Source organism: Vibrio maerlii, assembly GCF_003415655.1.
GTDB classification, from domain to species: domain Bacteria; phylum Pseudomonadota; class Gammaproteobacteria; order Enterobacterales; family Vibrionaceae; genus Vibrio; species Vibrio maerlii.
This window is the reverse complement of sequence record NZ_QRHC01000012.1, coordinates 1-57,671: the sequence shown is the minus strand read 5'-3', so window position 1 is coordinate 57,671 and position 57,671 is coordinate 1. Positions and strand designations below refer to the sequence as shown.

Here is a 57,671-nt window from a genome sequence, read left to right as displayed (position 1 = left end):
TCCTCTCTAAAAACCCTCATTGTTAGCATTTGATCTAGTGGTGAAAACTTGACCTTTGTTTGAATTATCGCTACGTTGACAGACCGCACATACAAAATATCAAACTAAATTTAACTAAAAATTAATATAAAACAATAACTAATGCGCCACATTGTCAGGAAGACGTGAAGCAAGAGGAGAGTTGCAATGGCACTTTATGATCCTGCCCTAGAAAAGGATAACTGCGGATTTGGTCTGATCGCTCACATGGAAGGTCAACCGAGTCACAAACTGGTTCGCACCGCAATATCTGCACTAGATAGAATGACTCACCGTGGTGGCATCGCCGCCGACGGAAAGACTGGGGATGGCTGTGGCCTATTGCTACAGAAACCTAATTCTTACCTCCGATTGATCGCAGAAGAACAAGGCTGGAGCCTGAGTAAGCAATACGCGGTTGGCATGATTTTTTTGAGCCAAGACCCAATATTAGCCAACAATGCGAAAGAGATCGTCAACAAGCAATTAGCTCAAGAAACGCTTACTGTTGTCGGCTGGCGGGAAGTACCAACGAACCCAGAAGTGCTTGGCCCCATCGCCTCTGACTCGCTACCAAACATCCAACAAGTTTTTATTTCTGCACCAGCAGGTTGGCGTGAGAGAGACATTGAACGTCGTTTATATATCGCAAGACGACGCATCGAAAAACTCATCACCGATGACTCTGACTTCTACATTTGTAGCCTTTCGACGCAAGTGATGGTGTACAAAGGTCTGTGTATGCCAGCCGATCTTCCGCGATTTTACCTCGATCTTGCTGATCTTCGCATGGAATCTGCAATATGTCTGTTCCACCAGCGCTTCTCAACCAATACTCAACCTCGCTGGCCTCTGGCACAACCATTCCGCTATCTTGCTCATAATGGTGAGATAAATACTATCGAAGGAAACCGCCAATGGGCGAAAGCTCGAGCTTATAAATTTTCTTCTCCACTACTGCCCGATCTGCAAACTGCTGCCCCTTTTGTCAATGAAACCGGCTCAGATTCATCAAGCTTAGACAACATGCTTGACCTGTTTTTAGCAGGTGGTATGGATGTATTCAGAGCAATGCGCATGCTTGTTCCACCTGCATGGCAAAATCACCCTGATATGGACCCAGAATTACGCGCTTTCTATGACTTTAACTCTAAGCACATGGAACCATGGGATGGACCGGCGGGTATCGTGCTCTCTGACGGACGCTACGCTGCCTGTAACTTAGACCGTAACGGTCTGCGCCCAGCTCGCTATGTGATAACCAAAGATAACCTCATTACCTTAGCCTCTGAGGTGGGAATCTGGGATTACGCACCTGATGAAGTGGCTGAAAAAGGGCGTGTCGGCCCCGGTGAATTACTCGTTATTGATACTCGACGCGGCAAGCTATGGCAATCGAGTGAGATCGATAATGACCTAAAATCTCGCCATCCTTATCGTGAGTGGATGGAAAACAATGTCCATAAGCTGACGCCATTTGATGCGGTATCAGATGAGCAGATCGGCACCCGAAGCTTTGATGAGGACCTATTAAAGACTTATCAGAAGCAGTTTGCGATGAACCGCGAAGAGATCGATCAAGTGCTTCGTGTTCTTGGTGATATGGGGCAAGAAGCTGTTGGCTCTATGGGTGACGATACACCAATGGCCGTTCTGTCTTCAAAAGAACGTTTGGTGACAGATTACTTCCGTCAGAAGTTTGCTCAGGTCACCAACCCACCAATTGATCCACTGCGTGAAAAACACGTCATGTCGCTCGCAACTAGCATTGGTCAGGAGATGAATGTGTTTAATGAGACCGATGGCCATGCCTATCGCGTTTCGTTTAATTCACCAGTACTGCTTTACTCTGACATGCAGCAACTGTTGGAGCTTAGCGACAAGCACTACCGCAACACCATCCTTGATATCAACTTTAATCCTCAAGAGAAAACCCTTGTTCAAGCGATCAATGACCTTTGTGACCAAGTTGAAGAAGTCGTGAAGCAAGGCACCGTTCTAGTCGTCCTCTCTGATCGCGCACTGTGCAAAGGTAAGCTGCCGATTCCTGCTGCAATGGCGGTTGGAGCAGTACAAACGCGCTTAGTAAACACTAACCTGCGATGTGATGCCAATATCATTGTCGAAACTGCAACGGCTCGCGATCCACACCACTTTGCCGTGTTATTAGGGTTTGGGGCGACTGCCGTTTACCCATACCTTGCCTATGAAACACTAGCGAAGTGCATTGATGATGGCGTACTAGATGCTAGCTATCGTGAGGTACTGCAGAACTACCAAAACGGTATCAACAAAGGTCTGTATAAAATTATGTCGAAAATGGGCATCTCAACCGTTGCCTCTTATCGATGCTCACAGCTTTTTGAAGCCGTTGGCCTTCACGATGATGTTATTGAACTCTGTTTCCATGGTGTATCTTCTCGTATCCAAGGGGCTAACTTTGATGACTTTCAACAGGATTTGTTTAACCTTTCTCGTAAGGCTTGGACTAAACGCAAAGCGATAGACCACGGTGGCCTACTCAAATACGTACACGGTGGCGAATACCATGCGTACAACCCAGATGTCGTAGGAACACTGCAAACTGCAGTTAAATCGGGACAAAATAGCGACTACAAGAGCTATGCGGCACAAGTAAATAATCGCCCTGTTGCGACACTTCGCGACCTAATGAAGCTAAAAACTTCGGACTCTCCTCTATCACTGGAACAAATTGAGCCAACAACAGAGCTATTCAAACGCTTTGACTCCGCGGCCATGTCGATCGGGGCGTTAAGCCCGGAAGCACACGAAGCACTCGCGACGGCAATGAATAGATTAGGTGGCTATTCGAATTCAGGTGAAGGGGGTGAAGACCCACGCCGCTTCGGCACAGACCGTAACTCTCGCATCAAGCAGGTGGCATCAGGACGCTTTGGTGTCACACCACACTACTTGACCAATGCAGATGTACTGCAAATAAAAGTCGCACAAGGTGCGAAGCCTGGTGAAGGGGGGCAACTACCCGGCCATAAAGTCACGGCTGAGATTGCAAAATTGCGCTACTCCGTTCAAGGGGTAACGCTGATCTCTCCTCCTCCTCATCACGATATTTACTCAATTGAAGATTTAGCACAGCTGATCTTCGATCTGAAACAAGTCAATCCAAAAGCTCTTGTCTCTGTAAAACTGGTTTCTGAACCGGGTGTCGGCACTATCGCTACAGGGGTAGCAAAAGCTTACGCCGACCTCATTACTATCTCTGGTTATGATGGTGGTACAGCAGCAAGTCCACTGACTTCAGTGAAATACGCAGGTAGTCCATGGGAATTAGGTCTTGCAGAAACTCAGCAAGCCCTGGTTGCGAATGGCCTACGCCACAAGATTCGGTTACAAGTCGATGGTGGTTTAAAGACAGGACTCGACGTCATTAAAGGTGCCATCCTCGGTGCTGAAAGCTTTGGCTTTGGTACTGCCCCTATGGTGGCAATGGGCTGTAAGTTCTTGCGAATCTGCCACCTCAACAACTGTGCAACAGGTGTAGCAACACAGGATGAAACTCTACGCAAAGAGTACTTCAAAGGTCTACCTGAGATGGTAGTGAACTACTTCACAGGACTCGCCGAGGAAGTACGCTACTACCTATCCGCGCTTGGAGTAGAAAAGCTGACGGACCTGATTGGTCGTACCGACCTACTAGAAGCCGCACAAGGATTAACCGCGAAGCAAAGTAAACTCGACCTTTCATCAATTCTTGAGCAGCCGGTTTCTCCAGAGGGGCACCCATTCTACTGGACAGAGCCGAATGCTCCATTTGATAAGGCAGAACTCAACCAATCCCTACTCGAACAAGCACTACCTGCGATTGAAAAGCGTCAGTCGACTTCATTATTCTTCGACGTTAGAAATACTGACCGTTCGATTGGTGCTCGTCTATCTGGTGAAATCGCTCAGCGTTATGGAAACCAAGGTATGGCAGCAACACCGATCAAGGTGAACCTAAATGGTACCGCCGGGCAGTCCTTTGGGGTTTGGAACGCGGGAGGAGTCGAACTTAACTTAACTGGCGATGCGAACGATTATGTAGGTAAAGGTATGGCGGGAGGTAAGATCTCCATCAAGCCACACCTAGGAACCGCCTTCAGTTGCAATCAAGCCACCATTATCGGCAATACCTGCTTATACGGTGCTACCGGAGGAAAGCTGTTTGCCGCAGGTAAAGCAGGTGAACGCTTCGGAGTTCGCAACTCAGGGACCATCGCAGTCATTGAGGGAGCCGGAGACAATGCGTGCGAATACATGACGGGCGGTATCGTTGCCATTCTTGGCGCAACAGGGGTGAACTTTGGTGCAGGTATGACTGGTGGCTTTGCCTATGTGCTTGACGAGAATGATGATTTCAAAGGCAGAGTCAACTTAGAGTCTGTTGAAGCGCTCTCTCTAGCGGATCTCTATATCCACCAAGAGCATTTACGTGGTCTGATAGCCGAGCACCTGGAAGAAACAGGTTCAATCCATGCAGAGCAGATACTGGCGAACTTTGACGAATGGATTCCAAAGTTCTATCTCGTTAAACCTCAAGCAGCAGACCTCAGAACCCTGCTTGGTCACCAAAGTCGTAGCGCCGCTGAATTGCGCGTTCAAGCCCAATAATTGGAAGGAGCCAAGACAATGAGCCAGAACGTATACCAATTTATTGATGTAAGCCGAGTCGACCCAGCAAAGAAACCAATCAAGACTCGAAAAATTGAGTTCGTTGAAATCTACGAACCATTCACTAAACAACAAGCAACTGCGCAAGCAGATCGCTGCCTAGACTGCGGTAACCCATATTGTGAATGGAAGTGCCCTGTTCACAATTATATCCCTCAATGGCTTAAACTCGCCAATGAAGGCCGGATCATAGAAGCGGTAGAATTATCTCACCAAACCAACAGCCTCCCAGAAGTATGTGGTCGTGTTTGCCCACAAGATAGGTTGTGTGAGGGCTCTTGTACTCTCAATGACGATTTTGGCGCAGTGACGATTGGTAATATTGAAAAGTACATTACCGACAAGGCCTTTGAGATGGGCTGGAAGCCGGATATGTCAAAGGTGGATTGGACAGACAAAAAAGTCGCGATCATCGGTGCAGGTCCAGCAGGTTTAGCGGCTGCAGATATTCTAGTCCGTAATGGGGTAAAACCCGTTGTATTCGACCGCTACCCAGAGATTGGTGGCTTACTTACCTTTGGTATTCCTTCTTTCAAGCTAGAGAAAGGTGTGATGGAAAACCGTCGTCGCGTATTTACAGAGATGGGTGTTGAGTTCCAACTGAATATTGAAGTCGGTAAAGATGTCGCCATGCAAGACCTTATCGACCAATATGATGCTGTATTCCTTGGTGTTGGCACGTATAAAAACATGCGTGCTGGTCTTGAAAACGAGGAAGCACAAGGCGTTTATGATGCGCTTCCATTCCTGATTTCTAACACCTATAAGGTAATGAACCTTAAAGACGATAAGCCATTTATTGATATGGCGGGTAAAAAAGTCGTTGTCCTTGGTGGCGGTGATACGGCAATGGACTGTGTACGTACTTCGATTCGCCAAGGGGCTGACAAGGTTATTTGTGCCTATCGTCGTGATGAAGAAAACATGCCGGGCTCTCGCCGTGAAGTGAAAAACGCTCGAGAGGAAGGTGTAAACTTCATGTTTAATCTACAGCCTATGGGCATTGAAGTTGACGCTAATGGTAAAGTTGTAGGTGTTAAGGTAGTCAAAACAGCCTTAGGTGAGCCAGATGACGCCGGTCGTCGTCGCCCGGAACCCGTTGCAGGTAGCGAACACGTTCTGGATGCTGATGTGGTGATTATGGCGTTTGGTTTCCAGCCCCATCAAATGTCATGGCTTGAGCCTTACAATGTGGATTTAGATCAATGGGGACGAATCAGAGCGCCATATGATCAAGAATTCATGTTCCAAACCAGTAACAAGAAAATCTTTGCTGGAGGAGATGCTGTTCGAGGCTCAGATCTCGTTGTCACAGCAATTGATGAAGGCCGCAAAGCAGCAGAAGGCATATTAGACTATTTGGAAGTTTAACCCTTCGGATAAATGCCTTTGCATTCCAATACTCAAACAGACTGGCATTCGATGCCAGTCTTTTTTAATCTATAAACAATCCGTTTTCATATAATAAAAACCATCATATCAAGGAATGAATAATGAAAAAAATCGCTCTCCTTTCCCTCATCACTCTAACAGCATGTAGCCAAGGAATTACCGATATGGAAGACCGAAGTGCCAACCAATGTGGCGACAAACCTAATTGCGTTTCAACTATTGATAACCGTGAAGAGCACAACATCGCTCCTTTTATTTTGGAGGACGGAGTGAGTCTAGACCAAATTGAAGCGGTTATTTTGCAGCAACCTAGAACGAAAACAGCAGACAAACAAACTGACTACCTGCGCGTTGAGTTCACTAGTAAGATCATGCGCTTTGTCGATGATCTAGAAGTTAGAATTGATGGTGACAAACTTATCGTTCGTTCCGAATCGCGCACTGGTCATTCGGATTTTGGAGTAAACCGCAAACGCGCTGAAACCTTGCGTGAAGCATTAAAACAAGCAGGCTTGATTAAATAACGTCTCTTGTAGGAATGTGCTAAACTCCGGCTCAATTTTTATCGAAACCCAATTAAGAGATTCAATATGAAAATCGGTATTATCGGCGCAATGGAGCAAGAAGTTGCGATCCTAAAAGCAGCAATCACAGAGATGAAAGAAGTAAACAAAGGTGGTTGTACTTTCTTTTCTGGTCAACTGAACGGTGTAGACGTTATTCTGCTTCAATCGGGCATTGGTAAAGTTGCAGCAGCAGTTGGTACATCGATACTTCTTTCTGAATACCAACCTGACGTTGTTATTAACACAGGTTCTGCAGGTGGTTTTGACTCTAGCCTAAACCTAGGTGATGTAGTGATCTCGACAGAGGTTCGCCACCATGATGCTGACGTAACTGCATTTGGTTACGAGATGGGCCAAATGGCTCAACAGCCTGCTGCATTTGTTGCTGATGCTAAGCTAATGGACATCGCTGAGAAAGCGCTTGAGCAAATGGAAGACAAAAAACACGCGGTTCGTGGTCTTATCTGTACTGGCGATGCATTTGTTTGTACAGCAGAGCGCCAAGAATTTATTCGTAAGCATTTCCCATCTGTTATCGCAGTAGAAATGGAAGCTTCAGCAATTGCACAAACTTGTCACCAATTTAACGTACCATTCGTTGTCGTGCGTGCTATTTCAGATGTTGCTGATAAAGAGTCACCAATGAGCTTCGAAGAGTTTCTACCGCTAGCGGCACAAAGCTCTTCTGAAATGGTTATCAAAATGGTTGAACTACTGAAGTAATTTCGTATATGACCTCAATAACAGCGTTTTTCCAACAAGTTTACGCTGATGGCGCGCTCCTCGTATTATGGGGAGCGTTGCTTTTTCATCTCCTCGTTCCTATTCCTCGACCGGCTCATCCCGTTCAGCTATGGAAGCAGTTTGCCCTTCTTCTGGCTAAAAAAGTCAATCTCAACAGCAGTTATCAACAAAGCGTCATATCGGGAACGCTCGCCATGACATTAATGCTATTCCCTGCATTTGTGTTACTGGTCGCGATTAAACCCTTAGTTTGGCAACCCGCTCTATTCGATTTGGCACTACTACTATTAGCGATTGATTGGCGTAGCAACGAGCAGTTGGCTAGCCAACAAATAAAATACTTAGCGAACGAGAACAAAACCTCAGCAAGAAAAGCACTATCGGAAAGAATCAATCGAAACACAGACACGTTATCACTACTGGGCTTGGGCAAAGCAAGCGCAGAAACCTTAGTGCTCGGCTATGGGCGTAATGTCATCACCGTTTTATTTTGGTATTCGATTTTCAGTCTCGTTGGCTTAGGCGGCATTATTGCCCTGACCTACCGCTTACTAGTCGAGCTAGCACGTGTTTGGTCGCCAACACGTAAATCATTTGCGCCATTTGGTCTCACAACAACGCGACTACTGGCACTCTTTGATGTCATTCCAATGCAGTTATTTAGTTTACTGCTACTGATAGGTCATACACCGTTTGAGTTGCTGAAAACAACATTATCGCAGGCTAAAAGTTGGCATACTCCTGGCCCTGGCTGGTTATTGGCAAGCAGCGCTAACAAGTTACAGCTTTCACTAGGCGGCCCCGCTATCTATGATGATATCAAAGCCGTACGAGCTAAGATTGGCGGTAGACTCGCACCTTCATACTTGCACCTATCTCAACTTCAGAAGTTGTTTGTTTGGCGAATTTTCATCTGGATACTGCTACTTAGCTTGTTTATTTTACTATCTCATCAAGGTCTTTAAGCGTGCGTACTCTATTACTAACCTCTACCGTTTTGCTATCCACTTTGGCTAGTGCACAGCAGGCTGCTCAACGGGTGATCAGCCTAGCGCCACACGCAACAGAGATTGCCTTTGCAGCAGGTTTAGGGGACAAGATAGTCGCAGTCAGCGAGTACAGTGACTATCCTAAAGAAACTAAAAACATAGAAAAAGTTGCTAATTACCAAGGCATCAAGTTAGAACGAATCATCGCTCTTCGCCCCGATCTCATCATCGCATGGCCTGGTGGAAACCCAGCAAGAGAGTTAGAGAAACTCAAATCGTTAGGGTTTAACCTCTACTTCTCTCAAGCTAAATCACTAGACGGCATTGCCGAAAATATCGAAGCCCTAAGCCAGTACGCTGAAGATCCACAAGTGGGTATGCAAGCGGCTCAAGAGTATCGAAAGCGATTAAACCAGCTAAGAGCTAAATATTCTCACCAGAAAACGGTAAATTTCTTCTATCAACTGAGTGAAAAACCCATCATCACACTTGCCCAAGACAACTGGCCGAACGAAGTATTTGAGTTTTGTGGAGGCGAGAATATTTTCAAACAAAGCTCTGTACCTTACCCTCAAGTAAGCATTGAGCAAGTTGTCACTAAAAAGCCAGATGTCATCTTCACCTCAGAACACGCGATTCAAAATGGCAACATGTGGTTGAAGTGGGAATCTCAGCTCCCGGCAGTCAAAAATGAACATGTGTGGAGTCTGACCTCAGATTGGTTAAACCGCCCAACCCCGCGAACATTGTTGGCGGTAAAAGAAGTTTGCCAACATTTTGATGCTGTACGAAAAAAGCCCTAACGATTAAGGAAATATTCTCGTACAATCTGCCCCAAATTCCTGTTGTTATTTTTACGAGTGAATTGTCCTATGGACTCTATGCTTCTCTACTTTATTGACCTTTTTGGTACCGCTATTTTTGCTATTTCTGGTGTCTTTGTCGCTGGTCGCCTAAAGATGGATCCGTTTGGCGTGGCGGTACTCGGCAGCGTTACCGCTATTGGTGGTGGTACCATCCGTGATATGGCATTAGGCGCTACGCCCGTTTTCTGGATAACAGATACGACTTACCTTTGGGTTATTCTTTGTACTTGTCTGCTAACTATGATCATAGTACGACGTCCAAAGCGCCTTGCTTGGTGGATTCTGCCTGTATGTGATGCTATTGGTTTGGCTGTTTTTGTCGGAATTGGCGTAGAAAAAGCATTGAGTTTCCAAAGCTCAGCACTTGTTGCCGTCATCATGGGTGTCATCACCGGCTGTGGTGGCGGTATCATCCGTGACGTACTTGCCCGTGAAGTACCCATGGTATTGAGAAGCGAAGTCTATGCTACAGCCTGTATCATCGGCGGCGTATTCCATACCTCAGCACTTTCACTCGGTTATGACAGCGAAACATCATTCCTTGTGGGTGTTGCCTCTACTCTGATTATTCGTTTAGGTGCGATTAAATGGCATCTGTCGCTACCCACGTTTGCGTTGGGAAGTAAGAGCTAGAGAGCTAGAGAGCTAGAGAGCTAGAGAGCTAGAGAGCTAGAGAGCTAGAGAGCTAGAGAGCTAGAGAGCTAGAGAGCTAGAGAGCTAGAGAGCTAGAGAGCTAGAGAGCTATTTTGAGGGTTGACGTTAACGCGTCAACCCTTTTTAGTGCTTCGCGTTAAAGAATCTAGATATCTAGTTATCGAGACGCTAAAAAACAAAACCCGCTCATTGAGCGGGCTTTTTCATATCTTGAGCTGTGTCAGATTAAGCTTCTGCAGCTTTAACCTGAGCGTGTAGCTCTTGAACTGAAGTGACTGTTGTTTTCGCATCAGCAGTGTGTGCCATACACGTTGCGAACGCTGCGTTTAGCGTTGTTGTGTAGTTCACTTTCTCAGCTAGAGCACCACGACGAAGTACTTTAGAGTCTTCAATCGCTTGACGGCCAGCTGCAGTGTTCACGATGTAGGTGTACTCATTGTTCTTGATGCGGTCAAGAATGTGAGGACGACCTTCGTGTACCTTGTTTACTAGACGTGGGTTGATGCCCGCTTCGCCAAGGATAACCGCAGTACCGTGAGTTGCGTCTAGCTGGTAACCAAGCTTAGACAGCTTTGATGCTAAGTCTACAACGCGCTCTTTGTCGCCTTCACGAACAGAAAGAAGAGCACGGCCGCCTTCTGGGTAGATGTTGCCACAACCCAATTCAGCTTTAGAGTAAGCTTCTGCGAACGTCGCACCAACACCCATAACCTCACCAGTAGAGCGCATTTCTGGGCCTAATAGTGGGTCAACACCAGGGAATTTGTTGAACGGTAGTACTACTTCTTTCACTGAGTAGTAAGGTGGGATGATCTCTTTGGTAAAGCCTTGAGCTTCAAGAGATTGACCCGCCATTACACGTGCTGCAATCTTAGCGATTGGTGCGCCAGTTGCTTTAGATACGAACGGTACCGTACGTGCTGCACGAGGGTTAACCTCGATTAAGTAAACCTTGTTATCTTTCACTGCAAACTGTGTATTCATTAGACCGCGAACACCCAGCTCAAATGCTAGTTTTTCAACTTGCTCACGCATTACATCTTGGATTTCTGCACTTAGCGTGTACGCTGGCAGAGAACATGCTGAGTCACCAGAGTGAACACCCGCTTGCTCGATGTGCTCCATGATACCACCGATAACCACACGCTCACCGTCGCAGATAGCATCGATATCTACTTCAACAGCATCATCTAGGAAGCTATCAAGAAGAACTGGAGATTCGTTCGATACGCTTACCGCTTCATTGAAGTAGCGACGTAGGTCTTGCTCGTCGTATACGATTTCCATCGCACGACCACCAAGAACGTAAGAAGGACGTACAACCAATGGGTAACCGATTTCACGAGATTTCTCGATCGCTTGCTCCATTGTCGTTACTGTCGCGTTCTCTGGCTGTAGTAGGCCTAGACGGTCAACGGCTACTTGGAAGCGCTCACGGTCTTCTGCACGGTCGATTGCGTCAGGGCTAGTACCGATGATAGGTACACCAGCGGCTTCAAGAGCACGAGCCAGTTTCAGTGGCGTTTGACCACCATACTGAACGATAACGCCTTTTGGCTTCTCAACGCGAGCGATTGCTAGTACATCTTCCAGAGTTACTGGTTCGAAGTACAGACGGTCAGATGTGTCGTAATCTGTTGAAACTGTCTCAGGGTTACAGTTAACCATGATTGTTTCGTAACCATCTTCACGTAGTGCTAGAGATGCGTGTACACAACAGTAGTCAAATTCGATGCCTTGGCCGATACGGTTTGGACCGCCACCTAGGATCATGATCTTGTCTTTTTCTGTTGGGTTTGCTTCACACTCTTCATCGTAAGATGAGTACATGTAAGCCGTATCAGAAGAGAACTCAGCCGCACACGTATCTACGCGCTTGTAAACTGGGTGGATGTCGTACTGATCACGTAGACGGCGAATTTCACTCTCAGAAACACCTAGAATCTTAGATAGGCGCGCGTCAGCAAAACCTTTACGCTTCAGCTTATTCAGCTTGTCTTTATTCAGACCAGCAAAGCCTTGCGCTTTAAGTTCTTGCTCAAGCTTCACGATGTCTTCGATTTGAACTAGGAACCAGCGGTCGATTTGCGTTAGGTTGAATACACCATCTACTGACATACCTGCACGGAATGCATCCGCGATGTACCAAATACGCTCTGCGCCTGCTTCTTTAAGTTCGTGACGAATTGTTGTTAGTGCGTCTGGCGCATCTAGGTCAACCATTTCGTCAAAGCCAGTCGCGCCAACTTCGAGGCCGCGAAGTGCTTTTTGTAGCGATTCTTGTTGGTTACGACCGATAGCCATAACCTCACCAACTGACTTCATCTGCGTCGTTAGACGGTCGTTAGCACCTGCAAATTTCTCGAAGTTAAAGCGAGGAATCTTAGTTACTACGTAGTCGATTGTTGGTTCGAATGATGCTGGAGTTGCGCCGCCAGTAATGTCGTTCATTAGCTCATCTAGTGTGAAGCCAACTGCTAGTTTCGCTGCAATCTTAGCAATTGGGAAACCAGTTGCTTTCGATGCTAGTGCAGAAGAACGAGATACACGTGGGTTCATCTCGATGATAACCATACGGCCATCTTTCGGGTTGATACCAAACTGTACGTTAGAACCGCCTGTTTCAACGCCGATCTCACGCAGTACTGCTAGAGATGCGTTACGCATCAGCTGGTATTCTTTGTCTGTTAGAGTCTGTGCTGGTGCAACCGTGATTGAGTCACCCGTGTGGATACCCATTGGGTCGAAGTTTTCAATCGCACATACGATGATACAGTTGTCCGCTTTGTCACGAACCACTTCCATCTCGTACTCTTTCCAACCGATAAGAGATTCATCGATAAGAAGCTCGTTAGTTGGAGAAAGGTCTAGACCGCGGCGACAGATCTCTTCGAACTCTTCTTTGTTGTACGCGATACCACCACCAGTACCACCCATCGTAAATGATGGACGAATGATACAAGGGAAGCCAACCATATCGAGAACAGCGTAAGCTTCTTCCATGGTTTTTGCAGTATCAGCACGCGGACACTCAAGGCCGATAGACTTCATCGCCTTATCGAAACGAGAACGGTCTTCTGCTTTATCGATAGCGTCAGCTGTTGCACCGATCATCTCTACACCGAACTCTTCAAGAACACCGTGTTTCTCAAGGTCTAGTGCACAGTTAAGCGCCGTTTGGCCACCCATCGTAGGTAGAACTGCGTCTGGCTTCTCTTTTGCGATGATGTTACGAACCACTTCCCACTGGATTGGTTCGATGTACGTTGCATCTGCCATGTCTGGGTCAGTCATGATAGTTGCAGGGTTTGAGTTTACTAGGATTACACGGTAACCCTCTTCGCGTAGTGCTTTACAAGCTTGAGCACCAGAGTAGTCAAACTCACATGCTTGACCGATAACGATCGGACCTGCACCAAGAATCAGAATACTTTTAATGTCAGTACGTTTTGGCATTCTCTTACTACTCCAACTTACGCTTTGTGTTCTTTGATTAATTCAATGAAGTGGTCAAACAGCGGCGCTGCGTCGTGAGGACCAGGGCTTGCTTCAGGGTGACCTTGGAAGCTAAATGCTGGCTTATCAGTGCGGTGGATACCCTGCAGTGAGCCATCAAATAGTGATACGTGAGTAGCACGTAGGTTCTCAGGAAGGCTTGCTTCATCAGCAGCAAAACCGTGGTTCTGAGAAGTAATCATTACAACGTTGCGGTCTAGGTCCTTAACCGGGTGGTTCGCACCGTGGTGACCGAACTTCATTTTCACAGTCTGTGCGCCAGATGCTAGTGCAAGAATCTGGTGACCTAGACAGATGCCGAAGATTGGTAAACCTTTCTCTAGGAATACTTTTGTCGCTTCAATCGCGTAAGTACATGGTTCTGGGTCACCAGGGCCATTTGATAGGAATACACCGTCTGGGTTCAGTGCTAGCACTTCTTCAGCAGAAGTTTCCGCTGGAACAACCGTTAGGCGAACACCGAGGTCAACAAGCATACGTAGGATGTTGCGTTTTGCACCGAAGTCGTAAGCAACAACGTGGAATGGAAGCTCGCTGTCAGCTTTCGCCTCTGGTAGGCCACCTGTTAGTGTCCACGAACCTTGTTTCCAAGGGTATGCTTCTTTTGTCGATACTACTTTCGCTAGGTCCATGCCTTTCAGGCCTGGAAACTCTTTCGCTTTTGCTAGCGCTAATGCTTCGTCGATGTTATTGCCAGCAACGATACAGCCATTTTGAGCACCTTTTTCACGTAGGATACGAGTCAGCTTACGAGTATCGATGTCTGCAATACCAACAATGTTTTGCGACTTAAGATAATCAGAAAGAGATTGTTCACTACGGAAGTTAGAAGCGATAAGAGGGAGATCGCGAATCACAAGGCCTTGAGCGTGGATTGAAGAAGATTCTTCGTCTTCGGAAGTGGTTCCGGTATTGCCAATGTGAGGGTAAGTAAGAGTAACGATTTGTTGAGAATAGGAAGGATCAGTGAGGATTTCTTGGTACCCCGTCATCGAGGTATTAAAAACGACTTCACCAACAGCCGAACCGTCTGCGCCAATGGATTCACCGTGGAATACTGTCCCATCTTCTAGGACTAGCAGTGCTGACTTACTCAAGACAACCTCCAGAATAAAAATGCATTAAAATTGATTTAATTTGCAATTCTACCTTCCTCAAACGCTTAAATCTACGTTTTTACGGAAATTAGACAAATTGGCGGTATTCTAGTGATCAGTAGATTAGGTGTCAACAATTGAAGTGAAATAATTTCTACTTTTAAAGCACTAACTTTGTTTTTCGTATCAAGTAGCCAAAAGTAACTTTTTTGTGCAGAAAAAAGCCACCCCTCGACAGAAATCGAGAACAATTCACTTTGGTAACAAAATTCTTATTGCAAATTTTCTTTACTCAATTACGCAATCGTTGCGCTCCTCTAGAAAACAATCACAAAACACAAATTAAACACAAAATAATCTCGAAACCTTTAAAAAAGACAATTAAAGGAACGAAAGGTAGGTTAATAGTTCAAGTTGATTTCTCGTTTTTTCTTCAGATAAAAAAAAGCGCCTTTCAAAGAAGGCGCATAATTATTAAATCTATAGATTGTTGAGATCCAACACATCGGTCATGGTATAAAAACCTGGTTGCTTCTCATTGAGCCACGCTGCTGCTTTCACAGCACCGTTAGCAAAGGTCATTCGGTCAGTGGCTTTATGGGTTATCTCGACACGCTCGCCAATATCAGCAAACATTGCGGTGTGCTCACCAACGATGTCACCAGCACGGATGGTGGCAAAACCGATCTCATCTTTAGTACGCTCTCCCGTGATCCCTTCGCGAGCATAGACAGCCACATCACTTAGCTGGTTGCCCATTGCGCCTGCTATTGCTTCGCCCATTCCAATCGCGGTACCCGAAGGTGCATCAACTTTATGGCGGTGATGAGCTTCAACAATCTCAACATCACAGTAATCACCCATAACCGTCGCGGCTTTTTCTAGCAATTTGAAGACAAGGTTAACACCCACTGAGTAGTTTGGTGCCATCACGATAGCAATCTCTTTTGCAGCTTCATCGATCTGAGCACGTTCTTCTTCGCTAAAACCAGTGGTTCCAATAACGATTTTCTTACCGTGTTGTTTACACAGCTCGATGTTAGCCAAAGTACTAACCGGTGCTGTGAAGTCGATAATCACATCAAACTCACTGATGCTCTTTTCTAAATTATCAACCAGTGCAACCTCAAAACGGCCTTCGCCACACAGCTCGCCTAAATCCACACCAACCAGTGAAGATTCTGGACGCTCAGAGCCCGCAGCGACTTGAGTATTTGGGTTGTTATGTGTTGCTTTTACCAAGTTTCGGCCCATTCGACCTGCAGCACCTGCAATCGCAATTCTTACCACGGCGTTTTCTCCATTCCTTGTGACCCTTATATAAAGGCCTGACGCATATATGCCAACTAAACTAACAACAAAGTGATTCCTTGGCTAGGGGAACTCCTAGGAAAATTCTGTAACAACGCGCTCTAAAATTGGTACGTTCGCTTCAGGAAAAGTGTAATTTGGTAACTCACTAATGCTAACCCACTCTCCTTGTTGTCCTTCTTTACCATGAGCCTCACCATCAAAAGCATTGACCTGAATAAAGTCGAACTTCAGAGACTTCTCAGGGTAGTCATGCTCTAGGTGTTCAAACAAATGTTGAGCCGTCACCGTGATCCCTACTTCTTCTTCAAGCTCGCGGATCATAGCCTGTTCTTTGGTCTCTCCCTCTTCAACCTTACCACCCGGGAACTCCCAAAAACCGCCCTTGTGCTTATCATCTGGACGCTTAGTAATAAAAATTTGAGACTTGTCTTGATTGAAGATGATTGCTGCAACGATGTGGATTCTTTTCATTTAAATAAAGTTCCTAGGTTATAGATCCTAGTACCTAGAATAACTGCCCTCTCAAGGAACTCCAACTAGGATCTAGGAACCCTAGATACAAAAAGAGCCGCATAAGCGACTCTTTTCTCAATCCATCAATTAGTTTAAGCGAAGTGAATTAACTAATCTTGCCATGGCACTGTTTGTACTTCTTACCACTACCACATGGACAAGGATCGTTACGACCTACTTTCTGACCTTCACGAACCATTGGCTGTTGAGGGCCTTCGCCCTCTTCACCATCAGATAGCTGGTTTTCTGCTGCTTGGTGCTGTGCTTGTGCACGGCGTGCCGCTTCTTCGGCTTGAGCACGACGCTGAGCTTCCATACGCTCAACTTCTTCTTGCTGCTGAACACGTACTTTTGATAGCACCATGATAACGTCAGACTTCAATGCTTCTAGTAAACCTTCAAACAGTTCAAACGACTCGCGCTTGTACTCTTGCTTCGGGTTCTTCTGAGCATAGCCACGTAGGTGGATACCTTGGCGAAGGTGGTCCATCGCTGCAAGATGCTCCTTCCAAAGTGTATCTAGCGTTTGTAGCATGACAGACTTTTCGAAGTTGCGTAGCACTTGCTCACCAACTACTTCTTCTTTCTGTTTGTACACTTCAATCGCTTGCTCAAGGATACGCTCACGAAGAGCTTCTTCGTATAGCTTATCGTCTTCATCTAACCAAGTTTGAATTGGTAGTTCTAGATCGAAGTCATTCTTCAGGCGAGCTTCAAGCCCAGAAATATCCCACATATCATCTAGAGATTGTGGTGGGATGTACTCGTCGATCACTGATGTGTAAACATCAGCACGGTTGTGCTCGATCATCTCGCTAATGTCGTCAGTCGTCATTAGCTCATCACGCAGTTCATATACGACCTTACGCTGATCGTTCGCCACGTCATCGTACTCAAGAAGCTGCTTACGAATATCGAAGTTACGGCCTTCCACTTTACGCTGTGCTTTTTCGATAGAGCGTGAAAGCATCTTAGATTCGATGGCTTCACCCTCTTCCATACCACTCTGTATAAGACCAGCCATACGATCAGAAGTGAAGATACGAAGAAGTGAATCTTCCATTGATAGGTAGAAACGCGATGAACCAGCATCACCCTGACGACCAGAACGACCACGCAGCTGGTTGTCGATACGACGAGATTCGTGGCGCTCAGTACCAATAATGTGTAGACCACCAGCTTCAAGAACTTGGTCATGTACCACTTTCCAGTCCGATTTAATCTTGTCGATTTGATCTTGAGTTGGGTTATCCAGTTTCTCTACTTGAGCCTGCCAGCTACCACCAAGTACGATATCGGTACCACGACCCGCCATGTTTGTTGCGATAGTCACAGCACCCGGAGTACCTGCACCGGCAACAATCTCAGCTTCTTTTTCGTGGAACTTCGCGTTAAGTACGTTATGCTTAATCTTGGCTTTCTTCAGAGCGTTAGAAAGTAGCTCTGATTTCTCGATAGATACGGTACCTACTAGTGTCGGTTGACCTTTTGCAACGCGGTCCTTGATGTCTTCAATAATCGCATTGAACTTTTCAGTCTCGGTACGGTATACCACATCTGGCATATCGTTACGGATCATTGGTTTGTTGGTTGGGATAACGACCGTTTCTAGACCATAGATAGACTGGAATTCAAATGCTTCCGTATCTGCGGTACCTGTCATACCAGACAGTTTTTCGTATAGACGGAAGTAATTCTGGAACGTGATAGACGCTAGCGTCTGGTTCTCGTTCTGGATCTTAACACCTTCTTTCGCTTCTACCGCTTGGTGTAACCCTTCAGACCAACGACGACCAGGCATTGTACGACCAGTATGCTCATCAACGATAACCACTTCGCCTTCGTCTGTCACAATGTAGTCTACGTTACGCTCAAATAGGACGTGGGCACGAAGTGCAGCATTTACGTGATGCAGTAGGCTAATGTTGGTTGGAGAATAAAGTGTGTCCCCCTCTTCCATCAGACCATTTTTAACCATCAATTCTTCAACGAACTCTTGACCATTTTCAGTCAGGTGAACTTGTTTCGATTTCTCGTCTAGAGTGTAGTGGCCATCGCCACGGTACTCTTCTGAGTCTTCTTTATCTTGACGCTCAAGATGTGGAATTAGAGTGTTGATGCGAGTGTAAAGCTCTGAACTATCTTCAGCAGGGCCGGAGATGATAAGCGGTGTACGCGCTTCATCGATTAGGATGGAATCCACCTCATCGACGACGGCAAAGAAACGTTCGCGCTGAACACGGTCTTCATTGCGGAAAGCCATGTTGTCACGAAGGTAATCAAAACCAAACTCGTTGTTTGTGCCGTAAAGAATGTCTGCTTGGTAAGCTTCTTTTTTCTCTAGTGGCGGCATATTTGGTACGTTAACGCCAACAGTCATACCTAAGAATTCAAATAGAACGCGGTTTGTTTCAGCATCACGCTTTGCAAGGTAGTCATTCACTGTTACTACATGTACCGCACCTTTCAATGCGTTTAGGTAAGCAGGGAGGGTCGCAGTTAGCGTTTTGCCTTCACCTGTACGCATCTCTGCGATTTGACCAGCGTTTAGTACCATACCACCGATAAGCTGTACGTCGAAATGACGCATGCCGTAAACACGCTTTGATGCTTCACGCACCGTTGCAAATGCTTCTGGTAGTAGGCTATCTAGGTTTTCACCTTTGTCCAAGCGCTGACGGAACTCAACAGTTTTTGCTTTTAGCTCTTCATCAGAAAGCGCTTCAAACGTTGGTTCATAGTTATTAATTTCTTTGACGATTTTTCTAAGGCGGCGCAGTGTTCGGTCATTGCGACTGCCAATTACCTTTGTCAGTAGCTTAGTAATCATGGGTGTTGAATCTCTCTTCTTAGACCGGTTTCGATCTACTCTAAATGCCTTCAGTCTCTACTAAGGATACTGAGATAGTTCACGTACCTTCGGATATTGTGGTGAAGGCTTTAAATTTCAAGGCAAACGGTTAGTTTTTATGGCTGCTAGTGTATGTAATTTTGCAACTTACAACCATCACAAATAGAAATAGTTTGAGCTATGCGCAACTTTTGTGAGGATTTTTCCTGTGTATGCTGCATGTTTGAACGTTAATGGTTCAAAAGCTGCCTATACTCTGGGCAACTCCTACTCTACAATAAACATATCTGAGCCTTTTTCGTAGACTACTATGCGCGATCACCGCCCAACTCTGACACAAGATTTAATCGAAGGTACTAACTTTGGTCAGTTGCAGCAACACGCTAAAGAGATCCTCGCGATCAATCAAACCCTCACAACGATCTTACCAAACTCTGTGGCAGCACATTGCCGAGCGGCAAACTTGTCTGGGGGGAACTTAACGATCGAGGTATCTGCGGCATCGATCAAGATGAAGATCGACTATGATCGACTGAATATTCTCAGTCAATTGAGGATGAAGGGTTACCCTCGCTTGATAAGCCTAGAGGTAAAGATCAATCCTTCGCTTTATCAAAGCTATGAAAAAGAAGAAAAGAAAAAGAAGAAGCGCCCACCGATTAGTCAACCGGCAGCTGACGCATTAATGACGCTTTCAGACATTGCGACGCCAAAAATTCGTGAGAGACTGGAAAGGATCGCACAACTCGCCAATAAAAGAAGTGAATAAATATATGAACAAAAAAAGCAGACCAAATGGTCTGCTTTTTTGAATCTTGTTCGCTAGGCTGTTTTTCGCAAACGCTATGTTTACGCTAGAACCATGTTTGGTTCCGCGAATGCCACTGGAGAGCCAACTTCTTCTTCGAAGGTTGCCCATTCCCATGCTTCAGCATCAGCAAGTACAGCACGAAGTAACTGGTTATTTAGACCATGACCTGATTTATAAGCACGGAACTCCCCAACAATTGCGTGACCACACATGTAAAGGTCACCAATCGCATCCAACACTTTATGCGTTACGAATTCGTTCTCGAAACGAAGACCTTCTTCGTTAAGAATACGGTACTCATCAAGTACGATTGCGTTATCAAAACTACCACCAAGAACTAGGTTCTGAGATTGTAGGTATTCGATATCACGCATAAAGCCGAAAGTACGTGCACGAGAAATCTCTTTAACAAACCCTTGAGATGAGAAGTCAAACAGCATGCGCTGTTGATCTGAATCGATCGCTGGGTGGTTAAATTCGATCTCAAAGTCCATACGGAAGCCGTTGAAAGGTAGGAACTCAGCCCACTTATCTCCGTCTTCGAAGCGTACTGGCTTCTTAATTCGGATGAAGCGCTTCGGAGCGTTCAGTGTTTCAACACCCGCTTGCTGTAGCAAGAACACAAATGGGCTTGCACTGCCGTCCATAATTGGAATCTCTGGCGCATCAACTTCAACAATAATGTTGTCGATACCCATACCTGCAAGAGCCGCATTTAAATGCTCAACCGTTGAGATACGCACTCCAGCATCGTTCACTAGAGCTGTACATAGCATAGTGTCGCGCACCGAAGATGCGTCTGCTGGAAAGTCTACCGGCGGGTTTAAATCAGTACGACGATAAACGATACCTGTATTTGCCGCAGCTGGACGAAGGGTAAGCGTCACTTTACGACCAGAGTGGAGACCCACACCAGTTGTTTTGACTATTTCCTTCAAAGTACGTTGTTTAATCATCTGCCTGCCTCAATGTCAGTGCTATAAGTTACGGTTGGCTTTCAAGCCAACCACAGATCCTACCACAATTTTGAACACTGTCAAATTAGTGGTCAGTTACTAATCAGCCTGACGTCGTAAGAATGCCGGAATGTCTAAGTATCCACTCTCTTTCTCTTGCTTAGGCGCTGCTGCAGTATTCGTACTAGCAGGGCTTGAAGAGACAGGAGTTGAAGTCGGCTGAGTTTTAACCTCTACTTTTTCTTGCAAAGGTTGTGCCGCTTTCTCTTCCACTTTAGCTGCTGTTGGAGTTGGAGCTGCCTGAGTTTGCGGTTGACTTACTGGAGCCACCTTAGCCTTACCACCTGCTACTAGCGTGATGTCTGGCTTTTTCTCAGTACCGATACCTGTCGCAACAACGGTTACGCGAATTTCATCAGTCATGTCTGGGTCTAGAGAGGTACCGATTACAACAGTCGCATTATCTGAAGCAAATGCCTTAACCGTGTTACCTACTGTCTCAAACTCATCTAGACGCATGTCTAAACCAGCAGTGATGTTAACAAGCACACCACGAGCACCCGCTAGATCAATATCTTCAAGTAATGGGCTTGAGATAGCAGTTTCAGCTGCTTCTTCTGCACGGTCTTCGCCTTTCGCGATACCGCTACCCATCATTGCATGACCCATTTCAGACATCACTGTACGAACGTCTGCAAAGTCGACGTTAATCATACCTGGACGTGTGATTAGCTCAGCAATACCTTGAACCGCATTCTTTAAAACGTCGTTCGCGCTAGCAAATGCTTCAAGAAGCGTGATGCCACGGCCAAGTACTTTCAGTAGCTTTTCGTTCGGAATAGTGATTAAAGAGTCAACGTGCTTAGATAACTCTTCAATACCTTGTTCAGCAAACGCCAAACGTTTCTTACCTTCAAAGCTAAAAGGCTTAGTCACAACCGCCACTGTCAGAATGTTAAGCTCTTTCGCTACTTCTGCAATAACAGGTGCTGCACCTGTACCTGTACCGCCGCCCATACCAGCTGCGATAAATACCATATCGGCACCAGCTAGCACTTCTTTAAGGCGATCTTTATCTTCGAGAGCTGCGTCACGTCCTACCTGCGGGTTTGCACCTGCACCAAGACCTTTAGTGATATCACCACCAATCTGAATAACGCTGTTTACGCTTGTTTTACGAAGGGCTTGAGCATCCGTGTTGACACTAATGAATTCAACGCCTTCGATGGACTCTCGCACCATGTGTTCAACAGCGTTGCCGCCGCCGCCACCTACACCAACGACCTTGATTACTGCATCGTCAGACATTTCCATCATCGGTTCAAACATGTGTTTTCTCCGTTTATCCTGTTGTTCAGGTTAAAACTCTTTTTGTATCCAGTTACGCAACTTGCCAAAGAGACCTGACATAGAGCTTGGAGTACGCTTAACTTCAGTATACTCGCTTTCGTCATGCACTTGACTATCTTTTGCGTAGTGGAGTAATCCAACTGCTGTAGAGTGGTAGGGTTCTTTAACGTAATCCGTTAAGCCACTGACTTCTATCGGCTTACCAACGCGTACTTGATTTCTAAATACACGCTCAGCACACTCTACAATCCCTTCAATTTGTGCAGCCCCCCCAGTGAGGACTACACCCGCTGCAAGATGATGATGCTTGATCCCATCTTCGCGTAATTTTGCTTGTACCGTTTCAATGGTTTGGTTAACCAAACCCATTAATTCAGTATAGCGAGGTTCAATCACCTCAGAGAGTGTTTGTCTCTGAAGGCTGCGTGAAGGACGACCACCAACGCTTGGTACGTTCACGGTGTCATCTTTGCTGACAAGCTCGCTCAATGCGCAGCCGTACTTCACTTTAATTTTTTCGGCATCATTTACTGGTGTACCAAATGCAAATGCGATGTCACTCGTCACTGCGTTACCTGCATAAGGGTATACTTCAGTGTGACGCAGTGCGCCTCCAGTCCAGATAGAAACGTCCATGGTGCCGGCGCCAATATCAACAACGCAAACACCTAGCTCTCGCTCATCCTCTGTAATCACGGAGTTGCTTGACGCTAATCCAGAGAACACCAACTGTTCAACCTTCAGGTTGCAACGCTCTACTGCCTTAATGATGTTTCTCGCCATATCGTTGTGACAAGAGATAAGGTGAACACTCACCTCCATACGAACACCAGAAAGGCCGAGTGGGTTTTTAATACCCGATGCGTAATCAATCGTGAACTCTTGCGGGATAACGTGCAAGATTCGCTTTTCATCACCAATTTTGATCGACTTTGCCGTGTGAATAACACGATCCATGTCGTCTTGAGTGACCTCTTCTTCAGAGATAGCACCCATGCCTTTTTCGATGCGGCTAGCAATGTGTTTCCCTGAAAGTGAAAGATAGACGCTGCTAATCTCACACTCGGCCATCAACTCGGCCTGATCAACTGCACGTTGGATAGACTTAACCACCGACTCAAGGTCGTTGACACCGCCACGATCCATACCGCGAGATGGGCTACTGCCTGCACCTAAAATATTGATTTGACCATCAGGTAATACTTCGCCGACTAATGCTGAAACCGTTGCTGTACCTATGTCTAGGCCAACAACAATATTTTCATCGGTAGATTTAGTCATCAATACTCTCTTCTAACTCTTGCTCAGGGAACCAACCAATTGCGGCTCCCGTATCATACCTGAGGTCGATATAACTGACTCTTTGAGCCTCATCACCCAACTTCTGATACAGCTGGATAAATCTGTCTACACGTTCTTCAAGGGAATCTTTGCCCATCTCCAAACGAATACCGTTATCTAAAATGAACTGCCAAGCTCGGCGGTCATTCAACACAACGGATGTAATCTTTAGCCCTAATTGAGCAAGCTTTGGGGACGTCTCTCGCCACGTATCCAATACCAGTTCACTGGCATCGTTGGGGCCGTAGAGTTTGACCTTATCTTCGCGCAAGGCGCCAACGTCACCATTAAAAATGACACCTTGATCGTTCAATAGCTCAATGCCATTCCAGATCGCTGTCGCTTGATGTTCAGTTAAGAATACCTTAATGGTATCGGGCCATTGCTTTCGAATGGAGACACTCGCAACCCAAGGCACTAATTGCAGCTTAGTTTGTAGGTCATCGACATTCTGCGACATGAAGGTACCAATATGATCCATCTTGGCAAACGCTTGTTGAACATCTTGTGCTGATACGTATTGAAGGTCTCCCTGCAATACTATCTTTGACAAAGGTAAACGCTTTTCGTCCCACATCCATGTCAGAGTAGAGTAGATAAGGCTAATCAGAAGTAGCAAAACCACCAGAAAAAAAGTCGCACCGACCGCGTGCTCTTTTGCTAGTGGATAATATGATGCTCTAAAGTTCTGCTTGAGCGAATAATCCATTATCTAAAACTGACCGAATTGACTATGCGGTATCATCCTAACGCCTCATATTATGGGTGACAATGAATAGAATGACACCCACTTTAACCTTGGGATTATACTTAGCTCACTAAAACTATCAAACGCTACTGTGCGCTTTCCGACAGTTCTGGGAAAATATTTACAAACTAACGCAAAGAAAACGACGTACTATTGCACACCCTTCATCTTGTTGATATTTAGCTCAAGATTCGCAAGGTTTTTCGCGACTTTACCTACATCGCCTGCGCCTTGTGTTAATACCAAATCGCCATCTTGAATAACGTTCGCTAAAACCTCTGGCAGACTATCATTTTCTGCAACAAAAATTGGGTCAATCTTCCCTCGACTACGAATCGTTCGACATAGAGCACGACTATCCGCACCGGCAATCGGAGCTTCACCCGCAGAGTAAACATCCAACATTAGCAACACATCAACTTGATCAAGCACATTTGCAAAGTCGTCGTAAAGATCGCGAGTACGGCTATAACGGTGAGGTTGGAAAATCATCACTAGACGTTTATCTTGCCAACCGCTACGCGCTGCTTGAATCGTCACATCAACTTCCGTTGGGTGGTGACCATAGTCATCTACCAACATCACTGTACCATTGCCGCTATCGAACTCACCAAGATGATCAAAGCGACGACCGGTTCCTTGCGTGCCCGCCATTGCTTTTAGGATTGCGTCATCACTGATGTCATCTTCCGTTGCTACGGCAATCGCAGCTGATGCGTTGAGGGCATTGTGACGACCAGGGATATTCAAAGTGATATCAAGATTTGCACGATCATTTCGCACTACGGTGAACTTGCCTTGCTGACCTTCTTGGCGGTAGTTTTCAATGCGTACATCTGCATCTTCTGAGAAGCCATAAGTAATGACCTGACGGCTGATGCGTGGTACCAGTTCACGCACAACAGGATCATCGATGCACACAACCGCTTGCCCATAGAAAGGTAGGTTATGTAAGAAATCAATAAAGGTCTGTTTTAGAGTCTCGAAGTCACCACCATAGGTATCCATATGATCCGCTTCGATGTTGGTGACAATACTCACCATAGGTTGAAGGTGAAGGAAAGATGCATCACTCTCATCAGCTTCGGCAATCAGGATACGACTAGAGCCTAATCGAGCATTAGTGCCCGCACTCTTAACCAAGCCCCCGTTAACAAACGTAGGATCGAGGCCAGCTTCCGAGTAAATTTGTGTTACAAGCGCTGTTGTCGTGGTTTTACCATGCGTACCCGCAACCGCAATACCGTGACGGAAGCGCATCAGCTCAGCCAGCATTTCTGCACGGCGAACGATCGGAATACGTTTCTCACGAGCAGCGATAATTTCAGGGTTCTCTTCATTGATTGCTGTCGACACCACAACAACGCTCGCGTTATCTACGTTTTCAGCGGTATGGCCTTTGAAAACTGTGGCACCTTTTTCAATCAGCTGCGCAGTAACTGCATTTTCAGATAAGTCTGAACCAGTAATTTGGTAACCTTCGTTGAGAAGAACTTCAGCGATACCGCTCATGCCAGCGCCGCCGATACCAATAAAGTGAATCGATTTAACTCGACGCATCTCCGGAATCATCGCACGGATTTGAGCTAAATTTTGCTTGTGTTCAATAGTCATTCAAGTTCATCTCTTTATTTGGTTAACTCAACAATCGCCTCAGCGACGGTTTTATCTGCATCGAGCTTTGCAGCTGAGCGAGCTTTAGTCGCCATGCTCTTCAGTTGTTCTCTATCCAGGTTTTGGATTGCATCAGCAAGCTTTTGTGCTGTCAGTTCCGGCTGTTCAATCATAAGTGCAGCGCCACATTCTACGAGATGATCAGCATTGAGTGCTTGTTGACGATCCTTGTGCATAAATGGGACAAAGATTGCACCAACACCTGCAGCTGATAGTTCTGACACGGTCAACGCGCCAGAACGACAGACGACTAAGTCAGCCCACTCGTAAGCATTAGCAACATCATCAATAAACTCAGTAGCGTTAGCATTATCGACTTGATTAACATCGTAGCTATGTTGAACCTCGTCTCCATTGCCTTTACCTGCCTGATGGCGAACTTCAAAGCTTGTACTACCTGAAGAGAGCAATTTCATTGTCTCTGGAAGTGTTTGGTTCAGAATGCGCGCTCCTTGGCTTCCACCCATTACAAGAATGCGAATCGGTAGCCCTTCACGTTGTGCCAAGCGCACTTCTGGTGCATTAATCTGAGTCACATCTTCACGTACAGGGTTACCCACAACTTCAGCATTAGGGAATGCTCCTGGGAATGCTTGGAATACTTTCTTCGCAATTTTAGACAGCCAGTTGTTCGTTAAACCTGCAACGGCATTTTGCTCATGCAAAACAACAGGAATACCTAACTGCCAAGCCGCAATGCCGCCAGGGCCACTCACGTATCCGCCCATACCAAGTACCACATCGGGTTGCCAACGCTTGATATGTTGCTTTGCTTGCTTAATCGCATTCAGGATCTGTAAAGGTGCTTGAATTAACTTACCGATGCCCTGGCCTCTTAAGCCTTTCACTTGGATAAAATCAATCTCAATACCATGCTTCGGTACGAGGTCGGCTTCCATTCGGTCAGCTGTTCCAAGCCAACGAATTTCCCAACCTTGTTGCTGTAATTGTTTAGCAACCGCTAACCCTGGAAAAACATGACCACCAGTACCACCAGCCATCACCAATAAACGTTTATTCTTCATTCGTTACTTTTTCTTGTTCTTTTTCTTCATTTGGCTGCGCATCAATAGACAGCCGTGTTTCGTGGTCAATTCTCAACAATATAGAAACTGCGACTGACATAATGATCAAACTAGACCCACCGTAACTGATCAATGGCAAGGTTAAGCCTTTTGTTGGCACCATACCAGCGGCAGCACCGACATTGACCAAGGTTTGGAAAGCAAACCAGATCCCAATACCAAAAGCGAGATAACCGCCAAAAAACTGTTCAGATTCAAAGGCTCGTTTACCAATCAATACTGCTTTTAATACTAGGCTAAAGATCAGCATCAAGACGAGAACAACACCAATAAAACCAAGCTCTTCAGCCAAAACTGCAAACACAAAGTCAGTATGCGCCTCAGGCAAGTACTCTAGCTTTTGGATTGAGTTACCTAGACCTTGACCAAACCAATCACCCCGACCAAATGCCATCAGCGACTGAGTGAGCTGATAACCGCTGCCAAATGGGTCTCCCCATGGGTCCCAAAAAGAGGTCACACGGCGAATACGATAGGGCTCTAACAAGATCAGCAGCACCACGCCAGCAATACCAACGACCATCAACGCTAAAAACTGCCAAAGCTTTGCACCCGCAATGAACAGCATGCCGAACATGGTCACCAGCATTACAACAACCGTACCAAGGTCGGGCTGCCCAAGCAGTAACACCGCTAACACGCCAAACACAACGACTGGTTTGATAAAGCCACCAACAAAGGTCTGTCTTACTTCATTCTGCTTCCTAACGAGATAGCTAGACATGAAGATGAATAGGGATAACTTAGCCACCTCAGCAGGCTGGAGGTTAAATACGCCCAATGGAATCCAACGCGATGCACCGTTTACCGACTTACCCGCTACCAATACAATGATCAACAGAATAAATGAGAGGGTCAGCAACCAAGGGCTGTATTTGAGCCATAGCTTCATTGGTATTTGAAGCACCACGCTCGCTGCTCCAATAGCGAGTATCAAAAATACCGCATGTCGGAACATAAAGTGAAAAGGCTGATCAGTTAAACGTGAACTGATAGGAAAGGAAGCTGAGGTCACCATAACGAGACCTGTTAGCATCAGGCCCAGAGCAATCCACACCAGTTGACGGTCAAATAGAGCCTCTGGTGCAGACGTTTTAAACCAAGAAAACGTATCGTTCTTTAACTGCGCTAACCTTTCCAAGACGAAGTCCTTGTCTTATTTAGAGCTATATTGGCGAGCAAGCTCAGTAAAGGCATCCCCTCTCGCCATAAAGTTTGGGAACTGATCAAAGCTTGCACAAGCTGGTGATAGCAAGACCATATCACCAGAAACTAGCTTATCGGCAAAATGGCTGATCGCCTGCTCCATATCATCAAACAGCTGACTCTGAGAGTGCAGATCCATAAACTGATGACCATCTGCACCGAAACAACATAATTTTACAGGCAGCTCAGCAAGAACCGGTTCTAACTCTGAGAAGTCCGCCCCCTTACCGTCCCCCCCCACCAATAGGTAGAGAGTACCGTCCAACTGTAATCCCGCTAGCGCAGCCAAGGTACTCGCAACGTTAGTCGCTTTGGAGTCATTAACCCACTTTATACCATTGCTTTCAGCAACCACTTGGCAACGATGGGTCAAGCCAGTGTAGTTCTTAAGTGCGTCCAGTGTATCTTGCAGTTCAACGTTTGCTGCTTGTAACAATGCCATCACCACCAACGCATTCGCCAGATTGTGCTGACCAACCAGCCTCAACTGCGATTGTTTAACGATGCTGCGTCCATCAATCAGTAACTCGTTGTCGGATCCCGTGGTGCGCAAGCCGTATTCAGACTCGTCACTACCGAAAGTAACGATATCAAAATCAGCTGGATGATCGGGATAAGTCTGGCGATCGTCACGATTCACAATCACCTTTTCAGCATGGTCGAAAATACGCAGTTTAGCCTGACGATAGTCCGTCATACCCTCATAGCGATCCATGTGATCTTCAGACAGATTTAAGAACGCCGCTGCTTTTAGCTTAAGTGATGACGTCGTTTCAAGCTGGAAGCTCGAAAGCTCAAGTACATAAAGATCTGCATCTTGCTCAAGTAGTTGAAGTGCTGGAACGCCGATGTTACCGCCAACACCAACACTTAATCCGCTTGCCTTGGCCATAACACCTGTTAAGTCAGTCACCGTACTCTTGCCGTTTGAGCCGGTGATCGCTAAAACGGGTGCATTGACAGCCCAAGCGAACAGCTCAATATCACCAACGATCTCAATACCACGTGACCTGGCTTCAACAAGTTCTGGTGTTGCTAAAGCAATACCCGGGTTAACGACTAACAAGTCTGCATCGAACAACCACTCGGTATTCCAGCCACCAGCATGCAGTCCAATTCCAGTAGCCAGTTTATCCGCTCCCGGCGGGTTATCACGCGTATCGATTACTCGAATTTGCTCAACAGACAAATGCTTTTGTAGGTGCTTGACCACAGACAACCCCGTGATACCTAAACCTACAACAACGACCTTATTAATGTTCTGCCAACGATCCATCTCGCTTAAATCCTTTAATACTAATTAACGAACTTTCAGTGTTGCTAGACCGATAAGTACCAGTACGATTGAGATGATCCAGAAACGCACGATAACACGTGGCTCTGGCCAGCCTTTGAGTTCATAGTGGTGATGAATTGGTGCCATGCGAAAGATACGCTGACCACGAAGCTTGTACGACCCCACCTGGAGGATGACCGATAGTGTTTCCATTACAAAGACACCACCCATGATCACGAGTACCAACTCTTGGCGAACCAAAACGGCGATAGTACCTAATGCACCACCAAGCGCTAATGAGCCGACATCTCCCATAAAGACTTGTGCTGGATAGGTATTAAACCAAAGGAAACCGAGGCCAGCACCAACAATGGCAGTACACACCACGACGAGCTCAGAAGCATGCGGTAGGTAAGGGATATGCAGATATTCTGCAAAATTGACGTTGCCCGTCGCCCAAGCAATGGCAGCAAAGCCACCTGCAACCAATACCGTAGGCATGATTGCTAAGCCATCAAGGCCATCTGTTAGGTTAACCGCATTACTCGTACCAACGATGACGAAGTAAGTCAGTAGGATATATAGCAGGCCAAGTTGAGGCATGATGTCTTTAAAGAAAGGCACAACGAGCTGTGTTGCTGCCGTATCTTTACCGTGAGCATAAAGAGCAAATGCAACAACAAAAGCAATCGTCGATTGCCAGAAGTACTTCCAGCGCGCAATCAAGCCATCGGTGTTTTTGCGCACGACTTTGCGATAATCATCGACAAAACCGACAGCACCATAACCAAGCAGTACCGCCATCACAGCCCAAACATAAGGGTTAGTAAGATCAGCCCAAAGCAAAACGGTCAATGTAATCGCAGCTAAGATCATGACCCCCCCCATGGTTGGTGTGCCACGCTTACTAAAATGAGATTCTGGGCCGTCGTTACGAACGACTTGTCCAATTTGCATCATTTGTAGACGACGGATTAGCTTTGGCCCCATCCATAGAGAAAGACTTAATGCTGTTAGGATGCTCACGATCGCGCGAAACGACAGGTATTCAAACAGGCGAAAGAAAGAAAAATATGGCTGTAGTAAATCGGCTAGCCAAATAATCATGAAAAGTTCTCCTTCAGGGCGTTGGCAATCTTAAACATGCCAGCACTATTCGCCCCTTTTACTAAAATGGTATGGGTCTCATCGGCTGATGATGACAAAAGCTGTTCAATATACATGGTCATTTCATCATGTGATGTAAAATGTTTGCCATTATTTACCTGACTGATGACTTTTGCATCATTGCCATAGGTTAGAACGTGCTCAAATTTAAATGGGGCAGCATGTTCGCCAACTTGTTGGTGAAGCGCAAGGCTTTCTTTACCAAGCTCTGCCATATTACCCAAAACTAGCCAGCGTTGGCCCTTAAACTCGCCCAGAAGATCAACAGCGGCAAGCATCGCAGGTACGCTGGCATTGTAGCTATCATCGATGAGGGTAATGGAATCCGTCAGCGACTTCACTTCAACACGGCCTTTTACATTCGCAACCTGGCTTAGTCCTGATGCTACCTCTTCTAGGTCAGCGCCCATAGATAGGGCCAATGCACAAGCAGATAGTGCATTGCTTACGTTGTGCCCACCCACTATACCTAGCTGAACTCGTAACTGATTGCCAAATGCATTTAGTGTAAATGAGGCATACCCCGCACTCGAGAGTTTGATATTGCTGGCGAAGATATCGGCTTGGGTGTTTTCCAGTGCAAAGGTCACAACCTTTTTATCTGCGAGCACCTGTTGCCAATAAGCGTCACCTTGGCTGTCTAGATTGACTATCGCCGTCTCACCAGAGCTTAAACCTTGGTAGATTTCACCCTTTGCTTGTTTCACGCCATCAATAGAGCCAAACCCTTCAAGGTGTGCAGCCGCAACGTTGTTCACTACCGCAACATCCGGTTTGGCTAACTGCGTGGTGTAAGCTATCTCACCAATATGGTTGGCACCCATTTCAATCACTGCATAGTCATCTTCAGGGGTGGAACGAAGTAGAGTCAGTGGCACGCCAATATCATTATTAAAATTACCATTGGTGAACAGCACTTGACCTTTTTGGCTTAGGATCGCTGCAACCATTTCTTTAACTGTGGTTTTTCCGCAGCTTCCTGTAATTGCGACCGTGGGCGTATTGCACTGTGCATGAACCCATGCGCCCAACTGTCCTAGTGCAAGCTTAGTATCACCCACCACCAGTTGTGGTACTTGCACTGCTAGCTCACGTTCAACCAAAAGTGCTTTAGCACCATTGTCTATCGCTTGCTGAACGAAATCATGAGCGTCAAAGCGTTCACCGATTAGAGCAATGAACAAGCCATTGTCTTTGATGTTGCGTGTATCTGTTGAAACTGACTCAATGGTGATTAAGTCCGAATCACCATTTGATAGACATAGCTTGGCATTTAACGCATCAGCAAGCTGACCTAGGTTACAGCTGATCATAATTGAATTCCTAATAGCTCAGCAGCTGATTCTCTGTCTGAGTAATGAACCGTTTCCGAACCAATCACTTGATAGTCTTCATGCCCTTTGCCCGCCAACAAGATAATGTCTTGTGGCTGAGCACGATCCAACGCATATTTCAGAGCATCAAAACGGTGATGCTCTACTTGCACCGCATGCTTATCCTCGATACCCACCAGCATATCAGCGACAATCGCCGCGGGGTCCTCACTGCGAGGGTTATCATCAGAGAGAATGACTTTGTCGGCTAACTTCTCACCCGCTTGCGCCATTAATGGGCGTTTACCCTTATCTCTATCTCCACCGCAGCCAAAGATCGTCCAAAGTTGCCCTTCACAGTGCACACGCAGTGCCATTAAGGCTTTTTCTAAAGCGTCTGGGGTATGCGCATAATCAACCACCACTTTCGCCTTATTTTCAGCGCTAAACAGCTCCATTCGACCAATGACAGGTGAGAGTTGAGGTGCAGTTTCGAGTAAAGCGTCAAGTCTATGGCCAAGGGATAATAAGGTAGCCAAAGCCACCAATATGTTAGAGGCATTAAACTGGCCAATAAGCGGTGCATTAAGGACACCTGAACCAAAGCTTCCCGCAACATCCATCTCAATACCCTGCTCAGAATATTGAACACGCTCGGCATAAAGGACTTGGTTTTGTGAGTACTGACTTACCTTTGCTTCATCAAGAGAAACAGCAATGGCTTCTGGCATCTCTGATAGCCACTCAGCACCGACCTTATCATCAGCATTGATAACTTGATTGGCAGTATTATGGGTAGTGAATAGCAGCTTCTTCGCCAGCGCATATTCTTCCATCGAGCCATGATAATCGAGATGATCACGGCTTAAATTAGTAAACACTCCCACCGCAAAGTTAAGAGCTTTAATGCGACCTTGAACCAGACCGTGAGATGAGACTTCTAATGCGGTTTGCTGAGCACCTCGTTCGGCAAGTTCAGCAAGCTTTGCTTGAACCTCAATAGCGTTACCGGTGGTATTGGCAGCAGGCTGCAAATCATCGAGGAAGCCATTACCTGTGGTGCCCATTACAGCTGAGCGAGTACCGACTAACTCTCCCCACTGCGCGATCAACTGGCTAATGGTCGTCTTACCATTCGTCCCAGTAATACCAATCAGTTTTGAACTTTGTGATTGATAGCGTCGACCCGCTAGGTGAGATAAACTTTCTGGTAACCCATTAAGATAAATAATCGGGACTTGTTGCAGCCATTCAATACTTTGGTCTGGGTGCGCCTCATCTGACTGCGCAATGATTGCAACGGCACCCTTTTCAATCGCCTTAGGAATAAAGTTTCGACCGTCGATAGCATGACCAATGATCGCTACAAAGACATCACCTTGCTCGATCTGACGGCTATCTAAATGCAGATGATTAATCGCAATATCAGCCACATCCGGCTGCTCAATGCTCATCCACGGCTTGACTAACAAACCCAAAGTCAGGCTATTACTCATGATTATTCCTAGTTCGGTTTAAATTTGTTTTCATCTGGTGCAATGTTTAAAATTTGCAGCGCCCCTTTCATCACTTCAGCAAAGACAGGTCCCGCCACAGTACCACCGTAGTAAGAGTCGCCTTGTGGCTCGTTAATAACGACCACCAAAGCAATTCTAGGGTCGCTTACAGGCGCAATACCAGCAGTGATCGCAACGTACTCATCACTATAACCACCAGCACTCGCTTTTCGCGATGTACCCGTTTTTGCTGCAACTCGATAGCCAGGCACTGCCGCCTTGGTCGCGGTACCACCTGGTTGGGTCACTGTCTCCATCATGCTAAGCACTAAATTGGAGTTCTCTTCACCAATCACTTGCTTGGAAAGATCTTCGCGATTTCCCTCGATGATATGAATGGGTTGGTAAAGGCCATGGTTACCAAGTGTGGCATAAGCATGGGCAAGTTGAAGAGGTGTAATAGACAGGCCATAACCGAACGATAGGGTCGCAATCTCAAAGTTAGACCAACGACGTCGATTCGGGAAAATACCGGAAGTCTCACCAATAAGGTTAAGGCCGGAAATCTCGCCAAAGCCCACTGAACTATACATGCCAAGCAAAGCTTCTAACGGCATATCCAGCGCCATTTTCGCTACACCGATATTACTCGATTTCTTCAGAATCGTGGTTAGGTCGGCTTTACCAATTGCTGATGTGTCGCGAACGCGGCTACCACCGATTTGCATCAAGCCATTACCGGTATCAATAACCGTATCCATATCAACAGAGCCGTTCTCTAAAGCTGCTAATACCACGAATGGTTTCACTGTCGAGCCAGGTTCCATTGAGTCGGTGATAATACGGTTACGCATCAAGAAGCTTTGTAAAGTCGCGCGATTGTTAGGGTTGTATGAGGGTGCATTCACCATAGAGAGCACCTCACCCGTCTTCACATCCAGCATGATCACTGAACCAGAAGTGGCACGATAATCCGCAACCGCTTGTTTAATAGCTCGGTAAGAGATCGCTTGAAGGCGTTGATCAATGGTAAGTTGGAGTGGCTTACCTTCCTCTCGCTTTTCTAAGGAGATATTCTCGACCACTCGACCATAGCGGTCTTTGCGTATGGTTCGCTTGCCAGCTTCACCCGTTAACCATTTATCGTAGCTACGCTCAACCCCCTCAAGGCCATGACCATCAATGCCCGTCATACCGATCAGGTGAGCACTTACCTCGCCAGTAGGATAATAACGGCGCGATTCTGCCTTAAGACCAATACCAGCAAGCTTGAGCTCTCGAATATAGTTCGCCATCGCAGGGCTAACCTGACGTTGCAGGTAAACAAAGCGCTTAGTCTTATTGCGTTCGAGCTTATCGATCATCCCTTCACGCTCTAAGCCCAATACATCGGCCAAGGCATACCAACGATCTTTTTCTGCTAACCCACCTTCTTTAAAGATGGTTTTAGGGTCAGCCCATACAGCTTGCACAGGGACACTAACCGCGAGCGGTTCATCATTACGATCAGAAATAATACCGCGGGCAGAAGGGAGAGACTTTACTCGCACCGAGCGTAAGTCCCCTTGCTTGATTAGATTATCCGGTTCAATAATTTGGATGTATGCCACTCGAGCAACGAGAGCAAAAAAAATCGCGAAGACACAAAACAGAATAACTCCAAGTCGCCAGCGAATTAGAGTTACAGGTTCGTCCTTGATTACTCGTTTATTGGAAGGTTTCTTAGCTTTTGCTTTAGAAGCGGGAGCTTTGGCTGCCTTGCCTTTTTGAGTATTGGTTACTTTGTCAGTCCTTGGCTTTTTGGTCATTTGATAGAGATTACAACTTCACTATTGCCATCAGGTCGCTTCATATCAAGTTCTGTCGCGGCCATTGCTTGAACACGACTGTGCTCAGCTAATGCATTTTCTTCTAAGATTAAGTTTCGCCACTCATTATCTAGACGCTCACGATCGACCAATTCTAGATCTTTATCTGAGATAGCTTGACGGGTATGGTGTGTGGTGAAAACCACACCCATTGCAGAAGCAAAAATTAGGATAAGCAGCGCCAATGGCAGCCGACCTACACTGAATAGGTCAATAGCGATAAGCTTGGCTAGATTATAAGGCTGCTTAGAGCTAAACATTAAAGCTTCTCAGCTAAACGCAGTACTGAACTACGAGAGCGAGCATTATGCTCAACTTCTTCTTTGGTTGGCTTGATAGCTTTACCTACTGGCTTCATGCGCGCACTACCTAGCTCTTTGATTTGGTCTTCCGTCAGCGGGATACCGTGAGGCACTTCAGGGCCTTTGCTCTCTTTACGGATAAAGCGCTTAACCATACGATCTTCCAACGAATGGAAGCTAATCACCGAAAGGCGTCCTTCCGGCGCTAAAACAGCAGCCGCACCTTTCAGTGCCGTATCGATTTCTTCTAATTCACTATTGATGTAGATACGAAATGCTTGGAACGCTCGCGTTGCAGGGTGCTTCTTCTCTTTGAAACTCTTAGGCGCTGCATCAGAAATAAGCTTCGCTAATTGACCCGTGCGAGTTAATGGCTCGTTTTCTTCATCATCACGATACGCTACGATCGCTTTCGCAATACGGCGAGCGTGCTTATCTTCACCGAACTCACGAATAACCCAAGTAATATCATCTAGGTCCGCTTCCATTAGCCATTGAGAGACGGGAATACCCGATGTTGGGTCCATTCGCATATCCAACGGGCCATCTTTCATGAAGCTAAAACCACGCTCAGCATCATCAAGTTGCGGAGAAGAAACACCTAAATCAAGAAGCACACCATCTACTTTGTCGACAAGGTCGTAACGCTCAGCATATTCGGCAATACCAGAGAATGGACCATGAATAATGGTAAAGCGTGGATCATCAATCTTCTTCGCTTCTGCAATTGCTTGCGGATCACGGTCAATACTGAATAGACGACCGTTCTCACCGAGCTTAGAGAGAATCGTTCGACTGTGTCCACCACGGCCAAATGTGCCATCGATATAAGTACCGTCTGGTTTAATTGCCAAACCATCGATTGATTCATTTAGCAGTACAGAGATATGTTTAAAAGTGTCTGTCATGGTGTTTCCGTCGAAATAAATAATTCGGTTAATCCTTTAGTGTACTGATTTCAGGCGGTATCTCCACCGTTACATCGTACCTAATTGTGACTTTATGACGAAGAATAGCGTCCTTTTTATTTTCGACGTCAATATAACGCAAAAAACCCATCACTATGAGTTAGTGATGGGTTTTTTTAAATAGGTGGAATAGACCTATAAGCCGGGTTCTGTATCCGCTTGCACGGTGATAGCCATTCGTCTAGGCCAGCAATCGCTCACTGGCTCGAGCAACCTACCCGCCTTCTTACGCGAGCAACGCAATGTGAAAGCCTATTTGGTCTTGCTCCGGGTGGAGTTTACCTTGCAACGAACTATTGCTAGTCGCCCGGTGCGCTCTTACCGCACCCTTTCAGCCTTACCTGTGCCCTAGGGCCATCGGCGGTCTTCTCTCTGCTGCACTTGTCGTGGGCTTGCGCCCCCCAGGCGTTACCTGGCACCCTGCTCTTTGGAGCCCGGACTTTCCTCCCCTTTGTCAGTCTCCCGAAGGACGTCAACGCCAGTATCCCAAAGGACTTCAGCGTCAGTCTCCCGAAGGACATCAACAAAGCAGCGACTATCCGGTCTATTCCGGGGGCGGATTGTATAGACTTGGGGTACCAGATGCAAGCAAGTTCCTAGCCCCTAAAGCTAATTGGGCAGAATTACACCTCTGGTTCTTAAATATTTTCCAATCCCCATTTATAGAGTGCATTCTTTTTCAAGTTATAGATTTCTGCTGCCATCGCTGCAGCTTTTTTAAGAGGCAATTCTTTGGTCAAGATAGCCAAAGTGCGCGTTGCTTCATCCGGTAAACTATCTTCAGTTGCCTCTTCACGGTAGCCATGAACAAGAAGAACCATCTCTCCACGCTTACGGTTATCATCTTCATTGATCCAATCAATCAACTCACCCAGCGGCAAACCTTGGATAGTTTCGAAAGTCTTCGTCAGCTCGCGAGCAAGCACCACTTCACGATCAGGACCGAGGATCTCCAACATATCGGCCAATGAATCCATGATGCGATGTGGTGACTCATAAAAGATGCATGTGCGTGCGACTTTAGCGATCTCTAAGAACTTATCTTTACGACCTTTGCTCTTTGCTGGCAAGAAGCCCTCAAAGCTGAAGCGATCAGACGGCAAGCCTGAGGCACTTAATGCCGCAATCACCGCACATGCACCTGGTAATGGCACAACTCTAACGCCCGCTTGACGACATTGCGTCACTAAATGGTAACCTGGGTCACTGATTAACGGAGTACCCGCATCGGAAACGAGTGCAATAGACTGACCTTGAGTCAGCTTATCAACTAAAACTTGGGCTTTTTGTTGCTCATTATGGTCGTGTAGAGCAAACGTTCTTGTCTGGATGTTGAAATGAGCCAGCAGCTTTCCGGTGTGACGGGTATCTTCTGCCGCGATCAAATCGACCGAATTTAATACTTCAATCGCGCGTTGTGTGATATCACCTAAGTTCCCGATTGGAGTGGGAACAATGTAGAGAGTTGGGATCTCATTTGAAAAGGTTTTGTTATCTATCATTTGTTTACCATCACTTCAGCGATTAATATAGAATCAATTTACTCTAAGTTTAAAAGAACTCTTGGCTATGATGAACCAAAAGAGAATTAGTGTACCACGCTTACTCACTCCAATTGCATTAGCAATTACCTTGGCGGCATGTTCGTCAAAACCACCGATGCCAACTTATGTTGATATCACGCTCGATCCAGCTCAATCGTCCCAAGAGTACCTGATTAGAGCCGATAGCTCTCAGGGCAGCTTGCAAAACGATTGGCTAATTATGGCACTTAAAGCTGCAGTCGATAGCAACAACGTGCAACAGGCAGAGTTGTTGATTAAGCGTATTGCCAAACAGCAGCTGTCCGAGATGCAACAAGCCGAATGGCTATTAGCTCAAGCAGAGCTGATGTTTAACACCGGTAATGCATCACAAGCTGTTAGCAAGTTAAACTTCCAATCTTTCTGGCAACTCCCTCAAGAGCAATGGAAAGATTACTACGCACTTCGCGCCACCATGTTAGAAAGCCTTAACCGCTACTATGAAGCGGCAAGCGCTCGCGATAGCCTAATGCAATATATGGAAGAGCAAGACAAACAAGAAAACTCAGATACGATCTGGAGCCATCTTGCTTTTTATTCTTCGCAAGAGCTATCTCGCCTAAAACAAGCGGAAGGCAACCGTTCTATGCAAGGCTGGGCCGAACTCGCTATCTCGATGAAGACGCTCAATAACAATCTATCTGAGCTACAAGATCGACTATCGACTTGGTTGGTAGAGAACCCATCGCATAATGCTGCGCTTTACACCCCTCAAGGTATTCAAGAGATCCTTGCACTAGAGATCACTAAGCCACAACACACCGCACTACTGTTACCACTGACGGGCAAGTTTGCTCAACAAGCACAGCTGGTTCGTGACGGTTATATCTTTGCGATGATGAACGATACCGAGCGAGATCCTGAAGCCACATTAACGGTTATTGATAGCAATGCCTCTACACCCGACGAAATTCGAGCGACAGTAAAAGAGCGTCAGATCGACTTTGTGGTCGGCCCTCTCATTAAGAGTAACATCGAGAAGTTCCAACAGGCACAAGCTAACCGCCCAGCAGATCAGCAACTTCCAGCTCTGGCTCTCAACATCCCAAATGAAGTAGTACCAAACACAGGCTTATGTTACTTCACGCTTTCACCAGAACAAGAAGTTGCACAAGCAGCTAAACACCTATTCGAAAAAGGCTACAAATACCCTCTAGTATTTGCTCCAAGCGGAAGCTATGGTTCTCGTGTTGCTACAGCCTTTGAGCAAGAGTGGGAGCTATATAGCCGTAATCCAGTGGCGATCAACTACTTTGGTAACAAGCGTCAGCTACAAAAGAACATAGATCAAGTGTTCGCTCTCCAAGAAAGTAACTCACGCATCAACCAAATGAATCAGATCACAGGGTTAGATCTGGAAGCAACGCCACGCAGCCGTCGTGATGTTGACGCGGTATACATCATTGCAAAAAGCTCAGAACTGACCCTAATCAAACCTTTCATTGAGGTTGCGGTAAATCCAGATGCGAAGCCACCAAAACTATTCTCGAACTCTCGCAGCAACAGCGGTGCTAACCAATACGAAGATCTAACTGGCGTAGAGTTCAGCGACATCCCACTATTGATAAACGGTAAAGCCACCTTAGTTAGTCAAATGGATGAACTGTGGCCAAACAATAGCCTAGGCAAAAAACGTCTGCAGGCGCTGGGTATGGATGCGTACACTCTCGTTGATGAGCTTCCTCAAATGAAGCTGTCGCCTGAGTATCAAATACAGGGGCAAACCGGTAAGTTGAGCGTTGACGACCAATGTGTCATTCAGCGTGAGGTTGACTGGGCGGAGCATGGCGCTCTTTAATCGAAGAAAGAAAGGCCAACAATACGAACACCTGGCAGAGAAGTATCTCTCTGCCAGAGGTCTCACGCCTATCTCCTCAAACTTTCAACGGAAGTGCGGAGAAATTGACCTGATCATGCGCGATAAACAGAGCATAGTGTTTATCGAGGTCAAATACCGCAATAACAAGAATTTCGGTAATGCCGCAGAAATGGTAACCTACCGTAAATCACAACGAATTATCAAAACAGCCCACCTTTGGCTGTTGCAAAACAACTTATCCCCATACTCTGCTGACTACCGATTTGATGTCGTTGCCATCCACCAAAACGGTGATGAGGTCGAGTGGATAAAGAATGCAATTACTCAGGATTAACTATGCTAGAGAGCATTAAAGAAAGCTTTACTGAAAGTATTCAAATTCAAATTGCGGCAGCAGACGCACTACCCAATGCCATCACTCATGCTGCCCAAGCTATGGTATCAAGCCTACTTAACGGCAATAAGATTCTATGCTGCGGCAATGGTGGATCATCATCAAATGCACAGCAATTTGTCTCTTGCTTACTCAATAAGTTTGAGACCGAGCGTCCAAGCCTTCCAGCAATGGCACTCACGGCAGATAACACGACCCTTACAGCCGTCGCTAACGACTATCACTATCAAGAAATCTTTTCAAAACAAGTACGTGCATTTGGTCAACCTGGTGACGTGTTACTGGCGATTTCAACCAGTGGTAATAGCCGTAACGTGCTTAAAGCGATGGAAGCAGCTGTAACTCGTGATATGACGATTATCGCACTAACGGGCAAAGATGGTGGTGAAATGGCTGGACTATTGGGTGAGAACGATGTGGAAATTCGCATTCCTTCCCATCGCACCGCACGAATTCACGAAGTTCATCTTGTCACTTTGCATTGCCTATGTGACCTTATAGACCAAGTACTGTTTCCCGCTCACGAAGAGTAACTGATATGAAGCGCTTTTTCCGTCTTGCATTACTTTCCTGTTCTGCGGCACTGTTGTCTGGCTGTGCTGGACTGTTCGTCGCAGGGGCAGCTACCACCGTAACGATTGTAACGGATGATCGTTCAACCTCTGAGATCTGGTCAGATAACAATATTGAGTTTGAGGTGGCTGGCCTTGGTAATAAACAACCGTTTCGTGGCCAGGCTCGTGTGGTCGCAAATGCCTACCGTGGTGAAGTGGTACTAATGGGACAGGCTAGCACACAGGAGCTGAGTAACGAGTTTGAGCAACAAACCACGACGGTAAAAGGCGTTAACGTGGTGCACAACCAGCTAAGAATCAAACAACCTATCTCATTGACTCGCCAGAGCGAAGATAGCTGGATCACGACTAAAATTAAATCTTCTTTGATCGCTAATAGTGAGTTGAAAGACATCAAAATCAAAGTAATTACTGAAGATGGTGAAGTATTCCTGTTCGGAGTCGTCACTCCAGAGGTCGCAGACAAAGCCACAGAAATTGCTCGCAACACCTCAGGGGTTAAGCAAGTAATCAAGGCGTTCCAGTACCCAAGCGAGTAATCATTTCGCGCATTAAAAACAAGCTTGATAAACAAAAAGCAGCCAATCGGCTGCTTTTTTCAGTATCTGACTTCGAGTCGTTAGCGTTTATTTCACAACTCGTAAGCTTGGACGACCTTTTGGACGTGGCGGTTCATCATCTGGCGTTGGAGCTTCAGCCTCTTCCGTCTCAGGAAGCTCATCAGCAACAGAAAGCTTTGGACCATCTTCCACAACTTCAGCCATCGGCGCTTCATCACTGTCTGCCAATAGATACGCATCCTCTGGCTCAAACATCGTTCCTGCGCCATTTTCACGTGCATAGATTGCTTGAACAGCATAAAGAGGAACGATCACTGAGTGAGGGCGACCACCGAAACGAGCACTGAACGTAATCGCTTCATTGCCTAGTTCTAGGTTACCAACCGCTCGAGGAGCAACATTCAAAATGATTTGTCCATCTTGAATAAACTCTTCAGGAACACGTACACCATTCAGCAATGCATCGACCACAAGATGCGGTGTAAGGTCGTTATCCACCAGCCAATCATAAAATGCACGCAGCAAATATGGTCGGCGGGGTGTCATTTGCTCAATATCCATAGTCAGAATTAACGAGCTAGACGCATCTCGCGCTCTGCTTCTGTTAGAGAAGCAAGGAATGAATCACGTTCAAATACGCGGTTCATGTAGACTTTCAGCTCTTTAGAACCAGGACCAACTAGCTCAATACCAAGCTCAGGAAGACGCCATAGTAGTGGTGCTAGGTAGCAATCGATCAAGCTGAACTCTTCGCTCATAAAGTACTCGTACTCAGCAAAGATTGGCGCTAGCGTCAGTAGATCTGTACGTAGCTTGTTACGTGCAGCTTCTGATTCTTCTGCGTTACCCTTCACAACTTTCTCTGCTAGTGAGTACCAGTTGCGCTCGATGCGGTACATCATTAGGCGGCTGTTACCACGAGCTACTGGGTAAACCGGCATCAGAGGTGGGTGAGGGAAACGCTCATCTAGGTATTCCATGATGATTTTTGAATCGTAAAGCGCAAGCTCACGATCCACTAGGGTTGGAACAGATTTATATGGATTTAACTCAATCAGTTCGTTAGGTAGATTAGCTTCGTCAACTAGTTCAACCTCAACACTTACGCCTTTTTCAGCAAGAACGATACGAACCTGATGGCTATACATATCAGATGCACTTGAGAAAAGAGTCATCACAGAACGTTTATTGGCAGCTACAGCCATTGAGCCCTCCAGAACACTTACAGATAAAAAAAACAATGGAGGCTAAGCCTCCATTGTATATAGATTAAAAATTAGGAATTAGCACGGTATGATAGCACAATTAGTGCACATCACGCCAATACTCTTTCTTAAGCAGATAAACAACAATCGAGAAGATCACAAGGAACGCCATTACCCACCAACCCATTGTTTTACGCTCTAGTTGAACTGGGTCACCAGAGTACTCAAGGAAGTTAACTAGGTCGCGTACCGCTTGGTCATATTCACCGCTGCTAAGCTCACCAGTACCGTCGGATTCTACGCCGACAACCACTTGTTGCTCTTCACCATCAACGACTTTAGTGCCGTATACAGGCTTAGGAATACCTTGTAACTCTTCAAGCACATGCGGCATACCTACACTTGGGAAAACAATGTTGTTCACACCAAATGGACGAGATGGATCTTCGTAGAACGAACGAAGGTAAGTGTATAGCCAATCCGTGCCACGAACACGCGCTACCAGCGTCAGATCTGGTGGTGTAGCACCAAACCATTTTGCAGCAGAAGCATCAGGGATGGAGTTCTCCATCAAATCACCTACTTTCGCTTCGGGATCAAACATTAGGTTCTCTTTGAGTAGATCGAGAGGAATACCCAAGTCGTTTGCAACACGCTCGTATCGTTGATATTGCGTAGAGTGACAGCCGAAACAGTAGTTCATAAACAGCTTAGCGCCGTTTTGTAGTGATGCTTGATCACTAATATCATTATTTGCCTTATCTAGTGGAACATTACTCCCTGCAGCAAACGCCAGCGAGGGTAACAGAACAAATAAAGCTACAATCCATTTTCTCATTTGAAGTTCACCCTTGTTGGTAGTGGTTTCGTTGCCTCGTTCTTACTGTAGAACCACAGTAGGATGAAGAACATGAAATAACCTAAGCTAAAGATCTGCGCCATAAGTGTGTATGTTGGTGTTGCTGGTAGAGCCCCCAAAATACCTAGCGCGATAAAGCTAATCGTGAACTGAATGATGTTGATTAGGTGGAACTTACTACGGTAGCGGTAAGAACGAACCTTACAACGGTCAAACCATGGAAGTAGGAACAGGAACACAATCGATAGACCCATCGCTACCACACCTAACAACTTGTCCGGAACGGCACGTAGGATTGCGTAGAACGGTGTGAAGTACCAAACAGGAGCAATGTGCTCAGGTGTTTTAAGTGGGTTTGCAGCTTCAAAGTTAGGTGGCTCAAGGAAGTAGCCGCCCATCTCAGGGTTGAAGAACAACACGTAACAGAAGAAGAACAAGAAGCCCGCCACACCAATAAGGTCTTTCACCGTACCATAAGGGTGGAATGGAATGGAGTCGATGATGTCGTACTTCTTAGTGTAGTAATCATGGAACTTGAACTGCGTCTTGTAATCGTCGCCCATCGAGCCTTTTGGTAGCTTAGTTTCGATACCATCAGGGTTGTTTGAGCCCACTTCGTGCAGTGCTAAAACGTGCAACACAACAAGCAGTAACAGAACGATAGGTAGTGCGATAACGTGAAGCGCAAAGAAGCGGTTCAATGTAGCACCAGAGATAACGTAGTCACCACGGATCCACAGCGTTAGGTCATCACCAATAACGGGAATAGCGCCAAATAGAGAGATAATTACCTGCGCCCCCCAGTAAGACATTTGTCCCCAAGGAAGTAGGTAACCCATGAAGGCTTCAGCCATCAACACCAAGAAAATCAGCATGCCGAACAGCCATAGAAGCTCACGTGGCTTTTGGTATGAACCGTAGATAAGGCCACGGAACATATGCAGATAAATAACCACGAAGAAGGCAGATGCACCTGTAGAGTGCATATAACGCAATAGCCAGCCGTACTCAACATCACGCATGATGTATTCGATAGAAGCAAACGCACCTTCGCCAGATGGTACGTAGTTCATTGTCAGCCAAATACCTGTCAGGATTTGGTTAACCAGAACCAGCATTGCAAGAGAGCCAAATAGATACCAAAAGTTGAAGTTCTTTGGCATTGGATATTCAGAGAGATGCTTTTTATAAGCATTCATCGCGGGTAGACGTTTTTCCACCCAATCTAATAGTGGTTGCATTATGCCTCTCCTGTGCTGTCATCAACACCAATAATCACTTTAGTATCTGAAAGGAATTTATGAGGAGGAACAACTAGGTTCAGCGGCGCAGGAACGTTTTGGAATACACGTCCAGCCATATCAAACTTCGAACCATGACATGGGCAGAAGAAGCCAGATTTCACACCTTGAACCTGCTCACCAAAAGTATCTGGAAGGTGGGTTGGTGAACAACCTAGGTGAGTACAAAGCCCAACCGCAATGAAGAACTCAGGTTTCACTGAGCGGAATTCATTGGTTGCATACTCTGGTTGTTGAGCTTCTTGTGAAGCTGGGTCGCGAAGTTGGTTTTCAACTTTCTTAAGTTCTTGAAGAGTTTGCTCAGTTCGTCTCACGATCCAAACAGGTTTACCACGCCACTCAACACGAAGTAGCGCACCCTCTTCAATTTTACCGATATCAACTTCGACTGGAGCACCCGCAGCTTTCGCTTTTGCACTTGGGTTCCACGATTTAATAAAAGGTACGGCAACCGCTGCTGCTCCTAAACCACCAACAACGGCTGTTGTTGCGGTCAGAAAGCGCCGGCGACCATTATTTAAAGGCGCATTGCTCATCCAAACATTCTCCAATTTGCTCCATTTGGTTTGTTATTATTTCCGCTGTAGAGCATGGCTAACAAAATAACAATATAGTTCTATTTATTGACGTGAAATGATAAATAAAACCCTACTTTTTGACAAGATAAAGCTACCTTTTTGTAACATCTGTGAGGTAAATCGCCCATCAGGTCACAAAAGCAAAACGTATCTGCAATTTCGTTGGAGAAAAGAAAACTTTAGAGAGGGATAAAAAACAAAAAGCCCGGCATAAGCCGAGCTTTTGATACCACATTCCAGCTTGAGAAAGCTGAAAGCAATAAGCGATAAATTAACGCTTAGAGAATTGTGGACGACGACGTGCTTTACGTAGACCAACTTTCTTACGTTCAACGCAACGTGCGTCACGTGTAACGTAGCCAGCTGCGCGTAGAGCAGGACGTAGAGACTCATCGTATTCCATAAGAGCGCGTGTGATACCGTGACGGATCGCACCAGCTTGACCAGAAATACCACCACCAGAAACAGTGATGTATAGGTCTAGTTTCTCAGTTAGTTCAACTAGCTCAAGTGGCTGACGAACAACCATGCGAGAAGTTTCACGACCGAAGTAAACGTCAAGGCTACGCTTGTTGATTACGATCTCACCAGAGCCTGGTTTGATGAAAACACGAGCTGCTGAGCTTTTGCGACGGCCAGTGCCGTAGTATTGGTTCTCTGCCATTTTCATAATCCCCGATTAGATGTCTAGTACTTGTGGTTGTTGAGCAGCATGGTTGTGCTCAGCGCCAGCGTAAACTTTCAGCTTACGGTACATAGCACGGCCTAGAGGACCACGTGGTAGCATACCTTTAACTGCTAGCTCAAGAGCCATCTCAGGCTTACGATCGATCAGCTTTTCGAAGCTGATTGATTTAAGACCACCTGGGAACTCAGTGTGACGGTAGTAGATCTTACCTTTAGCCTTGTTACCAGTTACAGTAACTTTCTCCGCGTTTACAACGATGATGTAATCACCAGTGTCAACGTGTGGAGTGTATTCAGCTTTGTGTTTGCCACGTAGGCGAGATGCAATTTCACTTGCTAGACGGCCAAGAGTTTTACCTTCAGCGTCTACAACGTACCAGTCGCGTTTTACAGTTTCTGGTTTAGCAACGAAAGTTTTCATGCTAATAATTACCTATTAAAAAAATTTACACTTAAGGAATACTAAGTATTCCCACTGTCTAAGAGCCCCATTCGCCACCCCTTCGAGTGTTGGAAACTCTCGGCATAACGATAATTCACATTATTGTTAGAGGCCTGCAGTAACGGTAGGTCGCAGGATTATAGAGAAGAGCGAAGAAAAAATCACCTCTTTTTGAACAAAATCACGATTTTTTTCTTCGGCTCTCGTAAGAGACGAAAAAAACACTACGCGAGATGCTCTTTTGCTAGATATTCATGGCTTTGCATCTCAGTAAGACGGGACTGGCAGCGCTTAAATTCAAACTCTAGCTGCCCATGTGTGTACAACTCTTCCAGTGACACTTGTGCTGAAATGATCAGCTTCACGTTGCGTTCGTAGAATTCATCCACCAGAGCAATGAATCGCCTTGCCGCATCGTCCATGGTGACATTCATCTGCGGTACTTCAGCCAAAAGCACAGAATGATATAGACGAGATATCTCTATATAGTCATTTTGACTACGTGCTGTCTGACAAAGCTGAGCAAAGCTGGCATGCAGTACCCCATCGCTCGCTTCAATCACGGGTATATTGCGATGATTAATGTCAATTCCGGTTAGCTTGGCCTTACCTTCCCCAACCAGTTGTTGGTAATAACGATAAAGGTTTTCATCGGCTTGCTGGTCTAAAGGATAATGATAGATCTCTGCTTGCTCTAAGGTGCGGAGGCGATAATCAATACCACTGTCTACATTCAATACCTGACAATTTTTTTGAATAAGCGAAATCGCTGGCAAGAATCGAGCACGTTGAAGCCCGTTTCGGTAAAGGTCTTCCGGTGGAATATTTGAGGTCGCGACTAGCACCATATCCTCGTTAAACATCGCCTCAAACAAAGTTCCTAAAATCATCGCATCTGTGATGTCTGAAACAAAAAACTCATCAAAACAGATGATGTCAGCCTCTTGCTTGAACTTATTAGCAATGACCACTAGAGGGTCACTGACGTCATTCAGTAACTTAAGCTCATCATGAACACGATACATAAAGCGATGAAAATGCACACGGATTTTTCTTTGAGTCGGCAAAAGATCAAAGAAGGTATCCATTAAGTAGGTCTTCCCTCGCCCAACTCCCCCCCAAAAATAGAGTCCTTGAGGCGCACCTAACTCAACGCTCGTTTTGGTGCCTTTTAGCTTTTGAGCAAGAGATTGGAAGAATGAGGGTGTCTCGGGCTCGGGCCTTTGCTGATACTCAATGATCTCATGGTATAAGCGCTCTAACGATTCGACCGCCTTTTTTTGTGCACTATCGGCTTGAAAGTCGTACTCTGTTATATCTTTATTATATTTTTCTATCGGTGTCATAAGGGCTTAATTTGTCTTTAGAGGTAAATTATTGGACTAAGGGTCTATCGACTCGACGTCATACCTATACACAATTTTTGGTAGCTATTTCACTTTATTGGTTATTGGACTCATAGTACCATGCTATTTGAGCATGTGTAATTGATACGTAATCAGCATGTTACAAACTATAATAAGGAGCTTATATGCCTTGGATTTATGCTGTCGTAGGTTTGTTGGTCGGTGCTGTACTGGGCATCATCATTTCTCGACTCACTACCCCACAATACAAGCAACAAAAACAGATTCAAAAGGAGCTGGAGACAACCAAGTTTTCACTCGAACAACAGAAGCAAGAGCTAGCTGACCATTTCGCGGAAACTGCAGAGATGCTCGATATATTAGGTAAGGACTACACTAAGTTATATCAGCACATGGCGAAGACCTCTGCCGAGCTGCTACCCAATTTACCTGAGCAAGATAATCCATTTACTAAGAAGGTTGCTGAACAAGCAAGCCCAGACTCAGAGAATACTATCGATAGCACCGCAGAGCAGCTAGAAGAACAACCGAAGGATTACGCAAGTGGCGCAACTGGCTTGTTAAAAGAAGAAAAGAAGCCTGTCGTTGAAGCACCAGAAGCTGCGATGGCAAAAGCGTCATAATCAATAGTTACGATAAATTCTTTACCGCTAAGTGATTTATTTTGAACTTCACACAGGCTTTTGAGTCAGATATCTCACTTAGCATAATAGGAGATACTCGATGAAAAAGCCTTTGCTTGCCTTAACTGCCTTATCACTAAGCTTAAGCGCGATCATCACGCCTCTACCGGCTACAGCCGCATTACCACTTTCTGTTGACGGACAACAACTACCTAGTCTTGCTCCAATGTTGGAGGAAGTCACTCCTGCCGTCGTTAGTATTGCCGTTGAAGGCAAACAAGTTTCACAGCAACGTATCCCAGAATCTTTCCGATTTTTCTTTGGTGATGACTTCCCTATGGAGCAGCTTCAGGAGCGTCCTTTCCGCGGTCTGGGCTCTGGTGTCATCATTAATGCTAAAGAAGGTCACATCGTGACAAACTACCACGTTATCAACGGTGCCGACAAAATCTCGGTGAAACTGCATGATGGGCGTGAATACAAAGCAGAGTTAATTGGTGGCGATGAAATGTCTGACGTTGCGCTGCTGAAGCTAGAGAAAGCACGCGACCTCACTCAAATCACCATTGCTGATTCAGACAACCTGCGTGTGGGTGACTTCACGGTCGCGATCGGTAACCCGTTTGGTCTTGGACAAACAGTTACCTCTGGTATCGTCTCGGCTCTGGGACGTAGTGGCCTAAATCTTGAGAACTTCGAGAACTTTATCCAAACCGATGCCGCGATCAACAGCGGTAACTCGGGGGGCGCACTCGTTAATCTGAATGGTGAACTGATAGGTATCAACACAGCGATTCTTGGGCCAAATGGCGGTAATGTCGGTATTGGTTTTGCTATCCCTGCTAATATGATGAAAAACCTGACTGACCAGATTCTTGAGTTTGGCGAAGTGAAACGCGGCATGTTGGGTGTTCAGGGTGGTGAGATCACCTCTGAACTTGCAGAAGCTCTAGGGTATGAATCAAGCAAGGGCGCGTTCGTAAGCCAAGTGATTCCAGATAGCGCAGCTGATAAAGCAGGCATCCAAGCTGGTGATATTATCGTTTCAATCAACGGTAAGCAGATCAGTACCTTCAGTGAGCTTCGCGCTAAGATTGCAACCCTAGGCGCGGGTAAAAAGGTGAAGCTGGGTGTGGTTCGTGATGGTGAAACAGAATCATTCGACGTGACGCTAGGCGAGTCGAGCCAAAGCAAGACCAAGGCAGATTCAATGCACCCTGGTCTTAAAGGCGCTGAACTTGCAAATACCACCAAAGAAGACAAGGTTGAAGGTGTAAAGGTAACTGCCATTGCTGAGAACTCACCGGCTGCTTCTTATGAGCTACAGCAAGACGATATTATTATTGGTGTGAACCGTAAGCGCGTTAAGAATGTTGCTCAGCTACGTAAGATCCTTGAAGCAAACCCAAGTGTACTGGCACTGAATATTCAACGAGGTGATCGCACAATTTACCTTGTTGTTCGATAACCTCATACTTTAGAACTAGAATACTAGGGAAGAGCCTAAACGCTCTTCCCTTTTATTTACGCGAATCAAAATGTTATTCTCCTCAATCTAAACCGTCATTGAATCAGAGGAACGATGCTTAATTTTATCTTGCGCTCTACCCTGCTTGGTATTGTCACAGCCGCTATTGTTCTTCTGGCTTTTCCATCTCTACGCACTAATATTCCGCCAATCACTCAAGATGAAACTCCTGAGACCTATACCGATATTCAGTTATCGCTGAACCAGGCTGTTCGTCGAGCCGCTCCAGCAGTAGTTAATATCTACAGTCGCCAGTATGTGGAACAGAATCGTTCTAAGCTTTCAACACAAGGGCTAGGCTCTGGAGTAATTGTGAGTGATAAGGGCTATATCATCACCAACTACCACGTTGTCGCTCAAGCAGACCAGATCATCGTTGCTCTGCAAGACGGTCGCATCGCTAACGCTCAGATGGTGGGTCAAGACCGTAGAACCGATATCGCTATCTTGCGTATTGAAGGCAGTGGCTTACCCGTCATTCCGCTCAACACGGAATACTCTGCGAATGTGGGGGATATTGTGCTGGCAATTGGGAACCCATACAACCTAGGTCAAACCACCACATTCGGCATTATTTCAGCAACTGGTCGTTCTTCCATTAGCGCTGACGGTCGCCAGGCATTCATTCAAACCGATGCTGCGATTAATCAGGGTAACTCCGGTGGAGCCTTGGTCAATACTCGCGGCGAGTTAGTCGGTATCAACACCGCCTCTTTCCAACAGGCGACGGACTTGGAAACCTATGGGATTTCGTTTGCAATTCCCTATCCGCTTGCAAATAAAATAATGCAAAAAATCATCGCAGACGGTCGTGTAATTCGAGGCTATATTGGGGTTGATGGACAAGACATTAATCAAGTGACGGCGCGGCTACTTGGCACTCAGCACCTTGGTGGCATCATCGTGCTTGGCGTAGAGCCTAACGGCCCGGCAGCCAAGGCTGGCTTGCAAGAACAAGATATCATTACTGTGATTAACGGTCAGAAGATCAACGGTAAACAAAACGTAATGGATATCGTGACAGACCTGAGACCAGGTACAACAGCCGATGTCACTATTTTGCGCGCAGGCGAAGAGATGACGATACAGATCGAAGTTGGTGAAGACCTACGCTAATAGCGAAAGCTCAATGCACAATCGGATTTCTATAAACGATACAGAACTAAAAAGAGGCACCTAGGTGCCTCTTTTGCTATCTCATCAAAGCTTAATACTCGTTGATTAATCGTCTTCAATATTGAATAGATTTTCCATGTTCAAGCCTTGCTTGATTAGGATCTCACGTAGACGACGAAGGCCTTCGACTTGAATCTGGCGAACACGCTCACGCGTCAGGCTGATCTCACGACCAACTTCTTCAAGAGTAGATGGTTCATAACCTAATAGACCGAAGCGACGCGCTAGCACCTCTTTCTGCTTAGGATTTAGCTCGTCAAGCCACTCAATCAACGATGTTTTAATATCATCATCTTGGGTAGAGACTTCTGGATCTGAATTGTTTGAATCAGGAATAATATCGAGCAGTGCTTTTTCGCCATCACCACCAATCGGGGTGTCAACTGAACTGATACGTTCATTGAGGCGTAACATCTTACTTACATCACTCACAGGCTTATCAAGCTGAGTAGCAATCTCTTCTGCCGTTGGTTCGTGATCGAGCTTCTGAGATAGCTCACGAGCGGTGCGGAGGTAAATATTCAGCTCTTTTACAACATGGATCGGTAGGCGAATTGTGCGCGTCTGGTTCATTAGAGCACGTTCGATCGTTTGACGAATCCACCAGGTTGCATATGTTGAAAAACGGAAACCGCGTTCTGGATCAAACTTCTCTACCGCACGAATCAAACCTAAGTTACCCTCCTCAATAAGATCAAGCAGAGCAAGGCCACGATTGCTATAGCGGCGAGAGATCTTCACTACCAAGCGAAGGTTACTCTCGATCATGCGTTTGCGGGCTGCTTCATCGCCTCGTAGGGCACGACGTGCGTAGAGAACTTCTTCTTCTGCCGTTAGGAGTGGCGAGAAGCCAATCTCACCAAGGTATAATTGAGTCGCATCGAGGTTTTTGGCTGTAAGTTCGACCTCTTCCTTAACCTCTTCAACTGGACGTGCGTCCATCGATTCTAATTGTGCTTCTTGTGAATTGAAGTCTTCAATTTTGGTTGCTGTGTTGCTCTTACTCATAACGCCTCCCCCTGGCGAGTTAGCAAGACATAACTACTCAATATGCCGCTAATGATTAACCATAAGCAAGATGATCAACAATAAGCTCAGGTCTTCCTGACCTGCTGTATGTGATCACCTAAGGCAAGTAGCGTTTTGGATTCACTGACTTACCTTTATAGCGAATTTCAAAGTGTAACCTCACACTGTTAGTACCAGAGCTACCCATGGTAGCAATCTGTTGACCAGCTGAGACTTTGCTGCCTTCACTCACAAGTAATTTATCGTTATGTGCATATGCGCTTAGATAATTTTCGTTATGCTTTACTATTATTAGATTGCCATAACCACGGAGCGCATTGCCTGAATAAACGACGGTCCCTTTGGCAGTTGCAATAACCGATTGCCCACGCTGTCCAGCGATATCAATCCCTTTATTGCCCTGGTCTCCCGTAGAGAACCCCTTGATAACTCTACCCTTTGTAGGCCACAACCACTTCGATACTTTATCGTTTGAAGATGTTGGCTTACTCACAGTTTTGTTAACATTTTGTTTACTTGTTGGTTTAACATACTCCTTTGGTTTTGAGGTTTCAACCTTCTTTGTCGATGTTTTTGCAGTGGACGCTGTACTTGTTTTCGCCGCTGGGGGTGGCGATTTTTTAGGGGCCGTCGTTCCACTTGCAGCTGGGGCGGTGGTTGAAGCAGCAGCAACGCTGACTCCAGTACCACCATAACTTGGTGCACTATAAGCAGGTTGCCAAAGCTTAAGTTTTTGGCCAGGGTGAATAACATAAGGGGCTTTTAATCCGTTATAACGAATAATGTCTTTCACATCTTTATCCGTTAGATAGGCAATAAAATATAAAGTATCCCCTTTGCTGACCTCATAAAAACTTCCACGGTAAGACCCACGTTCGACTTGACTGTACTTACCTGATGAAGATTTAGATAAACTTGAAACTGGTGCCGGTGAATGAGAAGCACAGCCCGCCAATATGGCGAACATAAATGTGATACTAATGAAACGACACCAATCCTTTCGCATAGTTAAGCTAACTCTCCCGCAACCAAGGGTACAAAACGCACCATTTCGACCACTTGCTGGAAGTACTGTTCCCCATTTCGGGTAACTTTGAGCAGCTGTTGCTCTTCATCACCTACAGGTATGATTAATCGCCCACCATCATTCAATTGAGCTAGTAATGCTTGAGGGATTTCACTTGCAGCCGCAGTCACGATAATCGCGTCAAACGGGCCTTTCGCGTTCCAACCCAGCCATCCATCTGCATGTTTAGTTGAGACATTGTAAATATCGAGCTGCTTAAGTCGACGCTTTGCTTCCCATTGCAACGCTTTGATGCGCTCAACGGAGTAAACATGATCAACTAACTGAGCAAGAACAGCCGTTTGATAGCCTGAACCTGTACCAACTTCTAGTACACGGCTATCATTCTTCAGCTCTAACAGTTCAGTCATCTTTGCAACAATATACGGTTGAGAGATCGTCTGCCCTTGGCCAATAGGCAGAGCATTATTGTCATATGCTTGATGCACCATAGCAGGTGAAACAAAAAGCTCACGTGGAAGTGCGTGTATAGCATTCAATACACGTGAATCTTCGATTCCATTCGCTTGCAGGAAATGAATAAGTTGTTCTGCTTGAGGATTCATTATTATAGTTATGTCTTACTTTTAGCTTAACCAGCTGCTCATCGCTGGTAATGATTCATGAGCGGTCAAATCAACTTGGAGCGGCGTAATTGAGACAAAATTATGCTCGATAGCATAAAAGTCCGTACCTTCACCGGCATCTTGTTCTTTCCCAGGAGGCCCCAACCAGTATATGTCATGACCACGTGGGTCCTGTTGCTTAATCATATTTTCTGCGTGGTGACGAGCACCTAAGCGTGTCACCTGTTGCCCTTGCAACGCGTCATAATCAACATCTGGAATATTGATGTTGAGTAATCGATTGGTCGGAATTGGCGAGCTAATATGACGCTCTACCACCTCTCTTACAATTCTTGCTGCAGTGTCAAAGTGCTTCTTACCGACTAGAGAGAAAGCAATAGATTGAACCCCAAGAAAGTGTCCTTCCATTGCGGCTGCGACTGTACCCGAATAAAGCGTATCATCCCCCAGATTTGCACCGTGGTTAATCCCCGATAATACAAGATCAGGCAGATCATCTTTCATCAATTCGTTTAAGGCAAAGTGAACACAGTCTGTGGGCGTCCCTTGAACCGAAAAGGTCTTAGGTGAAATCTCACTAACCCTAAGTGGCTGCTCAAGCGTGAGGGAGTTTGATGCTCCCGAGCGGTTTCTATCTGGCGCGACAACCACAATCTCAGCAATATCACTCAACGCATCCGCAAGTGCTTTGATACCTTCAGCGTGAACACCGTCGTCATTACTCAGTAGTATTTTCATTCCTTTCCCTGCACTTAAGTTTTACTACGCGTATACACGCTCAACTGGAATCTCTTCAACCAACTCTCTGACAATTGCGGTTGCAAAACAGCCTGCATCCAAAGAAAACTTAAGCGTGACTTGGTCTTCAGTCGAGGTCCAAGTAAGGTTGTCTGGTTTTAGGTTGATTACTCGACGGTCATGGCGCATACGGTTGCCGCGAATAAGTGCCATCAAATCTGGCTCCGAATCGACACATGCTTGCTCCAAATCTAATACTTTACCACTAGTTGGTAGAGTATTGTCTCCTGCAAGTGCCGCTGTAACTTGAGGTTCACCTTCAACCGGCACTGCCTCAACATGCTGCTGCTTATCGCCATTAAGTACGATATCACCCACTAATATTTGATCAAATGCTTGCTGCTCAATTCGAGCTGAAACAATCTGATTAAAGATCCAAGAACGCGCGGCAGACAGATATAGACTGCGCTTGTTTTGATTACGAGTTCGTACGTTATCGCGGCCCCAACGACGAGCCTCTGCCACATTATTGCCTTCATTACCAAATCTTTGCGCACCAAAGTAATTTGGCACACCTGATGTGGAAATTTTCTCTAATCGTTTTAATACGTCTTCAACATCGGTAACCTCAGAGAGTGTTAGCTCAAACTCATTACCGGTTAGGTCACCTGGACGTAGCTTTTTGTTATGACGAGTCGTCGCTAAGATCTCAATACTTGGATATTGAGCTAGAAACGCCGTGAAGTCTGGTGTTTCGCCCTTTGGCAGATGAATGCTCAGCCATTGCTCAGTCACGGCATGGCGGTCTTTTAAACCCGCCCAGCTTACATCCTTTGATTTCACACCACAGAATTTAGCAATTTCGTTGGCAACAAAGCTGGTGTTCTCTCCCGTTTTTCGGATACGAACCATGAGGTGTTCCCCCTCCCCTGCCAACTCAAAACCTAGGTCTTCTCTAACTACAAAGTGTTCTGGTTTCGCTTTCAGTTTTGCTTTTGCCGTTGGTTGACCGTTTAGGTAAGCCAGTGGTGCTAGGATATCTGTCATGGTTATTTCGTCTTAATTCTTAATAATCAAGGCAACGGCTTCTACCGCAATACCTTCTTTTCTGCCAGTAAAGCCCAACTTCTCTGTCGTTGTCGCCTTTACGTTTACATTTGCTAGTTCTGTTTCAAGATCTTCAGCAATAGCGGCACACATATCTTTAATATATGGGGCCATTTTAGGAGCTTGCGCCATGATGGTGACATCCACATTACCGATAGTGTAGCCCTTTGCCTTCACTTTTTTGTAGACATCACGAAGTAAGAAGCGGCTATCAGCCCCTTCCCATTCAGCATCGGTATCCGGGAAGTGACGACCAATGTCTCCTTCCGCGATAGAACCCAAAAGTGCATCAGACAAAGCATGAAGTGCAACGTCACCATCCGAGTGAGCAATCAAGCCTTGCTCATAAGGAATAGCAACACCACCGATGATTACCGGGCCTTCGCCACCAAACTTATGGACATCAAATCCATGACCAATTCGAATCATAATATCTCCTAATCCTCAACCAAGGCTCAATGCGCTTTGGCTAGGTAGTATTCTGCTAAAGCCAAATCTTCTGGCTGGGTAATCTTCAAATTATCGGCTCGGCCAGTAACAATATTGACCGGCTTGCCAGCCCACTCAAACGCAGAGGCTTCATCAGTGATCACAACTTGTTGCTCTAACGCTTGTCTCAATACCATTGCCAGCTCAGTGGCTTCAAATAACTGAGGAGTGAGCGCATGCCATAAGTTGACACGTTCGACCGTATGTTCAATGCCACCACTTGGCGCTGAACGCTTCATCGTGTCTCGCACTGGCGCGGCTAGAATCGCCCCAATCTTGTTCAATTCTACAGACTCAATCAACTTAGTAATATCATCTGTCGTTATACATGGACGAGCAGCGTCATGTACTAGAGCTAGAGCACTTGGTGTTTCTTGCGCAAGATATTGAAGACCAGATAACACGGAGTCCGCACGCTCTTTTCCGCCAGCTACACGCGTTACTTTTGGGTTTGTCGCTATTTCTAACTCTGGAAAATAAGGATCATCTTTTGAGATTGAAACGACAACGCGTTCTACTCTAGGGTGTTCCAATAGCTTCTCTATGGTGTGTTCTAACACCGCTTTACCATGAAGAGGAAGGTACTGTTTTGGTCGGTCAGCCTTCATTCGGCTGCCTACACCTGCTGCGGGAACCACTGCAACGATAGGGAGAGGCATTAACGCTTATCCTCAATAATTCGATAGAAGGTTTCTCCGTCTTTAACCAAACCGAGCTCATGACGAGCGCGCTCTTCGATGGCATCCAACCCCTGACGTAAGTCATCTATCTCAGCAAACATCTCGTTGTTGCGATCTTGCAGGTTGGTATTCACCTGGCGCTGTATTTCAATGTCGTTACTGACACGTTGATAATCAACAATACCATTCTTGCCCATCCACAGTGTGTACTGCAGCCAGCCAAGTAAGCACAGAAGAACGAGAGCAAAAATGCGCATGAAATCAGGTCATTCGGTTAAGGGGAATATAGGTGAGAGTTATATCATAGTTAAGGAAAAGGGAGAAGGTTAAGAGCTAGAGAGCTAGAGAGCTAGAGAGCTAGAGAGCTAGAGAGCTAGAGAGCTAGAGAGCTAGAGAGCTAGAGAGCTAGAGAGCTAGAGAGCTAGAGAGCTAGAGAGCTAGAGAGCTAGAGAGCTAGAGAGCTAGAGAGCTAGAGAGCTAGAGAGCTAGAGAGCTAGAGAGCTAG

Annotated in this window: 51 protein-coding genes and 1 other RNA gene; 15 read left to right on the top strand and 37 right to left on the bottom strand. The window is 46.0% G+C overall.

All coding sequences use genetic code 11. The annotated features are described in order from the left end of the window. Nucleotides 1-186: 186 nt before the first annotated feature. The 7 genes from gltB to DPF91_RS18215 all read left to right on the top strand — a co-directional run bounded on the left by gltB (nt 187) and on the right by DPF91_RS18215 (nt 9,900). Nucleotides 187-4,650 carry a glutamate synthase large subunit gene (gltB, locus tag DPF91_RS18245; protein ID WP_117235883.1) on the top strand — a complete coding sequence of 1,488 codons (4,464 nt, stop codon included), beginning with the start codon at nt 187-189 and terminating at the stop codon, nt 4,648-4,650. 18 nt (nt 4,651-4,668) lie between these two features. Continuing rightward, entirely contained in the window at nt 4,669-6,081 is a 1,413-nt protein-coding gene (locus DPF91_RS18240) for an FAD-dependent oxidoreductase (RefSeq protein WP_117235882.1), read from the top strand. A 122-nt stretch (nt 6,082-6,203) separates the two neighbouring features. Next, a complete protein-coding gene (locus DPF91_RS18235) occupies nt 6,204-6,626 on the top strand; it encodes a DUF1499 domain-containing protein (protein ID WP_117235881.1) in 423 nt (140 codons plus the stop codon). A 66-nt stretch (nt 6,627-6,692) separates the two neighbouring features. Then, nucleotides 6,693-7,391: a 5'-methylthioadenosine/S-adenosylhomocysteine nucleosidase gene (gene mtnN / locus DPF91_RS18230; protein ID WP_117235880.1), complete on the top strand. Its 699-nt coding sequence runs from the start codon at nt 6,693-6,695 to the stop codon at nt 7,389-7,391. A 17-nt stretch (nt 7,392-7,408) separates the two neighbouring features. Further along, complete coding sequence (locus DPF91_RS18225; protein WP_164684235.1) at nt 7,409-8,377, top strand: cobalamin biosynthesis family protein; 969 nt, start codon at nt 7,409-7,411, stop codon at nt 8,375-8,377. A gap of 2 nt (nt 8,378-8,379) precedes the next feature. Beyond that, a complete protein-coding gene (gene btuF / locus DPF91_RS18220; protein WP_117235878.1) occupies nt 8,380-9,204 on the top strand; it encodes a vitamin B12 ABC transporter substrate-binding protein BtuF in 825 nt (274 codons plus the stop codon). A gap of 69 nt (nt 9,205-9,273) precedes the next feature. Next, entirely contained in the window at nt 9,274-9,900 is a 627-nt protein-coding gene (locus DPF91_RS18215; protein WP_117235877.1) for a TRIC cation channel family protein, read from the top strand. A 246-nt stretch (nt 9,901-10,146) separates the two neighbouring features. Here DPF91_RS18215 and carB read toward each other — a convergent pair whose 3' ends face one another. The 5 genes from carB to secA all read right to left on the bottom strand — a co-directional run bounded on the left by carB (nt 10,147) and on the right by secA (nt 19,191). After that, nucleotides 10,147-13,377 (bottom strand): carbamoyl-phosphate synthase large subunit, encoded by a 3,231-nt coding sequence (carB, locus tag DPF91_RS18210; protein ID WP_117235876.1) that lies wholly within the window; start codon nt 13,375-13,377, stop codon nt 10,147-10,149. A gap of 17 nt (nt 13,378-13,394) precedes the next feature. Then, the gene (gene carA / locus DPF91_RS18205; RefSeq protein WP_117235875.1) at nt 13,395-14,534 is read right to left on the bottom strand and encodes a glutamine-hydrolyzing carbamoyl-phosphate synthase small subunit; all 1,140 of its coding nucleotides are present in this window, start codon (nt 14,532-14,534) and stop codon (nt 13,395-13,397) included. Nucleotides 14,535-15,014: 480 nt separating this feature from the next. After that, nucleotides 15,015-15,824 carry a 4-hydroxy-tetrahydrodipicolinate reductase gene (gene dapB, locus DPF91_RS18200; RefSeq protein WP_117235874.1) on the bottom strand — a complete coding sequence of 270 codons (810 nt, stop codon included), beginning with the start codon at nt 15,822-15,824 and terminating at the stop codon, nt 15,015-15,017. A gap of 96 nt (nt 15,825-15,920) precedes the next feature. Next, complete coding sequence (mutT, locus tag DPF91_RS18195) at nt 15,921-16,319, bottom strand: 8-oxo-dGTP diphosphatase MutT (RefSeq protein ID WP_117235873.1); 399 nt, start codon at nt 16,317-16,319, stop codon at nt 15,921-15,923. 148 nt (nt 16,320-16,467) lie between these two features. Further along, complete coding sequence (gene secA, locus DPF91_RS18190) at nt 16,468-19,191, bottom strand: preprotein translocase subunit SecA (RefSeq protein ID WP_117235872.1); 2,724 nt, start codon at nt 19,189-19,191, stop codon at nt 16,468-16,470. A 331-nt stretch (nt 19,192-19,522) separates the two neighbouring features. Here secA and DPF91_RS18185 point away from each other — a divergent pair, with 331 nt between their 5' ends. Continuing rightward, on the top strand, nt 19,523-19,981 hold the full coding sequence (locus DPF91_RS18185; RefSeq protein ID WP_117235871.1) for a DUF721 domain-containing protein: 459 nt from the start codon (nt 19,523-19,525) through the stop codon (nt 19,979-19,981). A gap of 80 nt (nt 19,982-20,061) precedes the next feature. Here DPF91_RS18185 and lpxC read toward each other — a convergent pair whose 3' ends face one another. From lpxC to rsmI, 16 genes are all read right to left on the bottom strand, one after another. Next, entirely contained in the window at nt 20,062-20,979 is a 918-nt protein-coding gene (gene lpxC / locus DPF91_RS18180; RefSeq protein ID WP_117235870.1) for a UDP-3-O-acyl-N-acetylglucosamine deacetylase, read from the bottom strand. Between the two features lie 99 nt (nt 20,980-21,078). Next, nucleotides 21,079-22,308: a cell division protein FtsZ gene (gene ftsZ, locus DPF91_RS18175; RefSeq protein ID WP_117235869.1), complete on the bottom strand. Its 1,230-nt coding sequence runs from the start codon at nt 22,306-22,308 to the stop codon at nt 21,079-21,081. A gap of 30 nt (nt 22,309-22,338) precedes the next feature. Next, complete coding sequence (ftsA, locus tag DPF91_RS18170) at nt 22,339-23,610, bottom strand: cell division protein FtsA (RefSeq protein ID WP_117235868.1); 1,272 nt, start codon at nt 23,608-23,610, stop codon at nt 22,339-22,341. Further along, a complete protein-coding gene (locus tag DPF91_RS18165) occupies nt 23,603-24,379 on the bottom strand; it encodes a cell division protein FtsQ/DivIB (protein WP_117235867.1) in 777 nt (258 codons plus the stop codon). The genes ftsA and DPF91_RS18165 overlap by 8 nt, the downstream gene beginning before the upstream one ends. A gap of 189 nt (nt 24,380-24,568) precedes the next feature. Then, nucleotides 24,569-26,032, bottom strand: a complete 1,464-nt coding sequence (gene murC / locus DPF91_RS18160; RefSeq protein WP_117235866.1) for a UDP-N-acetylmuramate--L-alanine ligase — start codon at nt 26,030-26,032, stop codon at nt 24,569-24,571. Between the two features lie 14 nt (nt 26,033-26,046). After that, complete coding sequence (murG, locus tag DPF91_RS18155) at nt 26,047-27,117, bottom strand: undecaprenyldiphospho-muramoylpentapeptide beta-N-acetylglucosaminyltransferase (RefSeq protein WP_117235865.1); 1,071 nt, start codon at nt 27,115-27,117, stop codon at nt 26,047-26,049. After that, nucleotides 27,107-28,318 carry a cell division protein FtsW gene (gene ftsW / locus DPF91_RS18150; RefSeq protein WP_117235864.1) on the bottom strand — a complete coding sequence of 404 codons (1,212 nt, stop codon included), beginning with the start codon at nt 28,316-28,318 and terminating at the stop codon, nt 27,107-27,109. The genes murG and ftsW overlap by 11 nt, the downstream gene beginning before the upstream one ends. Before the next feature lie 15 nt (nt 28,319-28,333). After that, nucleotides 28,334-29,659, bottom strand: coding sequence for a UDP-N-acetylmuramoyl-L-alanine--D-glutamate ligase (gene murD, locus DPF91_RS18145; RefSeq protein WP_117235863.1), 1,326 nt, complete (start codon nt 29,657-29,659; stop codon nt 28,334-28,336). Between the two features lie 24 nt (nt 29,660-29,683). Further along, nucleotides 29,684-30,766, bottom strand: a complete 1,083-nt coding sequence (gene mraY / locus DPF91_RS18140) for a phospho-N-acetylmuramoyl-pentapeptide-transferase (protein ID WP_117235862.1) — start codon at nt 30,764-30,766, stop codon at nt 29,684-29,686. Continuing rightward, nucleotides 30,763-32,139 (bottom strand): UDP-N-acetylmuramoyl-tripeptide--D-alanyl-D-alanine ligase, encoded by a 1,377-nt coding sequence (locus DPF91_RS18135; RefSeq protein WP_117235861.1) that lies wholly within the window; start codon nt 32,137-32,139, stop codon nt 30,763-30,765. Before DPF91_RS18135 ends, mraY begins: the two co-directional genes overlap by 4 nt. Beyond that, nucleotides 32,136-33,635, bottom strand: coding sequence for a UDP-N-acetylmuramoyl-L-alanyl-D-glutamate--2,6-diaminopimelate ligase (gene murE, locus DPF91_RS18130; RefSeq protein WP_117235860.1), 1,500 nt, complete (start codon nt 33,633-33,635; stop codon nt 32,136-32,138). Before murE ends, DPF91_RS18135 begins: the two co-directional genes overlap by 4 nt. An 8-nt stretch (nt 33,636-33,643) precedes the next feature. Next, nucleotides 33,644-35,443 carry a penicillin-binding transpeptidase domain-containing protein gene (locus tag DPF91_RS18125; RefSeq protein WP_117235859.1) on the bottom strand — a complete coding sequence of 600 codons (1,800 nt, stop codon included), beginning with the start codon at nt 35,441-35,443 and terminating at the stop codon, nt 33,644-33,646. Further along, nucleotides 35,440-35,763 carry a cell division protein FtsL gene (ftsL, locus tag DPF91_RS18120; RefSeq protein ID WP_117235858.1) on the bottom strand — a complete coding sequence of 108 codons (324 nt, stop codon included), beginning with the start codon at nt 35,761-35,763 and terminating at the stop codon, nt 35,440-35,442. The genes DPF91_RS18125 and ftsL overlap by 4 nt, the downstream gene beginning before the upstream one ends. Beyond that, complete coding sequence (rsmH, locus tag DPF91_RS18115) at nt 35,763-36,713, bottom strand: 16S rRNA (cytosine(1402)-N(4))-methyltransferase RsmH (RefSeq protein WP_117235857.1); 951 nt, start codon at nt 36,711-36,713, stop codon at nt 35,763-35,765. Before rsmH ends, ftsL begins: the two co-directional genes overlap by 1 nt. A 182-nt stretch (nt 36,714-36,895) precedes the next feature. Continuing rightward, an RNA gene (gene rnpB, locus DPF91_RS18110) (RNase P RNA component class A) lies at nt 36,896-37,324 on the bottom strand. Between the two features lie 87 nt (nt 37,325-37,411). Further along, nucleotides 37,412-38,275, bottom strand: coding sequence for a 16S rRNA (cytidine(1402)-2'-O)-methyltransferase (gene rsmI, locus DPF91_RS18105; RefSeq protein WP_117235856.1), 864 nt, complete (start codon nt 38,273-38,275; stop codon nt 37,412-37,414). Between the two features lie 67 nt (nt 38,276-38,342). On the opposite strand from rsmI, the gene DPF91_RS18100 reads away from it, so the two are divergent. The 4 genes from DPF91_RS18100 to DPF91_RS18085 are packed head-to-tail and all read left to right on the top strand — an operon-like array spanning nt 38,343 to nt 41,683. After that, nucleotides 38,343-40,154, top strand: a complete 1,812-nt coding sequence (locus DPF91_RS18100) for a penicillin-binding protein activator (protein WP_117235855.1) — start codon at nt 38,343-38,345, stop codon at nt 40,152-40,154. Then, on the top strand, nt 40,141-40,509 hold the full coding sequence (locus DPF91_RS18095) for a YraN family protein (protein ID WP_117235854.1): 369 nt from the start codon (nt 40,141-40,143) through the stop codon (nt 40,507-40,509). Before DPF91_RS18100 ends, DPF91_RS18095 begins: the two co-directional genes overlap by 14 nt. 2 nt (nt 40,510-40,511) lie before the next feature. Then, nucleotides 40,512-41,102 carry a phosphoheptose isomerase gene (locus tag DPF91_RS18090; protein ID WP_117235853.1) on the top strand — a complete coding sequence of 197 codons (591 nt, stop codon included), beginning with the start codon at nt 40,512-40,514 and terminating at the stop codon, nt 41,100-41,102. A 5-nt stretch (nt 41,103-41,107) separates the two neighbouring features. Then, a complete protein-coding gene (locus DPF91_RS18085) occupies nt 41,108-41,683 on the top strand; it encodes a BON domain-containing protein (protein ID WP_117235852.1) in 576 nt (191 codons plus the stop codon). 87 nt (nt 41,684-41,770) lie between these two features. On the opposite strand, the gene sspB is transcribed toward DPF91_RS18085, so the two are convergent. The 8 genes from sspB to zapE form a co-directional block, all read right to left on the bottom strand. Then, complete coding sequence (gene sspB, locus DPF91_RS18080; RefSeq protein ID WP_206355584.1) at nt 41,771-42,250, bottom strand: ClpXP protease specificity-enhancing factor; 480 nt, start codon at nt 42,248-42,250, stop codon at nt 41,771-41,773. Between the two features lie 23 nt (nt 42,251-42,273). Then, nucleotides 42,274-42,909: a stringent starvation protein SspA gene (gene sspA / locus DPF91_RS18075; RefSeq protein WP_117235850.1), complete on the bottom strand. Its 636-nt coding sequence runs from the start codon at nt 42,907-42,909 to the stop codon at nt 42,274-42,276. 100 nt (nt 42,910-43,009) lie between these two features. After that, nucleotides 43,010-43,747: a cytochrome c1 gene (locus DPF91_RS18070; protein WP_117235849.1), complete on the bottom strand. Its 738-nt coding sequence runs from the start codon at nt 43,745-43,747 to the stop codon at nt 43,010-43,012. After that, entirely contained in the window at nt 43,744-45,009 is a 1,266-nt protein-coding gene (locus DPF91_RS18065) for a cytochrome b (RefSeq protein ID WP_117235848.1), read from the bottom strand. Before DPF91_RS18065 ends, DPF91_RS18070 begins: the two co-directional genes overlap by 4 nt. Next, nucleotides 45,009-45,605, bottom strand: coding sequence for a ubiquinol-cytochrome c reductase iron-sulfur subunit (petA, locus tag DPF91_RS18060; protein WP_117235847.1), 597 nt, complete (start codon nt 45,603-45,605; stop codon nt 45,009-45,011). Before petA ends, DPF91_RS18065 begins: the two co-directional genes overlap by 1 nt. Before the next feature lie 313 nt (nt 45,606-45,918). Beyond that, a complete protein-coding gene (rpsI, locus tag DPF91_RS18055; protein WP_101112439.1) occupies nt 45,919-46,311 on the bottom strand; it encodes a 30S ribosomal protein S9 in 393 nt (130 codons plus the stop codon). A 15-nt stretch (nt 46,312-46,326) separates the two neighbouring features. Further along, nucleotides 46,327-46,755: a 50S ribosomal protein L13 gene (rplM, locus tag DPF91_RS18050; RefSeq protein ID WP_117235846.1), complete on the bottom strand. Its 429-nt coding sequence runs from the start codon at nt 46,753-46,755 to the stop codon at nt 46,327-46,329. 245 nt (nt 46,756-47,000) lie between these two features. Further along, nucleotides 47,001-48,122 (bottom strand): cell division protein ZapE, encoded by a 1,122-nt coding sequence (gene zapE / locus DPF91_RS18045; RefSeq protein WP_117235845.1) that lies wholly within the window; start codon nt 48,120-48,122, stop codon nt 47,001-47,003. A gap of 185 nt (nt 48,123-48,307) precedes the next feature. Between zapE and zapG the strand changes: the two genes are divergently transcribed. From zapG to degS, 3 genes are all read left to right on the top strand, one after another. Further along, a complete protein-coding gene (gene zapG, locus DPF91_RS18040) occupies nt 48,308-48,766 on the top strand; it encodes a Z-ring associated protein ZapG (RefSeq protein WP_117235844.1) in 459 nt (152 codons plus the stop codon). A 100-nt stretch (nt 48,767-48,866) separates the two neighbouring features. After that, complete coding sequence (locus DPF91_RS18035) at nt 48,867-50,234, top strand: Do family serine endopeptidase (protein ID WP_117235843.1); 1,368 nt, start codon at nt 48,867-48,869, stop codon at nt 50,232-50,234. 114 nt (nt 50,235-50,348) lie between these two features. Next, a complete protein-coding gene (gene degS / locus DPF91_RS18030; protein ID WP_117235842.1) occupies nt 50,349-51,410 on the top strand; it encodes an outer membrane-stress sensor serine endopeptidase DegS in 1,062 nt (353 codons plus the stop codon). A 105-nt stretch (nt 51,411-51,515) separates the two neighbouring features. On the opposite strand, the gene rpoS is transcribed toward degS, so the two are convergent. From rpoS to ftsB, 8 genes are all read right to left on the bottom strand, one after another. Further along, complete coding sequence (gene rpoS, locus DPF91_RS18025; protein WP_117235841.1) at nt 51,516-52,478, bottom strand: RNA polymerase sigma factor RpoS; 963 nt, start codon at nt 52,476-52,478, stop codon at nt 51,516-51,518. A gap of 118 nt (nt 52,479-52,596) precedes the next feature. Further along, the gene (locus DPF91_RS18020) at nt 52,597-53,505 is read right to left on the bottom strand and encodes a peptidoglycan DD-metalloendopeptidase family protein (protein WP_117235840.1); all 909 of its coding nucleotides are present in this window, start codon (nt 53,503-53,505) and stop codon (nt 52,597-52,599) included. A gap of 2 nt (nt 53,506-53,507) precedes the next feature. Then, nucleotides 53,508-54,134 (bottom strand): protein-L-isoaspartate(D-aspartate) O-methyltransferase, encoded by a 627-nt coding sequence (locus DPF91_RS18015; protein ID WP_117235839.1) that lies wholly within the window; start codon nt 54,132-54,134, stop codon nt 53,508-53,510. 18 nt (nt 54,135-54,152) lie between these two features. Continuing rightward, nucleotides 54,153-54,890: a 5'/3'-nucleotidase SurE gene (surE, locus tag DPF91_RS18010; RefSeq protein WP_117235838.1), complete on the bottom strand. Its 738-nt coding sequence runs from the start codon at nt 54,888-54,890 to the stop codon at nt 54,153-54,155. 24 nt (nt 54,891-54,914) lie between these two features. Further along, complete coding sequence (truD, locus tag DPF91_RS18005; RefSeq protein WP_117235837.1) at nt 54,915-55,937, bottom strand: tRNA pseudouridine(13) synthase TruD; 1,023 nt, start codon at nt 55,935-55,937, stop codon at nt 54,915-54,917. A 12-nt stretch (nt 55,938-55,949) separates the two neighbouring features. After that, nucleotides 55,950-56,426, bottom strand: coding sequence for a 2-C-methyl-D-erythritol 2,4-cyclodiphosphate synthase (gene ispF, locus DPF91_RS18000; protein ID WP_117235836.1), 477 nt, complete (start codon nt 56,424-56,426; stop codon nt 55,950-55,952). A 26-nt stretch (nt 56,427-56,452) separates the two neighbouring features. After that, on the bottom strand, nt 56,453-57,145 hold the full coding sequence (ispD, locus tag DPF91_RS17995) for a 2-C-methyl-D-erythritol 4-phosphate cytidylyltransferase (protein WP_117235835.1): 693 nt from the start codon (nt 57,143-57,145) through the stop codon (nt 56,453-56,455). Further along, a complete protein-coding gene (gene ftsB / locus DPF91_RS17990; protein WP_117235834.1) occupies nt 57,145-57,423 on the bottom strand; it encodes a cell division protein FtsB in 279 nt (92 codons plus the stop codon). The genes ispD and ftsB overlap by 1 nt, the downstream gene beginning before the upstream one ends. Nucleotides 57,424-57,671: the final 248 nt, after the last annotated feature.

Coding starts and splice junctions, on each gene's coding strand:
- gltB (WP_117235883.1), top strand. CDS start 187: ATGGCACTTTATGATCCTGCCCTAGAAAAGGATAACTGCGGATTTGGT.
- DPF91_RS18240 (WP_117235882.1), top strand. CDS start 4,669: ATGAGCCAGAACGTATACCAATTTATTGATGTAAGCCGAGTCGACCCA.
- DPF91_RS18235 (WP_117235881.1), top strand. CDS start 6,204: ATGAAAAAAATCGCTCTCCTTTCCCTCATCACTCTAACAGCATGTAGC.
- mtnN (WP_117235880.1), top strand. CDS start 6,693: ATGAAAATCGGTATTATCGGCGCAATGGAGCAAGAAGTTGCGATCCTA.
- DPF91_RS18215 (WP_117235877.1), top strand. CDS start 9,274: ATGGACTCTATGCTTCTCTACTTTATTGACCTTTTTGGTACCGCTATT.
- carB (WP_117235876.1), bottom strand. CDS start 13,377: ATGCCAAAACGTACTGACATTAAAAGTATTCTGATTCTTGGTGCAGGT.
- mutT (WP_117235873.1), bottom strand. CDS start 16,319: ATGAAAAGAATCCACATCGTTGCAGCAATCATCTTCAATCAAGACAAG.
- secA (WP_117235872.1), bottom strand. CDS start 19,191: ATGATTACTAAGCTACTGACAAAGGTAATTGGCAGTCGCAATGACCGA.
- DPF91_RS18185 (WP_117235871.1), top strand. CDS start 19,523: ATGCGCGATCACCGCCCAACTCTGACACAAGATTTAATCGAAGGTACT.
- lpxC (WP_117235870.1), bottom strand. CDS start 20,979: ATGATTAAACAACGTACTTTGAAGGAAATAGTCAAAACAACTGGTGTG.
- ftsZ (WP_117235869.1), bottom strand. CDS start 22,308: ATGTTTGAACCGATGATGGAAATGTCTGACGATGCAGTAATCAAGGTC.
- ftsA (WP_117235868.1), bottom strand. CDS start 23,610: ATGACTAAATCTACCGATGAAAATATTGTTGTTGGCCTAGACATAGGT.
- DPF91_RS18165 (WP_117235867.1), bottom strand. CDS start 24,379: ATGGATTATTCGCTCAAGCAGAACTTTAGAGCATCATATTATCCACTA.
- murC (WP_117235866.1), bottom strand. CDS start 26,032: ATGACTATTGAACACAAGCAAAATTTAGCTCAAATCCGTGCGATGATT.
- murG (WP_117235865.1), bottom strand. CDS start 27,117: ATGAAGAATAAACGTTTATTGGTGATGGCTGGTGGTACTGGTGGTCAT.
- murD (WP_117235863.1), bottom strand. CDS start 29,659: ATGGATCGTTGGCAGAACATTAATAAGGTCGTTGTTGTAGGTTTAGGT.
- mraY (WP_117235862.1), bottom strand. CDS start 30,766: ATGATTATTTGGCTAGCCGATTTACTACAGCCATATTTTTCTTTCTTT.
- DPF91_RS18135 (WP_117235861.1), bottom strand. CDS start 32,139: ATGATCAGCTGTAACCTAGGTCAGCTTGCTGATGCGTTAAATGCCAAG.
- murE (WP_117235860.1), bottom strand. CDS start 33,635: ATGAGTAATAGCCTGACTTTGGGTTTGTTAGTCAAGCCGTGGATGAGC.
- DPF91_RS18125 (WP_117235859.1), bottom strand. CDS start 35,443: ATGACCAAAAAGCCAAGGACTGACAAAGTAACCAATACTCAAAAAGGC.
- ftsL (WP_117235858.1), bottom strand. CDS start 35,763: ATGTTTAGCTCTAAGCAGCCTTATAATCTAGCCAAGCTTATCGCTATT.
- rsmH (WP_117235857.1), bottom strand. CDS start 36,713: ATGACAGACACTTTTAAACATATCTCTGTACTGCTAAATGAATCAATC.
- rsmI (WP_117235856.1), bottom strand. CDS start 38,275: ATGATAGATAACAAAACCTTTTCAAATGAGATCCCAACTCTCTACATT.
- DPF91_RS18100 (WP_117235855.1), top strand. CDS start 38,343: ATGATGAACCAAAAGAGAATTAGTGTACCACGCTTACTCACTCCAATT.
- DPF91_RS18095 (WP_117235854.1), top strand. CDS start 40,141: ATGGCGCTCTTTAATCGAAGAAAGAAAGGCCAACAATACGAACACCTG.
- DPF91_RS18090 (WP_117235853.1), top strand. CDS start 40,512: ATGCTAGAGAGCATTAAAGAAAGCTTTACTGAAAGTATTCAAATTCAA.
- DPF91_RS18085 (WP_117235852.1), top strand. CDS start 41,108: ATGAAGCGCTTTTTCCGTCTTGCATTACTTTCCTGTTCTGCGGCACTG.
- sspB (WP_206355584.1), bottom strand. CDS start 42,250: ATGACACCCCGCCGACCATATTTGCTGCGTGCATTTTATGATTGGCTG.
- sspA (WP_117235850.1), bottom strand. CDS start 42,909: ATGGCTGTAGCTGCCAATAAACGTTCTGTGATGACTCTTTTCTCAAGT.
- DPF91_RS18070 (WP_117235849.1), bottom strand. CDS start 43,747: ATGAGAAAATGGATTGTAGCTTTATTTGTTCTGTTACCCTCGCTGGCG.
- DPF91_RS18065 (WP_117235848.1), bottom strand. CDS start 45,009: ATGCAACCACTATTAGATTGGGTGGAAAAACGTCTACCCGCGATGAAT.
- petA (WP_117235847.1), bottom strand. CDS start 45,605: ATGAGCAATGCGCCTTTAAATAATGGTCGCCGGCGCTTTCTGACCGCA.
- rpsI (WP_101112439.1), bottom strand. CDS start 46,311: ATGGCAGAGAACCAATACTACGGCACTGGCCGTCGCAAAAGCTCAGCA.
- rplM (WP_117235846.1), bottom strand. CDS start 46,755: ATGAAAACTTTCGTTGCTAAACCAGAAACTGTAAAACGCGACTGGTAC.
- zapE (WP_117235845.1), bottom strand. CDS start 48,122: ATGACACCGATAGAAAAATATAATAAAGATATAACAGAGTACGACTTT.
- zapG (WP_117235844.1), top strand. CDS start 48,308: ATGCCTTGGATTTATGCTGTCGTAGGTTTGTTGGTCGGTGCTGTACTG.
- DPF91_RS18035 (WP_117235843.1), top strand. CDS start 48,867: ATGAAAAAGCCTTTGCTTGCCTTAACTGCCTTATCACTAAGCTTAAGC.
- degS (WP_117235842.1), top strand. CDS start 50,349: ATGCTTAATTTTATCTTGCGCTCTACCCTGCTTGGTATTGTCACAGCC.
- rpoS (WP_117235841.1), bottom strand. CDS start 52,478: ATGAGTAAGAGCAACACAGCAACCAAAATTGAAGACTTCAATTCACAA.
- DPF91_RS18020 (WP_117235840.1), bottom strand. CDS start 53,505: ATGCGAAAGGATTGGTGTCGTTTCATTAGTATCACATTTATGTTCGCC.
- surE (WP_117235838.1), bottom strand. CDS start 54,890: ATGAAAATACTACTGAGTAATGACGACGGTGTTCACGCTGAAGGTATC.
- truD (WP_117235837.1), bottom strand. CDS start 55,937: ATGACAGATATCCTAGCACCACTGGCTTACCTAAACGGTCAACCAACG.
- ispF (WP_117235836.1), bottom strand. CDS start 56,426: ATGATTCGAATTGGTCATGGATTTGATGTCCATAAGTTTGGTGGCGAA.
- ispD (WP_117235835.1), bottom strand. CDS start 57,145: ATGCCTCTCCCTATCGTTGCAGTGGTTCCCGCAGCAGGTGTAGGCAGC.
- ftsB (WP_117235834.1), bottom strand. CDS start 57,423: ATGCGCATTTTTGCTCTCGTTCTTCTGTGCTTACTTGGCTGGCTGCAG.